The 57671-nt window shown below is 49.4% G+C and carries 42 protein-coding genes and 1 pseudogene (2 of these 43 running past the window's edge); 33 read left to right on the top strand and 10 right to left on the bottom strand.

Going from position 1 to position 57671, the window contains the following annotated elements:
• Together HZ996_01235 and gldC are read left to right on the top strand one after the other, a co-directional pair.
• Positions 1 to 136 carry the 3' portion of a gliding motility lipoprotein GldB gene (locus HZ996_01235; protein QTN37813.1) on the top strand. Its footprint begins 854 nt before the window's first position, so 136 of the gene's 990 nt are visible here — the last part of the coding sequence; the start codon falls outside the window, past its left edge; the stop codon is at positions 134 to 136.
• Positions 133 to 462 carry a gliding motility protein GldC gene (gene gldC, locus HZ996_01230; protein ID QTN37812.1) on the top strand — a complete coding sequence of 110 codons (330 nt, stop codon included), beginning with the start codon at positions 133 to 135 and terminating at the stop codon, positions 460 to 462. The genes HZ996_01235 and gldC overlap by 4 nt, the downstream gene beginning before the upstream one ends.
• Here the strand turns inward: gldC and HZ996_01225 are convergent.
• Both HZ996_01225 and HZ996_01220 read right to left on the bottom strand, forming a co-directional pair.
• On the bottom strand, positions 459 to 1157 hold the full coding sequence (locus HZ996_01225; protein ID QTN37811.1) for a YihA family ribosome biogenesis GTP-binding protein: 699 nt from the start codon (positions 1155 to 1157) through the stop codon (positions 459 to 461). The genes gldC and HZ996_01225 overlap by 4 nt on opposite strands.
• Entirely contained in the window at positions 1076 to 1840 is a 765-nt protein-coding gene (locus tag HZ996_01220; GenBank protein QTN37810.1) for an alpha/beta hydrolase, read from the bottom strand. Before HZ996_01220 ends, HZ996_01225 begins: the two co-directional genes overlap by 82 nt.
• Positions 1841 to 2064: 224 nt before the next feature.
• Here HZ996_01220 and mraZ point away from each other — a divergent pair, with 224 nt between their 5' ends.
• From mraZ to HZ996_01150, 14 genes are read left to right on the top strand one after another with little or no spacing between them, the layout of a single operon-like run.
• Positions 2065 to 2532, top strand: a complete 468-nt coding sequence (mraZ, locus tag HZ996_01215) for a division/cell wall cluster transcriptional repressor MraZ (protein ID QTN37809.1) — start codon at positions 2065 to 2067, stop codon at positions 2530 to 2532.
• Positions 2525 to 3424, top strand: a complete 900-nt coding sequence (gene rsmH, locus HZ996_01210; GenBank protein ID QTN37808.1) for a 16S rRNA (cytosine(1402)-N(4))-methyltransferase RsmH — start codon at positions 2525 to 2527, stop codon at positions 3422 to 3424. Before mraZ ends, rsmH begins: the two co-directional genes overlap by 8 nt.
• Entirely contained in the window at positions 3421 to 3759 is a 339-nt protein-coding gene (locus HZ996_01205; protein QTN37807.1) for an S-adenosyl-methyltransferase, read from the top strand. The genes rsmH and HZ996_01205 overlap by 4 nt, the downstream gene beginning before the upstream one ends.
• Positions 3756 to 5744 (top strand): PASTA domain-containing protein, encoded by a 1989-nt coding sequence (locus tag HZ996_01200; GenBank protein ID QTN37806.1) that lies wholly within the window; start codon positions 3756 to 3758, stop codon positions 5742 to 5744. Before HZ996_01205 ends, HZ996_01200 begins: the two co-directional genes overlap by 4 nt.
• The gene (locus HZ996_01195) at positions 5741 to 7201 is read left to right on the top strand and encodes a UDP-N-acetylmuramoyl-L-alanyl-D-glutamate--2,6-diaminopimelate ligase (GenBank protein QTN37805.1); all 1461 of its coding nucleotides are present in this window, start codon (positions 5741 to 5743) and stop codon (positions 7199 to 7201) included. The genes HZ996_01200 and HZ996_01195 overlap by 4 nt, the downstream gene beginning before the upstream one ends.
• Positions 7201 to 8430, top strand: coding sequence for a phospho-N-acetylmuramoyl-pentapeptide-transferase (locus tag HZ996_01190; GenBank protein QTN37804.1), 1230 nt, complete (start codon positions 7201 to 7203; stop codon positions 8428 to 8430). The genes HZ996_01195 and HZ996_01190 overlap by 1 nt, the downstream gene beginning before the upstream one ends.
• Positions 8427 to 9767 carry a UDP-N-acetylmuramoyl-L-alanine--D-glutamate ligase gene (gene murD, locus HZ996_01185; GenBank protein QTN37803.1) on the top strand — a complete coding sequence of 447 codons (1341 nt, stop codon included), beginning with the start codon at positions 8427 to 8429 and terminating at the stop codon, positions 9765 to 9767. Before HZ996_01190 ends, murD begins: the two co-directional genes overlap by 4 nt.
• 11 nt (positions 9768 to 9778) lie before the next feature.
• Entirely contained in the window at positions 9779 to 10945 is a 1167-nt protein-coding gene (locus HZ996_01180; GenBank protein ID QTN37802.1) for an FtsW/RodA/SpoVE family cell cycle protein, read from the top strand.
• The gene (gene murG, locus HZ996_01175) at positions 10938 to 12050 is read left to right on the top strand and encodes an undecaprenyldiphospho-muramoylpentapeptide beta-N-acetylglucosaminyltransferase (GenBank protein ID QTN37801.1); all 1113 of its coding nucleotides are present in this window, start codon (positions 10938 to 10940) and stop codon (positions 12048 to 12050) included. Before HZ996_01180 ends, murG begins: the two co-directional genes overlap by 8 nt.
• Positions 12040 to 13407: a UDP-N-acetylmuramate--L-alanine ligase gene (locus HZ996_01170; protein ID QTN37800.1), complete on the top strand. Its 1368-nt coding sequence runs from the start codon at positions 12040 to 12042 to the stop codon at positions 13405 to 13407. Before murG ends, HZ996_01170 begins: the two co-directional genes overlap by 11 nt.
• A complete protein-coding gene (locus tag HZ996_01165; protein QTN37799.1) occupies positions 13404 to 14120 on the top strand; it encodes a hypothetical protein in 717 nt (238 codons plus the stop codon). The genes HZ996_01170 and HZ996_01165 overlap by 4 nt, the downstream gene beginning before the upstream one ends.
• 4 nt (positions 14121 to 14124) lie before the next feature.
• Positions 14125 to 15474 (top strand): cell division protein FtsA, encoded by a 1350-nt coding sequence (ftsA, locus tag HZ996_01160; protein QTN37798.1) that lies wholly within the window; start codon positions 14125 to 14127, stop codon positions 15472 to 15474.
• A 25-nt stretch (positions 15475 to 15499) separates the two neighbouring features.
• Complete coding sequence (ftsZ, locus tag HZ996_01155) at positions 15500 to 17566, top strand: cell division protein FtsZ (protein QTN37797.1); 2067 nt, start codon at positions 15500 to 15502, stop codon at positions 17564 to 17566.
• Between the two features lie 36 nt (positions 17567 to 17602).
• A complete protein-coding gene (locus HZ996_01150; protein QTN37796.1) occupies positions 17603 to 18055 on the top strand; it encodes a GatB/YqeY domain-containing protein in 453 nt (150 codons plus the stop codon).
• A gap of 100 nt (positions 18056 to 18155) precedes the next feature.
• Here the strand turns inward: HZ996_01150 and groL are convergent, their stop codons facing one another.
• The 7 genes from groL to miaB all read right to left on the bottom strand — a co-directional run bounded on the left by groL (position 18156) and on the right by miaB (position 24765).
• Entirely contained in the window at positions 18156 to 19790 is a 1635-nt protein-coding gene (groL, locus tag HZ996_01145) for a chaperonin GroEL (protein ID QTN37795.1), read from the bottom strand.
• Positions 19791 to 19824: 34 nt separating this feature from the next.
• Entirely contained in the window at positions 19825 to 20103 is a 279-nt protein-coding gene (locus HZ996_01140; protein ID QTN37794.1) for a co-chaperone GroES, read from the bottom strand.
• Positions 20104 to 20287: 184 nt separating this feature from the next.
• Positions 20288 to 20647, bottom strand: coding sequence for a preprotein translocase subunit SecG (gene secG, locus HZ996_01135; GenBank protein QTN37793.1), 360 nt, complete (start codon positions 20645 to 20647; stop codon positions 20288 to 20290).
• A gap of 1 nt (position 20648) precedes the next feature.
• Positions 20649 to 21509 carry a hypothetical protein gene (locus HZ996_01130; GenBank protein ID QTN37792.1) on the bottom strand — a complete coding sequence of 287 codons (861 nt, stop codon included), beginning with the start codon at positions 21507 to 21509 and terminating at the stop codon, positions 20649 to 20651.
• A 3-nt stretch (positions 21510 to 21512) separates the two neighbouring features.
• On the bottom strand, positions 21513 to 22013 hold the full coding sequence (locus HZ996_01125) for an LptE family protein (protein ID QTN37791.1): 501 nt from the start codon (positions 22011 to 22013) through the stop codon (positions 21513 to 21515).
• The gene (locus HZ996_01120) at positions 22010 to 23260 is read right to left on the bottom strand and encodes a sigma-54-dependent Fis family transcriptional regulator (GenBank protein ID QTN37790.1); all 1251 of its coding nucleotides are present in this window, start codon (positions 23258 to 23260) and stop codon (positions 22010 to 22012) included. Before HZ996_01120 ends, HZ996_01125 begins: the two co-directional genes overlap by 4 nt.
• Before the next feature lie 35 nt (positions 23261 to 23295).
• The gene (miaB, locus tag HZ996_01115) at positions 23296 to 24765 is read right to left on the bottom strand and encodes a tRNA (N6-isopentenyl adenosine(37)-C2)-methylthiotransferase MiaB (GenBank protein QTN37789.1); all 1470 of its coding nucleotides are present in this window, start codon (positions 24763 to 24765) and stop codon (positions 23296 to 23298) included.
• A gap of 163 nt (positions 24766 to 24928) precedes the next feature.
• Here miaB and topA point away from each other — a divergent pair, with 163 nt between their 5' ends.
• From topA to HZ996_01070, 9 genes are all read left to right on the top strand, one after another.
• Positions 24929 to 27250, top strand: a complete 2322-nt coding sequence (gene topA / locus HZ996_01110; GenBank protein QTN37788.1) for a type I DNA topoisomerase — start codon at positions 24929 to 24931, stop codon at positions 27248 to 27250.
• A 9-nt stretch (positions 27251 to 27259) separates the two neighbouring features.
• Positions 27260 to 28429: a formimidoylglutamase gene (locus HZ996_01105; GenBank protein ID QTN37787.1), complete on the top strand. Its 1170-nt coding sequence runs from the start codon at positions 27260 to 27262 to the stop codon at positions 28427 to 28429.
• 153 nt (positions 28430 to 28582) lie between these two features.
• Entirely contained in the window at positions 28583 to 29515 is a 933-nt protein-coding gene (locus HZ996_01100; protein ID QTN37786.1) for a type IX secretion system membrane protein PorP/SprF, read from the top strand.
• A gap of 125 nt (positions 29516 to 29640) precedes the next feature.
• On the top strand, positions 29641 to 30966 hold the full coding sequence (locus HZ996_01095) for an SUMF1/EgtB/PvdO family nonheme iron enzyme (GenBank protein ID QTN37785.1): 1326 nt from the start codon (positions 29641 to 29643) through the stop codon (positions 30964 to 30966).
• A gap of 94 nt (positions 30967 to 31060) precedes the next feature.
• Positions 31061 to 31687, top strand: a complete 627-nt coding sequence (gldL, locus tag HZ996_01090) for a gliding motility protein GldL (protein QTN37784.1) — start codon at positions 31061 to 31063, stop codon at positions 31685 to 31687.
• A 32-nt stretch (positions 31688 to 31719) separates the two neighbouring features.
• Complete coding sequence (gldM, locus tag HZ996_01085; GenBank protein ID QTN37783.1) at positions 31720 to 33276, top strand: gliding motility protein GldM; 1557 nt, start codon at positions 31720 to 31722, stop codon at positions 33274 to 33276.
• Between the two features lie 12 nt (positions 33277 to 33288).
• Positions 33289 to 34152 (top strand): gliding motility protein GldN, encoded by an 864-nt coding sequence (gene gldN, locus HZ996_01080; GenBank protein ID QTN37782.1) that lies wholly within the window; start codon positions 33289 to 33291, stop codon positions 34150 to 34152.
• 139 nt (positions 34153 to 34291) lie between these two features.
• Positions 34292 to 34696, top strand: coding sequence for a hypothetical protein (locus tag HZ996_01075; protein ID QTN37781.1), 405 nt, complete (start codon positions 34292 to 34294; stop codon positions 34694 to 34696).
• The gene (locus tag HZ996_01070; GenBank protein QTN37780.1) at positions 34693 to 35697 is read left to right on the top strand and encodes an FAD-binding oxidoreductase; all 1005 of its coding nucleotides are present in this window, start codon (positions 34693 to 34695) and stop codon (positions 35695 to 35697) included. Before HZ996_01075 ends, HZ996_01070 begins: the two co-directional genes overlap by 4 nt.
• Here HZ996_01070 and HZ996_01065 read toward each other — a convergent pair.
• Positions 35691 to 35930, bottom strand: coding sequence for a hypothetical protein (locus tag HZ996_01065; protein ID QTN37779.1), 240 nt, complete (start codon positions 35928 to 35930; stop codon positions 35691 to 35693). The genes HZ996_01070 and HZ996_01065 overlap by 7 nt on opposite strands.
• A 201-nt stretch (positions 35931 to 36131) precedes the next feature.
• Here HZ996_01065 and HZ996_01060 point away from each other — a divergent pair, with 201 nt between their 5' ends.
• The 8 genes and pseudogenes from HZ996_01060 to HZ996_01025 all read left to right on the top strand — a co-directional run.
• A complete protein-coding gene (locus HZ996_01060) occupies positions 36132 to 38057 on the top strand; it encodes an ABC-F family ATP-binding cassette domain-containing protein (protein QTN37778.1) in 1926 nt (641 codons plus the stop codon).
• 537 nt (positions 38058 to 38594) lie between these two features.
• Positions 38595 to 39206: a SprB repeat-containing protein gene (locus HZ996_01055; GenBank protein ID QTN37777.1), complete on the top strand. Its 612-nt coding sequence runs from the start codon at positions 38595 to 38597 to the stop codon at positions 39204 to 39206.
• Positions 39098 to 39514, top strand: a complete 417-nt coding sequence (locus tag HZ996_01050; protein ID QTN39981.1) for a hypothetical protein — start codon at positions 39098 to 39100, stop codon at positions 39512 to 39514. Before HZ996_01055 ends, HZ996_01050 begins: the two co-directional genes overlap by 109 nt.
• A complete protein-coding gene (locus HZ996_01045; protein ID QTN37776.1) occupies positions 39501 to 45746 on the top strand; it encodes a SprB repeat-containing protein in 6246 nt (2081 codons plus the stop codon). The genes HZ996_01050 and HZ996_01045 overlap by 14 nt, the downstream gene beginning before the upstream one ends.
• Before the next feature lie 155 nt (positions 45747 to 45901).
• The gene (locus tag HZ996_01040; GenBank protein ID QTN37775.1) at positions 45902 to 48664 is read left to right on the top strand and encodes a T9SS type A sorting domain-containing protein; all 2763 of its coding nucleotides are present in this window, start codon (positions 45902 to 45904) and stop codon (positions 48662 to 48664) included.
• A gap of 231 nt (positions 48665 to 48895) precedes the next feature.
• Positions 48896 to 53311: a SprB repeat-containing protein gene (locus HZ996_01035; GenBank protein ID QTN37774.1), complete on the top strand. Its 4416-nt coding sequence runs from the start codon at positions 48896 to 48898 to the stop codon at positions 53309 to 53311.
• Positions 53254 to 53427, top strand: a pseudogene (locus HZ996_01030) (SprB repeat-containing protein). Before HZ996_01035 ends, HZ996_01030 begins: the two are co-directional and overlap by 58 nt.
• Positions 53350 to 57671, top strand: the 5' portion of a protein-coding gene (locus HZ996_01025) for a T9SS type A sorting domain-containing protein (protein QTN37773.1). It continues 1960 nt past the right edge of the window; only the first 4322 of its 6282 coding nucleotides appear in the window; the start codon lies at positions 53350 to 53352; its stop codon lies off the right edge, out of view. The pseudogene HZ996_01030 and the gene HZ996_01025 overlap by 78 nt, the downstream one beginning before the upstream one ends.

Below are 57671 nucleotides of genomic sequence, written 5' to 3'. Positions count from 1 at the left end.
CATTGGCCGATGGTTGGGCTGGCAAATTGTACGATCCTACATGGCCGCCCATCCCGAAACCACCCTCCCTGAGCTGGCTCAAATGAGCGATGCTCAGGAGTTGTTTAAGAATGCTCAATACAAACCCTTCCAATGAGTCATCAATCCGAAATAAAGATCAACGTAACCCTCGACGAGAACAAAGTGCCCGAACAAATGAGCTGGGATGCCTCAGATGGAGGTGTGGAAAATGAAGACACCAAAGCCGTTATGATGTCGGTTTGGGATCCGAAATCCAAAGAAACCCTGCGCATTGACTTGTGGACCAAGGATATGCTCTTGGATGAAATGAAGATCTTCTATCACCAAACCCTCATGGGCATGGCCGATAGTTTTGAGCGCGCTTCAAACGAAAAAGAAGTGGCTGAAGGCATGCGCATGTTCGCCGAAGACTTTGCCAAGCGCATCGGGATCAAGGACTAAGCTTTTTTAAAGTAGTCCCCCATTTCCTCATTCAGGCTATTGATGTAGCTGAGGATTTCTTCGCGCCCGATGGCGCTTGTTGCTGAGCTGCGGAAGTTTGGCGGGAGTTCCTCCCATTCCAACAACATGATTTTCCGATACCGGGCGAGGCTTTTTTGAAGCTCATTGGAGCTCATTTTGTCAATCTTGGTGAAGACAATAGAAAAGGGGATTTGCGATTCCCCAAGCCATTCCATGAACGCCAGATCAATCTTTTGCGGTTCGTGGCGAGAATCCACCAAAACAAATAGGTTCACGAGGTTCTTGCGCTTGCTGATGTAGTCCGTGATGATGGACTGAAATTCTTGGCGCTGGGTTTTGCTCACCTTGGCATAACCGTAACCGGGCAAATCAACCAAATACCATGATTCATCATTGACGGCGAAATGATTGATCAGCTGAGTTTTTCCGGGTTTTCCAGAGACTTTGGCCAGTTTGTTGCGGCTCATCAGCATGTTGATGAGTGAACTCTTTCCCACATTAGACCGCCCAATGAACGCGTATTCCGGACGATCCGGATCGGGGCATTGATTAATCTTTTGGGAGCTCTTGACGAATTTGACGTCGCGTATGATCATCCTTCTTGGTCGTTGAACCAGGCGTGCAAGATGCGGTTGAATTCGTCGGGGTGTTCCATCATGGGTGCGTGTCCACATTCATCGATCCAGAACAGATCCGAATTGGGCAGCAGACGGTTGAATTCTTCCGCTACATCAGGAGGGGTCACGTTATCTTGCTTTCCCCAAATCAAGCATGTATGCGCCTTAATGTTGGGAACGTCTTTCGCCATGTTGTGGCGAATTGCGCTCTTGGCAATAGCCAGAATGCGAACCAGTTTACCGCGGTCGTTGATGGTTTCGAATACATCGTCAACGAGTTCGTCGGTAGCGATTTCCGGATGGTAAAAAACATCCTGAGTTTTAACCCGTACGTACTCCTTGTCTTCACGGCGAGGGAAGGTGTCCCCAAAGGCCTTTTCGTAGAGCCCAGAAGAGCCGGTCAGGATGAGTTTGTCAACTCGGTCCGGATGCCCTAGAGCGTAGACCAGCGCTACATGTCCGCCCAATGAATTCCCCATAAAGCTGGCCTTTTCGAAGCCCATATGGTCCATGAATCCGTGTACGAATTTGGCGATGTTTTTGACGTTCGTTTTGATCAGAGGAAGATCGTAGATCGGCAATTGCGGAATCAGTACTTGATGACCTTCTTTCGAAAAGAAATTGACCACTCCGTCGAAGTTGCTGAGTGCGCCCATGAGCCCGTGCAACACGATCAGCGGCTTCCCTTCACCTGCAGCTAGATAGCTGTACTTCCCGTCTTCAATTAGTTGTGGCGACATCCTACTCAGTTTGCACCAAAAATAGACTTTTTGAGGGAATGTGCCTGCGGCACGATTTATCCACGCTTTTCCCCTATCTCTCCCACCTCTGCATCATCAGTGTTTTTAGGCGTTCAGGGCAATTTTTGACCCAATTTGTGGTTAAAAGTTATCAACAAGTGGGAAGAAGTGGTAAAAAGTGGAGTATTTAGCTCTATATTTGACTTCAATAAGCGAAAACACTGATGATCAGCTTGATTGGCGTACATGAATGCAAGCTCGACGCAAAGGGTCGAATGCTGCTTCCTTCAGATTTGAAGAAGCAGCTTTTGCCGGTTTGGGGCGAAGGCTTTGTCATCAAGCGCAGTGTTTTTCACCAGTGCTTGGAGATTCACCCGATGACGGAGTGGAAGAAGGTGATGGAGCGGATGAACAAGCTGAATCGCTTTGTGAAGAAGAACAACGACTTCATTCGCCTTTTCACGGCAGGAGTTCGGATTGTAGAGCCGGACGCCAGTGGACGTCTCTTGGTGCCCAAGGACTTGATGAATTTCGCCGAACTGGAAAAAGAAGTGGTGCTGTCCAGCTCGATCAACATGGTCGAGGTGTGGGGCAAAGACAAATACGAAACGGTGTTGAACGATCCGGACCTCGACTTCGCAGCGCTTGCTGAAGAAGTCATGGGCGGACCAACTCCGGGCGACGATGAGTGATTACCACGTACCTGCGCTGTTGAAAGAGTCGCTCCGGGGACTCAAGATCAAGCCTGAGGGTACGTATGTCGATTGCACGTTTGGCGGCGGTGGCCACTCGAAAGCGATCCTTGACCAACTGACTACAGGCACTTTGTACGCCTTTGACAAAGACGAAGACGCCAAGCGCAATGTTCCCGAGCACGACCGATTGGTCTTTGTGCCTCAGGACTTCCGCTACATGAAGAATTTCCTGCGCATGCACGGTGTCAAACTGGTGGATGGAATCTTGGCCGACCTGGGCGTGAGTTTTCATCAGTTCGACACTCCGGACCGAGGCTTCAGTCTTCGTGAAGATGGACCTCTGGACATGCGGATGAGCGAGCAGGCGCAAACGACGGCTGCACAAATCCTCAACGAATACGAGGAAGAGCAGCTCTGTCACATCTTCCGTCGGTACGGAGAGGTGCGTCCTGCGATGCGATTGGCGCGGATGATTATATCGGCCCGTGAGGGCCAGGCCTTTGACCGCGTCAACCAACTCAAGGAAACGATAGCTCCTCTCGCTCCAAAGTTGAAGGAGCACAAGTTCTATGCGCAGGTCTTTCAGGCGCTGCGCATTGAGGTAAACGACGAGCTGGGGGCATTGGAGCAGATGCTCTTGCAAAGTGTGGAGATTCTGAAGACGGGCGGTCGCTTGGCAGTGATCAGCTACCACAGTCTGGAAGATCGCATGGTGAAGAATTTTATGCGCGAAGGCAAGCTTGACGGTGAGGCGGAGCGCGATTTTTTCGGCAACCGATTGGTTCCGTTCAAGGTGATGAACCGGAAGCCACTAGTGCCGACAGAGGAAGAAGTAGAACGAAATAACAGAGCCCGGAGCGCAAAATTGCGCGTCGCTGAGCGGATATGACTGAAGAGCAAAACGTAGAGCAAAAATGGAACGTGGGGAAATGGCTCCGCGGAAGCTTCTTGGCCGATGAACGCAACGCAGTTCACTGGCCATTTCTGCTTTACCTCGGACTGTTGGCGCTCATCAGCATCTACAGTGCGCATTCTGCAGACCGCAAGGTTTTTCGCATTGCCGAGTTGCAGACCGAGCTCAAAGAGTTGAAGTCGCAGTACGTCAGTACGCGCTCCCAACTCATGAACGCGACCAAGTTGTCCGTGGTGAGTGAGAAAGTGAATGAACAGGGGTTGAGCCAAAGTGCTGAGTCCGCCTATGTGATCTACGCCGAAAAAGAATGAAAGAACGTTCGGACATACTCAAACGCTTGTACTTCGCAGGAGCCCTCCTGCTGGTCTTTGCTTTGGCGGTCTCTGGCAAGCTGATCTGGATTCAGGTTCAGGAAGGCGAGGCCTTGATGGCGAAGGCGGAAGAAACGGTGGTCAAGCAGATTGAGGTAGAGGCGACGCGCGGAAACATCTACGCTTCGGACGGCTCGCTTCTGGCGACCTCTATGCCCAAGTATGAGGTGCGAATGGATGTGATGACGGTATCGGAAGACCTCTTCCAATCGGAAGTCTCGGGTTTGGCGCGCTCCCTAAACAGAATTCTCGGATACAAGACAACGACCGAATACGAGCGTTACCTCCGTCAAGCGCGAAACGCTGGAAACCGCTACCTCTTCTTGGCGAAGGACGTGGACTTTATCCAGTATCAGCAACTCCGTCAAGCACCCATTTTGAAGGCGGGAAAATACCGTGGAGGTCTTATTGCTCAGCAGGTCAACACGCGTGAAATGCCCTTCAAGAAAATGGCGGAGCGCACCATTGGCTATGAGCGTGCAGGATTGAAGGTTGGATTAGAAGGCGCCTTTAACGATGAATTGAGCGGACGCGAAGGACGCCGACTGAACCAAAAAATTGCCGGGGGACACTGGAAGCCTCTCAACGACGGAAATCGTGTGGAGCCTCGGGATGGATCGGACTTGGTTACCACCATTGATCCACAAATGCAAGACATTGCCCATCAGGCTCTGCTTCGTCGATTGGAAATCCACGAGGCCGATCACGGCTGCGCGGTCTTGATGGAGGTGGAGACCGGTGCCATTAAGGCCATGGTCAACCTCGGCCGCACCGAAGACGGGAAATATTACGAGAAGCGAAACTACGCTGTTTGGGAGAGCACAGAGCCCGGATCTACATTCAAACTTCCCGCGTTGATGGCTGCTTTGGAGGATGGGGTGGTCGATACCTCTGAACAAGTCAATACCAACGGCGGGGTGTACAAATTCTACGGGACTCCGGTGCGCGATTCCCGAAAAGGCGGGTACGGAGTCATCAGTTTGGGACGTGCCTTTGAGGTGAGTTCCAACGTGGGGATTTCCCGTGTTATCAACGAACATTACGAAGACCGGCCAAGCAAATTTGTCGACCGCCTGTACAAGATGGGCTTGGCCGACCAGTGCGGTATTGAAATTCCGGGTGAAGGCAAACCAATGATTCCCACTCCAGGCGATGCCGCTTGGAGTGGGATTACCCTCCCTTGGATGTCGCATGGCTATGCGGTATCCATGACTCCACTTCAGGTCCTAAACTTCTACAACGCCGTAGCCAATGACGGGCAAATGATGCAGCCGTACTTGGTGGCCGGCATACAGAGAAACGGAAAGATGATCCGAAGCTTTGAGCCGGAAGTGGTGCATCCGATGATCTGCTCGGAGAATACGCTGAATAAGGTTCAAGCCTTGTTGGAAGGGGTGGTTCAACGCGGTACCGCGACCAATATCCGCACGGATCGTTTCGCTATGGCCGGCAAAACGGGAACCTGCAAACTCAACTACTGGAAGAAGGACGAGTATCCGGAATATCAAGCCAGCTTCGCTGGGTATTTCCCCGCCGATGCGCCGCGCTATTCCTGCATCGTCGTGGTCGCCAAGCCAAACAACAGCACGGGCTACTACGGAAACCGCGTCGCCGCTCCGGTCTTTGCGGAAATCGCTCATCGCCTTTACACCAACGATCCGGCGCTTCAATTGCCGGTGGATTCTTTAGCGCCTCACGGCGCGATGGCTACAGCCGAACAAGCCCCACCCGACCATCTGGCCACGCTCACCGGTGACGCCCTGCCCGATCTGCGCGGATGGGATGCGATGGACGCGGTCTACTGGCTCGAAAATCACGGCATCGCCGTCACCTTAAAAGGAAAGGGAAAAGTTAAGCGCCAGAGCATTCGCTCCGGCGAACGCGTGGAATTGATTGATCACTTGACACTCGAATTGGGTCTATGAAATTGTTGAAGGACATCCTCTACAAAGCGGGCATCGAAGAAGTCGTGGGCAACACGAACATCGCCATTACCGAAGTGCAATTCGACTCTCGGAAGGTGACCAAGGACTGTGTTTTTGTCGCTGTTCCCGGTACTCAGGTGGACGGACATCATTTCATCGATTCAGCCATTGAATCGGGTGCGCTCGCCATAGTCTGTGAAACGCTGCCCGAAGTCATTGACCAGCGCGTCACCTACGTCGTCGTGCGCAGCAGTGCCTTCGCACTCGGAGTGATCTCTTCGGCCTTCTACGATCACCCCAGCGAGAAACTCAAGCTGATCGCCGTTACGGGAACCAATGGTAAGACTTCGGTGGTCACCATGCTGTATCGCCTCATGAAGGGTATGGGTCATAAAACGGGACTTTTGAGTACGGTCGATGTTCGCATTGACAATGAGGTGCTCGAAGCAACGCACACGACCCCAGATGCGATTGCCATCAACAAGACCATGGCCTTGATGGTCGAGAAGGGTATTAAGTACTGCTTTATGGAGGCCAGTTCACATGCCATCCACCAGGAACGTATGGCTGGTTTGGACCTGGATATTGCTGTCTTCACGAACATCACCCACGATCACCTCGACTACCACGGTGATTTCAACGAGTACATCAAGGCCAAGAAAAAGCTCTTTGACGATCTGACCCCTAAAGCCTACGCCTTGGTGAATCGGGACGATAAGCACGGCGAAACCATGGTGATGAACACGCGTGCTAAGACCTACCGCTTTGGACTCAAAGGGGAGGCTGATTACAAGGTGCGCGTCTTGGAAAACACCTTCAGCGGACTCGTTTTGAAGATGAACGAGCACGAGCTCTACACCAAGCTCATCGGCAAGTTCAATGCCTACAATTTGGCGGCAGTTTACGGGGTGAGTGACCTCTTGGGCATCGATCAAATTTCAGCCCTGACCACGCTGTCCACATTGAGCACGGCTCCCGGCAGATTCCAGTACCTGAGAACACCTGAAGGCATTACCGGAATAGTGGATTACGCGCATACGCCCGATGCGTTGAAGAACGTCCTGGAGACCATTGCGCAAATCAGAGGGGGAAATGAGCAAGTCATTACGGTCGTCGGTGCCGGCGGGGATCGAGACAAGACCAAGCGTCCAGAGATGGCCAAGATTGCGGCCCGCTTTAGCGATCGAGTGGTTCTGACCAGCGACAATCCTCGGAGTGAAGATCCAGAGGAGATCTTAAAGGATATGAAGGCTGGATTAGACCCTACGACGACACGTAAAACGCTGGCGATCACATCGCGCCGTGAGGCGATCAGAACAGCTTGTAGCCTGGCGCAGGCCGGGGACATCATCCTTGTGGCCGGAAAAGGCCATGAGAAATACCAAGAAATACAAGGGGTGAAGCATCCCTTCGACGACCTCGAGATTTTGAACGAAACCTTAAAACCTCAAGCCTGATGCTCTACTACCTGTTCACATTTTTGGACCAACAGTATGACTTCCCGGGAGCCGGAGTATTCCAATACATCACCTTCCGCGCAGCCTTGGCGGTGATTTTGTCCTTGCTGATTTCCTTGGTCTTTGGAAAGAGCATCATCCGGTTCATCCAACGGAAGCAGGTCGGAGAAACCATACGTGACCTGGGTCTAGAAGGACAAGCAGAGAAGGCGGGAACCCCGACCATGGGTGGACTGATCATTCTGTCGGCGATTCTGATCCCAACGCTCTTGGTAGCCAAGTTGGATAACATCTACGTCATTCTGCTGCTCATCACCACCGTGTGGATGGGGATTATCGGGTTCATTGACGATTACATCAAAGTCTTTAAGAAAAACAAAGAGGGCTTACGCGGTAAGTTCAAGGTGATGGGTCAAGTGGGACTCGGGCTGATTGTCGGAAGCATTCTGTATTTCCATCCTGATGTGACCATTAAGCAAAAGTCTACCACTCCGGCACAAACGGAAATCAGCTCAGAACGCGATTTACCTGTCTTTGGAGAGGCGGAGAAGTCCATGAAGACCACCATTCCGTTCTTCAAGAACAATGAGTTGGACTACAGCAAGGCCGTCACTTGGATCAATAAGGATCTGAAGGATTGGGCTTGGCTGATCTTCATTCCCATCGTCATTTTCATCATTACGGCGGTCAGCAATGGTGCAAACCTCACCGATGGTATCGACGGGCTGGCTACAGGAACTTCGGCGATCATTGGGGTCACCCTGGGAATCTTCGCCTATGTCAGCGGTAACATCTTCTTCGCAGACTACCTGAACATCATGTACATACCCGATTCCGGGGAGCTTGTGATTTTCATAGCGGCCTTTGTGGGAGCCTGCGTTGGCTTCCTGTGGTACAATGCTTATCCCGCTCAGGTTTTTATGGGCGACACGGGGTCTTTGAGCATCGGTGGGATCATCGCCGTGTTTGCCATTGCCATTCGCAAAGAGCTCTTGATTCCGATCGTGTGTGGGATTTTTCTGGCGGAGAATCTATCGGTCATCATGCAGGTGAGCTATTTCAAGTACACCAAGAAAAAATTCGGTGAGGGTCGGCGCATCTTCCGCATGTCTCCCTTACACCATCATTACCAAAAGGGTGGTTTCCACGAGGCCAAAATCGTCACGCGGTTTTGGATTGTCGGAATCATGCTCGCTGTACTCACCTTCGTAACCCTCAAGCTCCGATGAAAAAGTTGGTCGTTTTAGGGGCAGGCGAAAGTGGCGTTGGGGCGGCCCTATTGGGACGTGCCCAAGGTTATGACGTCTTCGTTTCCGACTACGGCCAAATTGCGGATCCGTACCGCCGGACTTTGGAAGAACATCAGCTCGCCTTTGAAATGGGCACCCATACTTTTTCGCGAATCCTGGATGCGGATGTAGTCGTGAAAAGTCCAGGTATCGCCAACCGTGTCCCTGTCGTTCAGGCTATTCTCGAACAAGATATTGAGCTCATCAGCGAGATAGAGTTCGCTTCTCGATATACCGATGCCAAAATCGTTGGAATTACCGGTACGAACGGAAAAACGACAACCACTCTTCTCACGCATCACATCCTCAAACGCGCGGGCTACCACGTGGGATTGGCGGGCAATGTAGGGCACAGTTTTGCAGCCCAAGTAGCCGAAGAGAATTACGACCACTACGTCTTGGAGATCAGTTCCTTCCAGCTGGATGAAATCACCAGCTTTAGACCTGATGTGTCCGTGATCCTCAATATTACAGCGGATCACCTCGATCGCTACAACAACGATATCTACACCTACGCGGCGGCCAAGTTTAAAATTGGCGAGCACCAAAGCGAAGGTGACCACTTCCTCTACAATGCAGATGATCCGATCATCGAGAATCTGCTGACACGCCGCCGCATCAAGGCGCAAAAGAGGGCTTTCAGTATACACCCTCCTAAGAAAGGAGATGTCGAGGCCTACCTCGACGGGGAAGACCTTGTGATTAACCTTAATAATGAACCTCTATCTATGTCGATTCATGACCTCGCCCTTTCGGGCAAGCACAACGCCTATAACTCATTGGCCGCAGGTATGGCTGCCAAACTCTTGGGCGTGCGCAAAGAAACCATCCGCGAAAGTCTGAGTGACTTTCAAGAAGTGGAGCATCGTTTAGAGCCTGTACTTCAGGTTCACGGAGTGGAGTACGTTAACGACTCCAAAGCCACGAATGTGAACAGCACCTGGTATGCCTTGGAAAGCATGAATACGCCGGTCGTATGGATCGTCGGTGGTGTGGACAAAGGAAACGACTACGAGCAGCTCAAAGCTTTGGCTGAAGAGAAGGTCGCAGCCATCATTTGCCTTGGAACGGACAATGGGAAAATCATTTCAGCCTTTGGGGAGTCCGTTGATCAAATGATTGAAGCGGGATCGATGGCTGAAGCCGTTAAAGCCGCTTACGGAGTTGCGCAAAAAGGACAAACCGTGCTTTTGTCTCCAGCTTGTGCCAGCTTTGATTTGTTCGAGAATTACGAAGACCGCGGTCGTCAATTTAAAGAGGAAGTGCGCAAGTTGTGATTCGTCGTTGGATGACATATCTCGAAGGCGATCGGGCCTTGTGGTTCCTGCTTCTATTGCTCGGGCTCTTTAGCTTTTTGCCCGTCTACAGCGCAAGCAGTAACCTGGCCTACAGCTACTCCGGCGGCAACACCGTGCGCTTTCTGATCAAGCATGCGATTCATTTGGGTTTTGGTTTTGTCCTCATGTACTCGGTTCATAAGGTTAATCCCAAGTACTACCGAAATCTACCCATGATCCTGCTGCCTGTTGTCATCGTCTTGTTGATGATCACACTTGCGATTGGGACGACTATTGGCGATGCCAATGCCAGTCGTTGGATTCGCGTGCCGTTTATCGGGGTTTCTTTTCAGACCTCGGAATTGGCCAAGTTTGCCTTGCTCTTGTTCGTCGCTCGATACTTGACCCAGAATCAAGAGACCCTAGGGGACTTCAAAAAGACCTTCTTAGGGCTAGTGGTCCCCATAGGTGCCGTATGTGCTTTAATTCTGCCGGCAAACTTCTCCACTACAGCATTGATTTTTACACTGTGTCTCGGACTCATGTTCGTCGGTAAATATCCCTTAAAGCATATGGCTTACCTCATTGGAATGGGGGTGGCTGGTTTGGCCTTGTTTATCCTCGTGGTGATTGCATTCCCAAACATCAGCAACCGCGTGGATACGTGGAAGGCTCGAATTGAAAACTACAGCTCGGGTAATGAAGAGGCCAATTATCAAGTCACCAAGGCCAAGATGGCCATAGCCTCTGGAGGTCTGGTGGGCAAGGGGCCTGGGAAGAGCATTCAGAAGAACTTTTTGCCGCAATCGAGCAGTGACTTTATCTACGCCATTATTGTCGAAGAATTTGGCCTCTTTGGAGGACTGGGAATCATCTTGATCTACCTGCTCATCTTGATTCGAATCATGATCATCGCTACCAAGGCCGTGGATTTATTTCAGGCGCTCTTGGCGGTGGGATTCGGAATGGCCATTGTTTTTCAAGCCTTCATCAACATGGGAGTAGCAGTGAACTTGCTCCCCGTGACAGGTCAGACTCTGCCACTTTTGAGTTCCGGTGGATCCTCCATTTGGATGACCAGTGTGGCTTTAGGCGTTATTCTCGGTGTTAGCCGTAATCTGGAAACGAAGGTGGAGACCGTCCATGTAGAACCCGAAATAGAGCTCGCTCATGGCTAAGGCTCCCCGCATACTGATTAGTGGTGGTGGCACCGGCGGGCATATCTATCCAGCCCTGAGTATTGCCAATGAACTGCGCGCGCAATATCCAGACGCACATTTTCTTTTTGTCGGGGCGCGCGATCGCATGGAGATGGACCGGGTACCCAAAGCCGGTTACGAAATTATTGGCCTGAACATAGCGGGATTTCAGCGATCGTTGAGTCGACGCAATCTCGCCTTTCCTTTCAAGCTGGTCGACAGCATGATTAAGGCGCGTAAGATTGTCAAGGACTTTAAGCCGGATGTAGCCATCGGTACGGGAGGATATGCGAGCGGTCCGACGCTGTGGGCAGCGCAAAAAGCAGGCGTACCGACCTTGATTCAAGAGCAGAACTCGTACCCAGGGATTACCAATAAACTGCTGGCGAAATCCGTAGACAAGATCTGTGTGGCCTATGAAGGACTCGAAAAGTACTTCCCAAAAGAAAAGATCGTCTTCACCGGGAATCCAGTTCGGGTGGACCTCTTTGATGTAAGCGATAAAAAGCAGGAGGCCGTCGAATACTTTGGCCTCCAGCCGGGTATGAAAACGCTGCTGGTCATTGGGGGAAGTCTAGGGGCGAGAGCCATAAACGAGCACCTGACTCAACGCCTGGTCGAACTTTCCGCTGTTCAAGGTCAGCTGATCTGGCAATGCGGCAAGCTGTATGAAGATCAATGCCGCAGAGCGGCCAAGGAATTTGACAATGTTCAGGTTCACCCGTTTTTGGAGCGCATGGATTTGGCCTTTGCGGCAGCGGATTTCATTGTTAGTCGGGCTGGGGCAGGAACGCTGTCTGAGCTCGCTCTAGTCGGGAAGCCCGTTCTTCTAATTCCTTCTCCAAATGTGGCAGAGGATCACCAGAAGAAGAATGCACTGGCATTGGTAGAGAAGAACGCGGCCATGATGGTCGAAGAGCATTCTTGGACCGACGGATCTCTGACCGGATGGACCTTGGGGGAGGTCTTGAACGATCAAAAATTACAGCGTCGCTTGAGTGAGAATATTGTCAAACTCGCGAAGCCAAATGCGACCAAAGACATTGTAGAAGAAATAAAAAACCTAATTCACCGTGGATCTTAAAGACGTCAAATTCATCTTTTTTGTGGGTATCGGCGGCATCGGTATGAGTGGCCTTGCGCGATACTTCCACGCGCGCGGTATTCAGGCTTCTGGGTACGACCGTACGGAAACGCGCTTGACCCGAGATTTGAGCAAGCAGGGTATGGACATCCAATACGAAGATGATCCGGCCCAGATTCCAACGGTATTCTCGGACCCAGACATGCGAGCGCATTGCCGTGTGGTCTACACTCCGGCCGTTCCGGAATCGAATAAGGTCTACCAGTACCTCAAGGAAGAGGGGTACGAATTCCACAAACGGGCCGAAGTCCTCGGGGACATCGCCCAAAGCGGATACAACATTGCGATTGCCGGGACGCACGGCAAAACGACCATTTCTTCCATGGTCACCCATATCATGCACCAAAACGCCCTGTTTTGCACCGGGTTTCTTGGGGGCATTGCAAAGAACTTTGGCAGTAATTTGGTCTTGGGACGAGAGAACGTTTTCGTCACCGAGGCCGATGAATTCGATCGCAGCTTTCTCCACCTACGACCCAACATCGCCCTGATCAGCTCCGTTGATCCGGATCATTTAGACATCTACGAAGACGAGCGCGTTTTCCGCGAAGGTTTTGAAATCTTCGCTACACGCGTCCGTCCTGAAGGTCAATTGATCGTGAAAAAGGGCACGCTGGAAGGAAATGCCCTGACCTACGCATTGGACGATGCGGAGGCGGACTACCACGTTTCCCGACTCGAAATCGACAAAGGCGCCTTCCACTTTGAAGTGGAATTCAAAGGCGAGTATTTCGGCGATTTCAGCTTGATGTACCCGGGTCGACACAACTTAGAAAATGCGCTAGGAGCCATTGCCGTATGTCACCAATACGGCTTTTCTGCCGAAGAAATTAAGAAGGGACTGCGCACCTTCTTGGGCGTGATTCGCCGATTCGACATCCAACTCCGCCACAAAGGTGTGGTTTACATGGATGACTACGCCCACCATCCCGCCGAGCTGGAAGCGGTCATTGGCTCCGTTCGAGAGCTTTATCCCGAACAGCGCTTGACGGGTATTTTTCAACCCCATCTCTACAGCCGCACTCGGGACTTTATGGACGGTTTTGCCCAGAGCTTGAGCAAGCTTGACGAAGTGATCCTACTGGACATCTACCCGGCCCGTGAAGAGCCTATTGATGGAATCTCGAGTCCAGCCCTTTTGGAGCGCATTACGGCTCCCAAGAAGGACTATTGGGACAAGGAAGAGCTGCTGCGCCAGATGGAAACACGCGACGTTGAGGTCTTGATGACCCTTGGGGCCGGCGATATTGACCAACTCGTAGAACCGATCACCGAAATCTTAAAGACGCGAAAATGAAGCTGATCAAGAAATACGGCACCGCTGTCTTGGGACTGATCCTGATTGGACTCTTGGTTGGATTCACCGAGCAAAGGCACGCCCAGCGTCAGGTTCAGCGTGTCGAGGTGTTGGTGCATCCCGCCGTAGGCGGTCTCTTTACCACCCCAACGGAGCTCTTGCAGCACCTCGATTCTGAAACCGACTCATTCCGAGGAATTTACCTCGAGGAAATTAACAGTGGATTGTTAGAAGAAAAGTTAAGTGCCCATCCTATGGTGCAGAAGGCCGAGGTATATTTCGATTGGAATGGTGTACTCTATCTGGAAGTGAGCCAGCGCGAGCCCATTCTGAGGTTCTTTGACGGGGAGGAACAGTTCTACTGGGATGAAGAGGGGGAAAAGATGCCGCTTTCTGAGCACTACACGGCCCATGTGCCGCTGTTTTACGGAGCGCCATCAGATACCGCCGAACTGTATGATTTGGTAATGGCCCTACGGGCCGATGAGTTCTGCTGCGCCCATATATCGGGCATCAGCGAGGAAGGTGAGGACTACGTCTTTACAGCCCGCAAAGGGCGTCACCGAATCGTCTTGGGTTCTGCGGACCAGTTTGAAGAAAAGATGGAGCGCTTGCAGCTCTTTTATGAAAAAACCATCCCTCAAGTGGGCTGGAACAAGTACTCGACAGTGAATCTGAAATACGCCGGACAAGTGGTGTGTTCAACGAAATAGACCTATGGAAGCACAGGAAATAGCGGTTGGCTTAGACATCGGGACCACGAAGATCGTGGCCATGGTGGGCCGTCGCAATGAATACGGAAAGGTTGAAGTCCTTGGGTTGGGTAAAGCCAAGTCCCTGGGGGTTCAACGAGGAGTGGTCTCGAACATCGTCCAGACGATCGAATCCATTCAACATGCGATCACGGAAGCCGAAGCGACTTCCGGAGTGAAGATCAAGGAAGTGGTGGTCGGTATCGCCGGACAGCACATCCGCAGCTTGCAGCACAGCGATTACATCACCCGGGACAATCCGGACGAGGTTATCGGTGACAAAGACATCAAGGACTTGATCGACAATGTCCACAAGCTCGTGATGCTTCCAGGAGAGGAAATCATCCACGTACTTCCTCAAGAATACAAAGTAGACGGTCAGGCGGAAATCAAAGAGCCGCGAGGCATGTATGGTGGACGTCTGGAGGCCAACTTCCACATTGTGGTGGGACAGGTCAGCGCCATCCGGAACATCGGTCGCTGCGTCAAAAATTCGGAGCTCGAAGTAGGCGGTATTACCCTGGAGCCATTGGCCTCAGCAGATGCCGTTCTCTCCGATGAAGAAAAAGAAGCCGGTGTGGTATTGGTCGATATCGGTGGAGGTACCACAGACGTGGCCATTTTCAAAGACGGTATCATTCGACATACAGCTGTTATCCCATTCGGTGGAAACGTCATTACGGAGGACATCAAAGAGGGCTGCAGTATCATCGAAAAGCAGGCCGAGCAGTTGAAGATCAAGTTCGGATCCGCGTGGCCGGGGGAAAATAAGGATAACGAAATCGTGAGCATTCCAGGCCTGCGCGGTCGTGAGCCCAAGGAAATCTCACTCAAGAACCTATCGCGCATCATCCACGCCCGCGTGGTGGAGATCGTAGAGCAGGTTCACCTCGAGATCAAGAATTACGGTTACGAAGACCGCAAGAAGAAACTCATCGCCGGAATCGTTTTGACCGGTGGCGGAGCCCAGCTCAAGCACATTAAGCAGTTGGTGGAGTACGTGACGGGTATGGACACCCGGATTGGATACCCCAACGAGCATTTGGCCAAGGAGTCTGGTGAAGATTTGAGCAGTCCGCTTTTCGCAACGGCCGTCGGATTGGTGATGCGCGGTTGGGAGCAAAAAGAAGTGGAGCTGAGCAAGATGCATCAAGCCGAACTGGACAGCGCCGAGGCGACCGTTCCAGAGATCGATGGAGGTGAGGCACCAGAGCCGGTAGAGGGAGAAGAGCTGGCCGAGGACGACGGCAAGAAGAAGAGCTACTTCGACCGTTGGGTAGACAAGTTTTTGAAATTTTTAGCAAACGACGAATAGGGACGTTCAGGGAAAAACAGGGAACATGGAGGAAATGAATCAAAATTTGAGTTTCGACTTACCGAAGAACAGCAGTTCGGTAATCAAGGTGGTCGGTGTTGGTGGCGGCGGAAGTAACGCGGTCAACTACATGTACGAGCAGGGCATCCGCGGGGTAGACTTTGTGGTGTGCAACACGGATGCGCAGGCGTTGAACAACAGCCCGGTCCCCTTGAAGGTGCAGTTGGGTGTGACCCTAACCGAAGGACTCGGCGCCGGTGCTAACCCCGAGGTTGGGGAACGCGCGGCGATGGAGAGCATCGATGAAATTGAAGGCATCTTGGAGAAGAATACCAAGATGATCTTTGTGACCGCTGGAATGGGCGGTGGAACGGGAACAGGAGCTGCGCCAGTAGTGGCCCGCGTGGCCAAGGAGATGGGCATCCTGACCGTAGGAATCGTGACCATTCCCTTCAGCTTCGAAGGCAACATGCGGATGAATCAGGCGGAGAAAGGGGTTGAAGCTCTTCGACAAAATGTCGACTCCCTGATTGTCATCAACAACAATAAACTGCGCGAGGTCTACGGAAACCTCGGCTTCAAGGCAGGCTTCTCCAAAGCGGATGAAGTACTCGCTACGGCCAGCCGCGGAATTGCGGAAGTTATTACGCATCACTACACGCAGAACATCGATTTGCGCGATGCGCGTACCGTTCTGGCCGACAGTGGAACGGCCATCATGGGTTCTGGCCAGGCCAAAGGAGAGCAGCGCGCGCTGGAGGCCATCAACAGCGCCTTGGACTCGCCGCTCTTGAACGACAACAAGATCCGCGGAGCCAACAACGTATTGCTCTTGATTGTGAGTGGTAACGAAGAAATCACCATCGATGAGATAGGTGAAATCAATGACTTTATCCAGCGCGAAGCGGGCGGATCCGCGAACATCATCATGGGTATCGGAGAAGACGAAACCCTGGGAGATCACATCAGCGTGACCGTGATTGCCACCGGGTTTAATACCGACGAGCAGGTACACATCGTGCCGAAAGAGCCGAAGAAGATTGTCCATACGCTGGAAGATTCAACGCCAAGTCCCTTGAGTGGGCCCATTACACCAGAAGCGCCGATTGCGCCGAAGGTAGAGGAGCCCGCGGTCATGGAATCGCCAATAGTTGAACCTCCGGCACCGGCCGAACCAGAAGCGGAGGCGTCCATCTTTGAGGTGGAGCCCCAAGGGATGGTCGAAGAGGCTCCTGAAGTTCTTTCAGAAGTTGAAATGCCTGAGGTGGAAGCGGAAGTGCACATCGAGCCGCAGGCTCCGATCGTCCATAGCCTGGATGAGGAAGTCGAAGCTGAGGATGAGGATCGCGTCATCTTCACTTTGGATATCGACGAGGATGAGGAAGAGGATTTTACCGTGGCTCAGGCGGACACCGCAGAACGACCTGATGAAGAAGAGACCCAGAACGATCATTCGATCACTTTTGAACTTCGCGTAGAGGATGAAGTGGAGCAGGTAGATGCTGCGCCGGCCATCGTCGACGAGGAAGTCGAAGAAGAGGTGGTTATGACGTTCGCTCCGGCTGAGCCGATTCAAGAAACTGAACCTGCAGAACCTCGTTTGGAGGATCATCTAGGATTAGATGGTTCCATCGAGGAGACGCCCAATTACCTTCGTTCGCAACCAGAGCAGCGCTCAGAAGATGGAACCATCGTACACTCGTTGTTCGATGAAGTGCAAGAGGAAGTGTCCTTTGAGGAGGGCCGCGCTGAAGAACAAGCAGTGGAAGACCGAGAGGTCTCCACTGCTACTCCGGACGAGGAGCAAATGGATGAAGACGCCTCGGAGCAGTCCTTGGCAGACCTTCAAATCCAGAAAGCCCGTGAGCGCAAGGCGCGCTTGAAGGCCTTTAATTATCGCTTTAAGAATGTACCTAACGGTCTCGAAGATTTGGAGAACGAGCCGGCGTACAAGCGCAAGGGTGTTGATTTGGAGCACGTACCTCACTCTTCGGAAGCGCCGATATCGCGCTATACCTTGGGGGAGTCTGAAGAGGACGGAAGCGCTGAAATCAAGTCGAAGAATTCCTTCTTACACGATAACGTGGACTAAGACCACGGGTCGTATCTTTGCTACAAATCTGAGATTATGAGCTTAAAGGATAAGATCACCCAGGATATGAAGGAGGCCATGAAGGCCAAAGACAAGGTTCGCTTGGAAAGTGTGCGTGCCATTAAGAGCGCTATCATGCTCGCTGAGACCGAAAAAGGCGCTGGAGCGGGAATGAGTGAGGACGATGAGATAAAACTCCTCCAGAAGCTTCAAAAGCAGCGCAAGGACAGTATGGCGACCTACACCGAACAGGGTCGTGCCGATTTGGCCGAGGAAGAAGCCGCACAGCTCGCTGTGATCGAAGGCTACTTGCCAGAGCCCCTCAGCGCCGAAGAATTGGCTTCCATCGTGGACGAGGCCATCGCCAAGACTGGTGCTTCAGGAATGGGCGACATGGGCAAGGTTATGGGCATGGTCAATGCACAGGCTGCAGGTCGCGCGGAAGGAAAAACCGTCGCTGACTTGGTCAAGAGCAAGCTAATGAGTTAAGTGTTTTAGTGCCTACGGCACGAAATAAAAAAGCCCCGGAATATGCGTTCCGGGGCTTTTTTTGTTTGGCTTTCGCCTATGTTTTAAAGCGGTGCTCCGCTTACATCATTCCGGGCATACCGCCACCCATTCCTGGAGGTGGTCCTGCTGGAGTCTCCTCTGGAATTTCAGTGATGGTTGCTTCAGTGGTCAACAACATTCCGGCAACAGATGCTGCGTTCTCCAAAGCGACACGCGTTACTTTCGTCGGGTCAATAATTCCCGCCTCGAGCATGTTCACGTAGGTGTCGTTCTTCGCGTTGTATCCGAAGTCTGCTTTACCTTCCGCTACTTTGGCAACGATTACAGATCCTTCACCACCGGCATTGGCAACGATTTGACGCAGTGGTTCTTCGATGGCGCGGCGAACGATACCCATTCCTGTGGTTTCGTCGTCGTTTTCTCCAGAGACTCCGTCGATGGCGCTGATGGCGCGAACCAAAGCAACCCCTCCACCGGCAACAATGCCTTCTTCAACGGCTGCACGGGTAGCGTGCAAGGCATCGTCAACGCGGTCTTTCTTCTCTTTCATTTCGACCTCAGAAGCAGCTCCTACGTAAAGTACAGCTACTCCACCCGCCAATTTGGCCAAGCGCTCTTGCAATTTCTCGCGATCGTAATCGCTGGTTGTTGTCTCGATTTGTGCTTTGATCTGACCTACGCGAGCTTTGATGTCATCTTCGCTTCCAGAGCCGTTTACGATCACGGTGTTGTCCTTGTCGATGGTTACCTTCTCAGCGGTTCCCAACATGTCCATGGTCGTGTTCTCGAGCTTGTATCCGCGCTCTTCACTCACGACGGTACCGCCGGTCAAAATGGCGATATCTTCCAACATCGCTTTGCGGCGATCTCCGAATCCTGGCGCTTTAACTGCGGCTACTTTGAGCGCTCCGCGGATCTTGTTGACTACGAGTGTAGCCAAGGCCTCTCCGTCGATATCTTCAGCGATGATCAACAATGGGCGTCCACTTTGAGAAGTTTGTTCCAGCACCGGCAACAAGTCTTTCATGCTGCTGATCTTCTTGTCGAAAATCAAGATGAATGGAGCATCCAAATCAGCCTCCATTTTCTCGCTATTGGTCACAAAGTATGGAGACAAGTACCCACGGTCGAATTGCATCCCCTCAACTACGTCTACCGTAGTGTCGGTACCTTTTGCTTCCTCAACAGTGATGACTCCTTCTTTTCCTACTTTCTTCATGGCCTCAGCAATCAACTTACCGATGCTCTCGTCGTTGTTCGCAGAGATGGCAGCAACTTGCTCAATCTTGTCAAAGCTATCACCAACCGCTTGAGATTGGTCTTGAAGGTTGGCGATGATGGTAGTGACCGCTTTATCGATACCGCGCTTGAGGTCCATTGGGTTGGCTCCTGCAGCGACATTCTTCAATCCTGCTGTGACGATGGCTTGTGCCAATACGGTGGCTGTAGTGGTTCCGTCTCCAGCTTGATCCGCTGTTTTTGACGCCACTTCTTTCACCATTTGAGCGCCCATGTTTTCCAGAGCGTCTTCAAGTTCGATCTCCTTAGCTACCGATACACCGTCCTTGGTGATGGTTGGAGATCCGAATGATTTTTGAATAACAACATTGCGACCTTTTGGTCCAAGGGTCACTTTAACGGCGTTGGCCAACGCGTCTACTCCGCGCTTTAGTCCATCGCGTGACTCGATGTCGAATTTGATTTCCTTTGCCATTGCTAAAGGTATTTTTTAAGGTTTGAAATTCAGATTAGAGGATCGCGTAAATGTCTGATTCACGCATGATCATGTAGTCTTTGCCTTCGTAAGACAATTCTGTTCCAGAGTACTTACCGTACAAGACGCTATCGCCTACTTTCACGGTCAAGGGCTCGTCTGGCTTTCCGTTTCCAACAGCAACGACAGTCCCGCGCTGTGGTTTCTCCTGAGCGGTATCCGGAATAATGATACCAGAAGAAGTGGTGGTTTCGGCAGGAGCTGGCTCAACGAGCACGCGATCAGCCAATGGCTTGATGTTTACTTCTGACATTTCTACTTGGGTTATGAGTTAAACTTATTTTCGAGTTTCTTCACCCCGCGTTGGACCAAAACTGTGCCAAGGCGTGGAACGTACATTTTGTCAGTTCCACAACGCGGAATTCCTGACAGGGTTCAATAAAAAATGCCAGTCCGATTGTCAGACTGGCATTTTAAAAGTTTTGTAAACGGTGCGCTTATTCTGCTGCTCCGTCTCCCTCAGTAGGGATCTGGTTCAAGTCGCCTGCGCCTCCGGCAGGAGCTTGTGGAACGATTGGCGCCACATCTTCGACTTGGTCTTGTACGCGAGAACCTTCGTTCAAGGTTCCTTCTCCGCGGTCAATAGCAAAGTTGCTCAACAAGGTCAAGGCGAGTAAAACACCAGCCAAGGTCCAAGTCGCTTTATCCAAGAAGTCGGTCGTTTTTTGAACGCCGAACATTTGATTTCCTCCACCAAACGTAGATGACAATCCTCCTCCCTTCGGGTTCTGAACCAAAATCACCAGAACGAGTAGGATACAAGTGATGATGATCAAAACTGCAAACAACGTGTACATCTTATTTTCTCTCTTTCAGATCGTTGATCTCGTTAATTCGGTCGGCAAAGTAACCACTTTTTTCGGGATATTTCAAGCTCAGTAAACGGTAGGCTTTAATGGCCTTATCGTACAATCCCTGCTCTGTGTAGACGCGTGCCAGGGTCTCGGTCATCAATGAGTCGTCCTCTTCCAAACTGGCGCGAGCGATGTTGCCCTTTCCGAGGGCCATCTTCTGAGGAGGGCTCATCCGAGGCGATTCCGCCAAGAAGCGATCAATAAGGTCTTGACGACTAATGGGACGTTCCTCTTCTGTGGACTCTTCGAGCTTAGTATCCGGCAATTCCTCCGTGGAATTATCTTGTTCCACGGCTGGCTCAGCGTTTTCCGTGTCTCGATCGATCGGCTTCATACTGGTCAGCTTCAGCCACTGGGCAAAGGAATGTCGTTCGCTGCGATCAAATTTGAGCGGTCGGCCAATCACCGGCTCGGCATCACCGGCTTCTCGAATAGCCTCTTCAATTTCCGTATTCTCTTCAGGTTCCTCCAACACGTCCTCTAACTGCCGTTCCGCAGAAGGTGCCATGTTCGGAGAAGACGTTTCGAGAACTTCTTCCTGGCTTTCTTCGGTCGGCGCCTGCGGCGCGATGCTCGCCTTCGTAATGAAGTCAAACAGTACGGTTCTGTCTGGGACGTATGCCGCTGTTTTCTTGAGTTGACCGTTGTAGCGGAAGCTGTTTTCCTGCTCCAGCGCTTTGAGTTGAAGCATACGGGCAGGTACGAAGTACGGGAAGGAGTCGAGTATGTCGTTCAAGGACTCAGCGGCTGCTCCGTTGAGCTGCGCGGGGTCATCGATCCATTCAAGCAGGCGTCCTGCTTCCATACTTTACCAATTAACTACGGCCTTGTTGAAGATGTCTTGGACCAGTTCCGTAGTGATTTGTTCTACGAGTTCTTCCTCGACAGAGGCAAGGTCTTCATTTGAGTCGAAATCGCCAAAACGCGTAAATCGTGATTCGTAGTCCTTTTCTGGATCGTTGGTGTTCGTATAGGTCACGGCCATAGTTATGGTCAAACGGTTCTGCGCCGCTTGCTCATCGGCCTGAATCGCCAGGGGTCGCACGTTGTAGTCGACAATGGCTCCCTCAAATTGGAGATCACCGTCCATTTGTACCACTTCCAAACTGGTTTGCACCAAGAAGATGTCCTTCAATTTTTCCGTGACCACCTGACTCAGGGTAGGGTTGATCAGCGGTGCGTAGTTTTCGAAATAGGCCACCGAAACGGTCTTGACGTCTGGGGAAATACTCGCTCCAGTGAAGGAGTAGCCACCCCCGCATCCGCCCGTGAGGGCGATCGCACAAATCAAAATGAAGCGACGGATCATAGGTCGTATTGTTTGATTTTCCGATACAGTGTTCGCTCAGATATACCGAGTTCCTTGGCGGCGTCTTTGCGTTTTCCCGCATTGCGATCCAGGGCCTTGCGGATCATCTCGATTTCCTTGTCTTGAAGCGTTAATCGCTCTTCAATGACATCTTCATCGGCGTAGATCTCCGTATTGATGGTCTTGGTTGGTGCTGGCGTTGCACTAGGAGTGTCTGGAATTTCCAAGGTGGTCCCTGCATCGTAATCTTCGTAGACCTTAGCGAGGAGCTGGGCGTTTTCTTGACGGAATTCTTCATCGGCTTGACCGCCTTCTTTCATCAACTCCATGGTCAATTTCTTGAGGTCGTTGATGTCGTTCTTCATGTCGAAGAGCACCTTGTACAGAATGTCGCGCTCTGAACTGAAGTCGCTCTCACTTTTCACGCCCGGCTGATCGCGATAGATCATCGGTAGGTTAGAGCGTCCACTTTCCGGAAGATAGCGACGTACTGTTTCCGCCGTGACGAGTCTTTCCGTCTCAATGACACTCATTTCCTCCGTGAAATTCTTGAGCTGTCTAATGTTTCCCGGCCAGCGGTAGTGATTGATCAAATCCACTGCTTCCGAATTCAGCTGGAGAACTGGCATGTGGTATTTGTTGGCAAAATCCGAGGCAAATTTTCGGAAGAGTAAGTGAATGTCGCCCGCGCGCTCCCGAAGTGAGGGTAAGTGAATTTCTACCGTATTCATTCGGTAGTAAAGATCCTCACGGAACTGGCCTTTTCGAATAGCCTCTTCCATGTCTACGTTGGTCGCGGCCACAATTCGAACATCTGTCTTTTGCGGCTTGCTGGACCCCACTTTAATGTACTCTCCGGTTTCCAGCACACGAAGGAGCCTTACTTGTGTGGATAGTGGTAATTCCGCCACTTCGTCCAAAAAGATGGTTCCGGTATTGGCTTCTTCGAAATACCCTTTTCGCGCAGCCGTTGCTCCGGTAAAACTTCCCTTTTCGTGACCGAAGAGTTCACTGTCAATCGTTCCTTCGGGAATGGCTCCACAATTCACTGCGATGTAGGGATTGTGCTTCCGAGCTGATTGGCTGTGAATGATTCGAGGAATACTCTCTTTACCAACGCCACTCTCACCGGTCACCAGTACGGAAATATCAGTGGGTGCCACCTGAACGGCCTTTTCCATGGCACGATTCAGCAGCGGGCTATTCCCGATGATTTCAAAGCGTTGTTTGACCGATTGTAATTCCAAGTGTTCTCTTTTTTATTCTCTGTTCTAAGGCTTGATTAAGCAGGTCCGTCTGCTTTCCCAACGGCTTTACCCAAGAGTGTCGCTGCGGTGCAGTCATGTACCGCTACATCAACGTAATCTCCTGGAGCGTAGTCTTCGCGATCAAATACCACAACGGTGTTCTGCGTCGTTCGTCCGAAGAGTTGCTCTTCGCTTCGTTTGGATGTTCCTTCAACCAGTACGCGATGCGTCTTTCCTACATAGCCTTGATTTCGAACGCGGCTGTGCTCTTGTTGCTTCGCGATAATTTCTTGAAGGCGGCGCTTTTTGACCTCAGTAGGTACGTCATCTTCAAATTTGCGCTGAGCCATGGTGTTGGGGCGCTCGCTGTAGTTGAACATGAAGCCGAAATCGTAGTTTACGTAATCCATGAGCTCCAAAGTGTCCGCGTGGTCTTCTTCGGTTTCTGTACAAAAACCGGAAATAATATCGTGAGAGATTCCACAGTCTGGAATGATCTCGCGAATTCGATCGATGCGTTGCTTGTACCATTCCCGTGTATGCCCGCGATTCATCAATTCCAGAATTCGGTTGCTACCGCTTTGGAAGGGCAAGTGGATGTAGTTGCAAATATTATCGTGCTTGGCGATGGTGTGCAGCACATCGTCCAACATATCCTTTGGGTGAGAAGTACTGAATCGGACGCGCATTTGGGGAGCAGCTAAAGCGACTTTTTCAAGCAAATCAGCGAAGGACACGGCCTGAGCCTGCTCTTCTTCTGTTAGTTGTTTGAAGTCCTTCTTGAGTCCTCCTCCATACCATAGATAAGAGTCCACATTCTGACCCAATAGGGTGACTTCCTTATATCCTTTTGCCGCCAGGTCTTTTACCTCATTGACGATGGTTTGTGGGTCACGACTGCGCTCACGACCTCGGGTGAAAGGAACCACGCAGAACGTGCACATGTTGTCGCATCCACGCATAATGGTCACAAAGGAAGTGACTCCATTTCCACCAAGACGAACGGGAGCAATATCGGCATAGGTCTCCTCCTTACTCAAGATGACGTTTACGGCTTTTCTTCCGCCGTCCACTTCTTTAATGAGTTCGGGAAGATCTCGGTAGGCATCTGGTCCAACAACCATGTCCACGAGTTTTTCTTCTTCGAGCAGCGTCTCTTTCATACGCTCAGCCATGCAGCCGAGTACTCCAATGATCATCTCTGGTTTGGCTTCTTTGGCCTTGTGGAAATGGCTCAATCGATTGCGGACCGTTTGTTCGGCCTTCTCACGAATGGAGCAGGTGTTTACAAAGACCACATCCGCCTCTTCGATGTTGCGCGTGGTTTCAAATCCGTTGTCTCCCAAAATGGAGGCGACGATTTCACTGTCCGAAAAGTTCATTTGGCAGCCGTAGCTTTCGATGTACAGTTTGCGCCCTTTTCCGAGCTCCTCTGTTTCGAGCATTACCGCCTCTCCTTGCCGTCCTTCGTCGATTACCTTATTGCCGAAATGTACTTCGTTCATCACTTATTCGTTAGGCCTGCAAAGGTATGAAAACCAGCAAGCGAGTGCCAATATGGCAGGTTCAATTTTCATCGATTAGGGGAACGATTTAAAACTGGCTTTGTTTTGATGCGGGTATTATTCCTTTAATTTGCAAGCCCCTTACGCTGCATAATTTGACATTATGGTAAAGAATTTAGTGATCGTCGAGTCCCCCGCAAAGGCGAAAACCATTGAAGGTTTTTTAGGTAAAGACTACCTCGTCAAATCGAGTATTGGACATATTCGAGACCTCCCCAAAAAGGACATGGGAATCGACATCGAGAACGGTTTTCAACCGAAGTACGAAGTGAGTACGGACAAGAAGAAGACCGTCAGTGAACTCAAGAAGTTAGCTAAGGATGCCGAAATCGTATGGTTAGCGACGGATGAGGACCGCGAAGGAGAGGCCATTGCTTGGCACTTGTATGAGACCCTCGGGTTGAAGCCTGCGAATACCAAGCGAATCGTATTTCACGAGATCACCAAGAATGCCATTATTAGAGCCGTGGAAAACCCGCGGGAGATTGACATTAATTTGGTCAATGCTCAGCAAGCGCGTCGCGTCTTGGATCGCCTCGTGGGCTTTGAAGTATCGCCGGTGCTTTGGCGCAAAGTCAAAACGGGCTTGTCTGCAGGCCGTGTTCAATCTGTTGCCGTTCGCGTATTGGTTGAGCGGGAGCGCGAGATTATTGCTTTTACCCCAGAGAATAGCTTTCGGATCCAAGGATTCTTCAAGAACAGCGAAGGTGTAGCGTTTCAGGCAGAGGCACCGACACGTCCATCGGCCCGTGAGGGCGCAGAACAAGCACTACAAGCCTGCGTCTCTGCGACGTTTACAGTGAACAGCGTTGAGAAACGACCAGGAACCAAGAAACCGGCTGCGCCATTTACAACATCTACACTTCAGCAAGAGGCTGCCCGAAAGCTCGGCTTCTCGGTGGCTCAAACGATGTCTGTAGCACAGCGCCTCTATGAGAGTGGTCTGATTACCTATATGCGTACGGACAGTACCAACTTGAGTCAAGATGCGCTAGGTGCCGCGGCAGCCGAGATCAAGTCGGCCTACGGTGAAGAGTACAGCAAGACACGTCAATACACGACGAAGTCCGATAATGCACAGGAAGCGCACGAGGCTATCCGTCCAACGTACATGAATCGTCATTCAGCAGGAGCGGATCGCAATCAAGAGCGTTTGTACGAACTGATCTGGAAGCGAACTATTGCTTCTCAAATGAGTGAGGCAAAATTGGAACGGACCACTGTAAAAGTCGTTGGATCTGGAGATGCTCCTGGATTTACGGCCAAAGGTGAGGTGCTCGTTTTTGATGGATTCTTAAAAGTCTACCTCGAAGGGACGGACGACGAAGGTGAGGAGCAAGCTGGAATGTTGCCTCGAATGAGCGAAGGCGAAACCTTAAATGTGGAACGGATTACGGCCACGGAGCGTTTTTCCAAGCACCCTCCCCGTTATACGGAAGCCAGTCTGGTGAAGAAATTAGAGGAGCTCGGTATCGGACGTCCTTCCACCTATGCACCGACTATTTCGACCATCCTCGCTCGAAACTACGTTGAGAAGACAGAGAAGCAAGGAGTGGAGCGCGCGTACGAAATCATGACCATGGAAAATGGCGCAGTACGCACAGAAACGGCTACAGAAATTACCGGTGCTGAAAAGAACAAGTTATTCCCTACGGATATTGGGATGGTGGTGACGGACTTCTTGGTCCAAGAGTTCGGGAATATTCTCGACCTGCACTTTACCGCCCATGTAGAAGAAGAGTTTGATAAAATTGCTCAAGGTCAGGAGGAGTGGAACAATATGATCCAGGACTTCTATAAACCTTTCCACGATACCGTTCAAGACGTTCAAGAGAATGCGGAACGGGCCACCGGAGAGCGTCAGCTAGGAGAGGATCCAAAATCTGGTAAGCCGGTCATCGCTCGTATTGGTCGCTTTGGTCCAATGATTCAAATCGGTTCTGTAGACGATGAGGAAAAGCCGCGCTTTGCTAGTCTTCGCAAGGATCAACACATTGAAACCATCACCTTTGAAGAGGCGATGGAGTTGTTTAAGCTTCCACGGGAACTCGGCGAGTATGAAGGTGAGGTGATCAAAGCCAACATCGGTCGCTTTGGACCATATGTTCAGCAAGCACGTCTTTTTGCTTCCTTACCCAAGGAGGAGGATCCTATGAGTGTGACCCTGGAACGAGCTATTGAGCTTATTGAAGCCAAGAAAGAGGCGGATAAGAATAAGTTTATCCATGTTTTCGACGATGAAGAGCCTGTGGTTCAGGTACTCAATGGCCGATATGGCCCGTATATCAAAATAGGACGCCAGAACATTAAGATTCCAAAAGATGTGGATCCCAAGTCGCTAACTCGAGAAGAGTGTCTGCGCTTGCAGGCGGAGGCGCCTAAAACCAAGAAGCGGGGAGGTGCCCGCAGAACCAAAAAAAGCTAAGTTTGGCTCATGCGTGAATTCTTTCGACCCCTGCGTGCTGATTTTGCTGAGGAATGGACCAATAAGCATCCGGCGTCGGTTGGTTCGAGGATAGAGGCCTTTGTGGAAGAAGGAGAATTCCCTTCCTGGTCATCCGCGCGCATCGCACTGATTGGTGTGAAAGAAGATCGACGGGCCCGCCGTAATGACGGTTGCGGGGAAGGTGTGGATTACATCCGCCGGGAGTTATATGACCTCTTCTACGGTCGTTGGTCTTTTGATATTGTCGACTTAGGCAACATAGAACCGGGAAATCGAGTAGACGATACGTATTTTGCTTTGAGTACGGTTGTGCATGAGCTTATTCGAGGAAACTGTATACCTATTATAATAGGAGGAAGCCAAGATTTGACCTTTGCCAATTACAAAGCCTACGAGAAACTGGAACAGAGTGTCAATATTTGCTCCATCGATAGTCGTTTCGATTTGGGAGTGAATAATCAGGAAATGTCCAATGAGACTTTTCTTTCGCACATCATCCTCGAAAAGCCAAATATCCTTTTCAATTATTCAAGCCTAGGATTTCAGACGTATTACGTTCATCAAGAAGAGATCGACCTGATGGAGAGTCTGCATTTCGAACGTCACCGTATTGGGAACTTTCATTCGAACATTGCTGAAGCAGAGCCTATTTTGCGCGATGCGGACATCGTAAGTTTTGATGTGCGCAGTATTCGGCACAGCGACGCCCCAGCCAATCGACACGGATCTCCGAACGGATGGTACGGGGAACAAGCCTGTGCTTTGGCCCGCTATTCAGGCATGAGTGATAAGCTAACGAGCTTTGGGATCTATGAATACAATCCTCAGTATGATCGGCACGATCAGACGGCTCGGTTAGCGGCTCAAATGATTTGGTACTTCTTGGAAGGGGTGAGTGTGCGTAAAAATGATTTTCCGTTCGGTGATCGATCCACTTACGCTAAGTACATTGTTCCAAACTCCGTTTTGGATCAGGAACTGCATTTCTACAAAAGCGATCGATCGGGCCGCTGGTGGATAGAGGTGCCGCTTCATGGTGACCCCTCCATTTTCCACAAGCGCCATGCGCTAATACCTTGCAGTTATAATGATTATTTGCAGGCTGCAGAAGACGAGATTCCCGATCGTTGGATGCGAGCTTTTCGCAAGCTTTCCTGAAGAAGCATTTTGCTACTGCCAGAATTCTTTTATTTTTGACGTTACTCAACAGCCTTTGTCATTAACCTAAAGGGAGAGTGCAAATTATTTTTCGTTACCTTTAACCGCTTGTATTCGTGCTTTTCAGCGCGATTACTGGGCTAAAACGGACCTATGAAAAGAATTCTTACGCTTGGATTGATTGCTTGCGTCATGACCGCCTGGGCACAGCAAGATCCTCAGTGGACCCACTACATGTTCAACCAAGTGAACTACAATCCGGGAGCTGCCGGCTTAGATGGTTCGATTTGTGTGAATGGTTTATACCGTTCTCAATGGATGGGTTTCGAGGGAGCACCAACAACGATGAACCTCAATGCTTCGATGCCTATTGACGTTCTTCACGGCGGATTGGCACTCGGTCTCATGCGAGACGAAGAAGGCTTCTTAACCCGAACAAATGTTAAACTCAGTTACAGCTATCACCTAGATGCAGGAGATGGAAAGCTTGGAATTGGGGCGTATTTCGGATTCTTAGATGCCGGAATTACGGGTGCTGAATGGGTTGATCCAAACGGGGGGAACGGATCAGGAGATGCCGTTATTCCTCAGGGTGACGGAAACGCCATTGCGATGGATGCCGGAATCGGTGCCATGTACCGCGCCACCAACTGGTATGCGGGAATTAGTATTACACACCTTCCTGGTTTGGATAACCAAATTGGGGCAGCAACGAATTTGACACAGTCACAACACCTCTATTTTACCGGGGGATATGATTGGGAATTGACGCCTGAGTGGACGTTGATGCCTTCAGCCTTGATCAAGTACGATTTGGCTTCGATCAGTTTCGATGCAACCGTACTCGCGATGTACAATAACAAGTTTTGGGCCGGCGTTAGCTATAGGCTCGAGGATGGTATTCCGGTATTGCTTGGTTATCAGTTGAATGACCAGCTGCGCTTCGGTGCTTCGTACGACATTGGTACAAGCGCACTGAGTGGAAACAATTCGAGTGGAAGTTTTGAGGCATTTGTGAACTATTGCTTCACCATTGAGATTCCTCCAAAGGAACCTACTCGATACCGGAACGTAAGATTTTTGTAAGTTTGTCGTTCTCAGTATATGAGAGGAAATCATCGACTTCAAGCCAGCCGATGATTTTCTGTTTTGATTGAAGAGGCTCCGAATATTTCAAGAAGCGTAAGCGGATTGAATTAATTATAAGCGCAATGAGAAAACTCATTCTTTCCTCCCTCGTAGGTTTACTGCTCGTCGGTTGTGCGGGTTCTGACCACGGAGAGCTGGTGGGTGTACAAAATCGTCAAACGTGGTACCCAAGCGACCCTTATGGAATGGTTTACATTCCAATGGGTAGTTTTAACATGGGTGCAAACGATGAAGATGTGCCTTACGGCCTTACCAACACAAGCCGCACGGTTTCTGTAGCAGCGTTCTACATGGACCAAACGGAAATCACCAACAACGAGTACCGTCAATTCGTATTCTGGGTACGCGACTCGATTGCTCGCCTTCTCTTAGGTGAAAATGGAGTTGAAGGATATGACCTAATTGAAGAAGACGAATACGGAAACTTCTTGGATGAGCCGCGCCTCAATTGGGAAGAGCCTCTGCGCTACGACTCAGACGACGAGGATTTCCGCTATGCGCTTGAAGAAATGTACTTCACTCCTGAAGAGCAATTCTACGGACGTCGTTATGTTGATCCGCGGAAATTGATATACCGCTATTTCTACATCAACAAGCGTAAAGCGGCGTTGAAAAAGAATCGTTACGACTGGAGAACGGGTGAGTACGGTGGTGGAATTGATTCTCGCGCCGAGTTCATTGAGGAACGCGAACTGCCTGTATATCCAGATACTTTGGCTTGGATTCACGATTACTCGTACAGTTTCAACGAACCGATGCACGATAAATACTTCTGGCATCCTGCGTTCGATGAGTATCCTGTAGTTGGGGTGACCTGGCATCAAGCGCGCGCCTTTGCCAACTGGCGTTCGCGCTATCGTGATGCTTATTTGGAATCAGATAAGCAGCCATACGAGCAAGAATTTAGATTGCCAACAGAAGCCGAATGGGAGTATGCGGCGCGTGGTGGTCTCGACAATAACATGTTCCCATGGGGAGGACCGTATATCCGCAACAGCCGCGGATGCTTCCTCGGAAACTTCAAGCCGCTTCGTGGAAACTACGTGGATGATGGAGGATTCCAAACAGTTAAGACTACGAGCTACTGGCCAAACCAATACGGTTTGTACTGCATGGCTGGAAACGTAGCAGAGTGGACCGTAAATGCCTACGATCCTCAAGCATACCAGTTCCAACACGACATGAATTCGGACTTCCAATACGATGCTAAGGACAGCGATCCTCCCGCATTGAAGCGAAAAGTCATTCGCGGTGGATCTTGGAAAGATATTGGTTACTACTTGGAGGTGGCTACTCGCGATTTCGAGTACCAGGATACCGCCAAGTGTTACATTGGATTCCGCACGGTTCAGTCCTTTATGGGACGTGACCTCGCTGATTTCCAATAAGACTACTCTACTTAATTTACATTTAACCTAACACAAATCAGTACTACTAAAAATGGCGCTTTTCAACGTAAACTCTAGAAGATGGAAGAATAACATGGCGAAGCTCTACGGATGGGGTGCATCTGTTGTAATCTTGGGAGCACTTTTCAAGATTTTGCACTTGCCCGGAGCAGATATCATGTTGATCGTGGGATTGGGAACGGAGTCGGTGATCTTCTTCTTTTCCGCTTTTGAAAAACCACATGAAGAAGTGGATTGGAGCTTGGTTTATCCTGAATTAGCAGGAATGGACAGCGACGGCGACGATAAGAAAAAGAAAAGCAACTTGACTCCAACTCAAGAGTTGGATAACATGTTGGAAGAAGCAAAAATCGATGGCGCATTGATCGAAAGCTTGGGACAAGGTCTGACCAACTTTGGAGAAGCTGCTTCTAAATTGAATGAAACCATCGAAGCTGCTGCGGCAACGCAACACTACAACGATGAGGTTTCTAAGGCAGCCAAGAACATGGAGTCTTTGAATGCCTTGTACGAAGTTCAATTGCAATCGACTAATCGTCAATCTGAGGCTTCTCAGGCATTGGTTGAGAATTTGGCAACGACTGCTGAAGACAGCAAGCGCTTGCAAGCTGAGGTGGCTGCATTGGCTCAAAATCTCGGAGCACTTAACAACGTTTACGGCAACATGTTGTCAGCCATGGGTGGCGGCAACAATGCTTAATCCTAATCTTTAATCGATAAAAAAGAACTAGGATGGCAGGTGGAAAATTAACACCAAGACAGAAGATGATCAACATGATGTACCTCGTGTTGACCGCTCTTTTGGCCTTGAACGTATCTAAGGAAATCCTCGATGCATTCGTAAAGGTGAACAACTCTATGAGCACCACGAATATCAAGGTAGAGGAAAAGAACAGTGGTGTATACGCCTCGTTTGACGCGGCGATGCAGGACAACCCAGTGAAAACGAAACAGTGGCGCGATGCCGCTTACGCCGTGAAAGCTGAGGCTGACGCCATGGACAAGTACATTGAGGATTTGAAGAATACCCTCATTGAGCGCTCCGGTGGTGTTGACGATGAGAACAAGCCTAAGAAAATGGACAACCGCGAGGTTGCGGCGAGTTACTTGTTGGTGAAAGAGAAAAAGGCAACTGAACTTAAAGGGAAGCTCGATAGCTACCGTGAAGTATTGTTGCAAAACTCTCAAGGAAGCGATCGCTTGCAAGCCAACATTACCTCCATTTTCGATACCGGTAAGCAGAAAGTTGGAGATGTACAAGCCAGCTGGGAAGATGCCAACTTTGAGCATTATCCACTAATGGCGATTGTAACCTTCTTGACGAAAATGCAATCTGATGTACGTGCAACGGAAAGTGATGTAATCTCTTATTTGCAAGCCAAGATTGGAGCAACGGACGTGAAGGTAAATGCACTCGAGGCAACGGCTATTGTGCCAAACTCATACGTTTTTACTGGAGACACCTTCCGTGCTGAGATTTTCATCGCGGCATTTGACTCTACCAAACAACCGGTAGTTACGGTTTACAATGAGTATGACGAAGAAGGAAATCCAATTGGAGAGGGAATTCAAGTTCCGGTCCGCAACGGTAAAGGAATCTACGAAGTACCCGCTACTTCTGAGGGAGCTTTCACTTGGGGTGGAGCAATTGAAATTGATGGACCATCCGGTGTACAGAGCTATGGAGTTGCCCCTCGTACCTATCAAGTAGCGCGTTCTGCGGCGGTAATCTCGCCAACGAAGATGAACGTAATCTATCGAGGTGTGGACAATCCAATTGATGTGTCTGTACCTGGAATTGCACCAGATAAGTTGCAAGTTTCATGTGCTGGATGCTCTATTTCTGGATCAAAGGGATCATATGTTGCAAAGGCAGCTAAAACAGGAACTGAGGCTACCATTAAAGTAGCTGCAGAGGTGAATGGAAAAATGAAGAACATCGGAGATATGAAGTTCCGTGTGAAGCGTATTCCACCACCAACCGCAATGATCGCTGGTAAGACAGAAGGAAAGATTTCGAAATCTGCGCTAGGAGGAACTCAAGGTATTGGAGCCTTCTTGCAGGATTTCCCATTCGATATTAACTACCGTGTAACGTCGTTTACCGTTCGTGCCCAAAAAGGGGAATACACACAAACGGTACGAGTAACCGGAAACCAGTTTAATGGTGAAGTAAGAAGTTTGATTCAGGATATGAAGCCGGGTTCAGATATTTCCTTCACAAATATTCAGGCAAAAGGCCCGGATGGCACGAAAAACTGTGGAGCCATCGTTTTCACAGTACAGTAATAGTTAAGTACCATGAAGTCAGTAAAAGGATTCTTAGTAGCCACCATGATCGGTATCGCCTCCGTTGCGAGTGCGCAGACCGTATTGGACTACAACCGACAGCCGACAGCTGAAGATGATGCGGTATTCATCAAGCATCACTTCAAAGAAAATCGCGTGATCCCTTATCACCACTTGCGTGAGGCGGATGTCATGTGGATGAAGCGCTATTGGCAAAAAATCGACTTGAAGCAGAAGCTGAATCACCCACTTTATTATCCGATCGTACCGATCAAGGATCGTAAGTCGCTTTCAGAAGTTTTGTTCCAAGCCGTAGTCAACGAAGGATCCATTACTGCTTATGCGGATGATGAATTCAAACGGACATTGACCCCGCAAGAAGTTTCGGCAAAGATCTTCTCTGTAGACAGTGTTCAGGATTTTGATATCAATACTGGAGAGCCGTTCTGGCGGTTGGATACCATTAAGGTAGAAAGCCGTGACGTCTTGGAGTATCTGCTTAAAGAAGACTGGTTCTTTGATAAAGAACGCTCCGTTATGGAAGTTCGGATTCTCGGAATTTGCCCTGTAGCGTACAAAGAGAATCAAGCGACAGGTCAGATTGAGAAAGAGCAGCTATTCTGGTTGTGGTTCCCGGAAACCCGCCCGGTACTCGCGAATCACGAAACCTTTAATCGAATGAATGACGCGGAGCGTCGCACATTTGATGAGATTTTCCATAAGCGCATTTTCCACAGCTACATTACAAAAGAGAATAACGTATATGACCGATTGGTTTATGATTACAAGCGCTATTCTCAAATGGAGCAACTCTTAGAAGCGGAGAAAATCAAAGAAGAGATTCGTAATTTCGAGCATGATCTCTGGGAATATTGATTCATTCGGAAGCAAAAATTTAAGGAACTCCTGCGCCTCGCGTAGGAGTTCTTTTTCTTTGGTGCTGATCCTTGCGGTCGCGCTAGTTCTGACCTGCTGGCCAAATCAAGCAAATGCCCAATACCGGAATTCCGTTGGTGTGCGCCTCGGCGTCACGAATGGAATAAACTACAAAGCCTATATCAAACCTCGTCAGGCGCTCGAAGTCATGTTAACGACCAGTTGGAACGGGGTACTTATGACAGGTCTTTGGGAGTGGCATACCGATTTCACCAAACCCCTAAACATCGGGACCGGGAATTTTGAAGGATACTTGAGTCTAGGATTGCATTATGGAGCCTATGGCGATGAATCTCCACTATACGAAGGAAGTGGTGGCGGACTTGACGGCGGTATGGGTTTCGAGTATCGGTTTGAGCATATTCCATTTTCATTGGGGGTTGATTACCATTTCATGGCGGACACCCAAATCACCGGTGGTGGGAGTACCGGCCCAAATCTGCTTGCTGATCTCGGCTTGAATCTTCGATATTTGTTTCGATGAAGGTGCTCGTTGTTGGCCAGGGTTTGGCGGGTTCTTGTATGGCGCTCACTCTAGTCGATCGGGGTGTCGAGGTACATCTTGCAGACTTTCAAGAGCGAAATCAATCGACATCTGTCGCAGCAGGATTAGTGAATCCACTGGTCCTCAAGCGTATGAAAAAGGTTTGGCGGGCTGATGAATTCGTTCCTTTTCAGGAGCAGTTCTATGCTGATTGGCAGGAACGCCTAGGTGGGTATTGGCGACATAGTGTACCTGTTTATCGTCGCTTCCACGATATTGCCGAACAGAATCAATGGATGGAAATCAGCGGTACTGCAGGATTCAGTGAGTACTTGAGCCCTGATCTTAAGCCACTGCCGCCAGGGCTACAGGGAGCTCATGGTATGGGCAAAGTTAATCATGCCGGATGGTTCGATACACAGGCCTTCATGGATGCGGTGCGCATTTACTTCTCCTCCTTGAATCGATTCAAGTATGTCGAAATCGACGAATCTACATCTTCTGACTTCGATTTAGTGATCTGGGCGATTGGGGTTCGCGCTCAATCAATCGGTGGTTTTCCTACAGATGCGCTTCGCCCGAGTAAAGGAGAACTTCTGAGGATTCGGCTCGAAAAACCGTGGAGGACCAAGGCGATCATCAAGGCTGGAGTTTTCATCTTACCCATAGGGGAGCGAGAACTCAGAATCGGCGCTACCTATGATCATTTTGATCTATCCCCTACCATTTCGGAAAAGGGGCAATCCTATTTAGAGGAGCAGGTCCGGAATCTCATTGACGCCCCATATGAAATCATCGGACGCGAGTGGGGCATTCGACCGACCACCAAGGATCGCCGCCCCATTCTAGGTAGATCTAGTCAAAATGAAAGAGACGTATTCTTCAATGGATTGGGAAGCCGCGGTGTACTTATGGCTCCACTGCTTGCCAGCGAACTTGCCGACCATTTGCTGGATGGGATGGGCCTACGGCCCGATGTTGACATTGCCCGATTCTACTGATCGAACTCTTTCTTATAGCTCACAAATAAATTGATCCAGACCAGCCGCGAGGCTCTCCACATAACAGGGATCAATACCAAAAGAACTATACCATTATATATAAGGTATTCGGTAATGGTCAAATCGAACAGCACTTCAGTCGCCACGAACATCCCAACACTCACGGCCACTGCCAGCCCGTAGGCCACATACATAGAACCATACCAAAAGGCAGGTTCCATTTCGTATTTCAAATCACAGTGGCTGCACCTTTCGTACATTTGCGTCATCCTGCTCAAGGCATACGGATTCTTCGATTGATAAATATGTCCATTGTGACATCGGGGACATCGATTTCGAAAGATGCTGAACAAGCGGGATCCCTTCTTGAACATATATTGGGAATTTGAGCGTCAAAGTTACGCCAAAGAGAATAAGAAATTGTTGGTTAGTCCATGATATCAGTCACACAACTCCGTCATGAATTCGGCGGAGACGCTTTATTCAAAGAGGTCAGCTTCCAAGTGAAACCTGCAGACCGAATTGGTCTCACAGGAAAGAACGGAGCTGGAAAGTCCACTCTGCTCAAGCTCCTTGCGGGCTGGATGAGCCCATCCGCGGGCTCCATCAGTAAACCTCGTGAGTTCACCATTGGCTACTTACCCCAGGACATCACTCCTGAAGGAGAGCGTACTGTCCGTGAGGAAGCCGGCCTGGCCTTTGCCGGCATTAAAGAAATGAATGAGCGCATTGAGCAAATTAACCAAGAACTCCTGGAGCGAACCGACTACGAATCCGACAGCTACATGGAGCTCATTCAAGAACTGACCAATACCCAAGAGCGTTTTCATTTAATCGGTGGTGACCAAGTCGAAGAGCAACTGGAAAAGGTCCTATTTGGTTTAGGCTTCAAGTCCAACGAATTGGATCGATCACTTTCGACCTTTTCGGGAGGATGGCGCATGCGCGTAGAACTCGCAAAGCTCTTACTTTCAAAGCACGATCTCTTACTGCTCGATGAGCCTACCAACCACCTCGACATCGAGGCCATCCTTTGGCTCGAAGACTTCCTAAAGGATCACGAGGGCGCCATCATGATGATTTCTCACGACCGACAGTTCCTCGATGCCGTCACCAAGCGCACCATTGAAATCATCAACGGAGGAATCGAAGATTACTCAGCACATTACTCGAAGTACCTCGTGCTCAGAGAAGAACGTCGCGAGAAGCTCATTCAGGCCAAGAAGAATCAAGACAAGGACATCGAACGTCAGAAACAGCTCATCGAGAAATTCCGCTACAAGGATTCAAAGGCCGCCTTTGCCCAGAGCTTGATCAAGAAACTCGACAAGCTTGAACGTATTGAGGTCGATGATTACCACCAGAAATCTGTGCGCTTCACCTTCCCTGAAGTCCCGCGTTCCGGTAAGGACGTTATCAAGCTTGAAGAAGTCGGTAAGAACTACTCTGATCGCTGGGTGCTCGAACATGTCGATTTCGAACTTCTCCGCGGGGATCGATGGGCCTTTGTTGGCCAGAACGGTCAAGGAAAAACTACGCTAGCTAAAATTATTGTTGGGGCCCTACGGGCCGATGCCGGAAATCGCAACCTCGGGACCAATGTTCATCTAGCCTATTACGCTCAAGATCAGGCCGAAAGTCTGGACCCCAATCAAACCGTATTGGAGTCTGTGGAGTCTGTTGCTCCCAACGATGTGCGACCTCGTGTCCGGGCCATGCTCGGAGCGTTTCTTTTTAGCGGCGAAACGGTCGACAAGAAGGTGTCTGTTCTCAGTGGTGGTGAGCGAGCTCGACTAGCTATGTGTCGGCTTTTGACTAAACCTGTCAATTTCTTGGTCCTCGATGAGCCAACCAACCACTTGGATATGATTTCCAAGGATGCCTTGAAGGAAGCGCTACTCACTTTTGAAGGGACTTTGCTCGTCGTTAGCCACGACCGCCATTTCTTGAAGGGGCTAACAGATAGAGTCCTTGAATTCAGTGATGGCTCGGTGAAACCCCACCTCGGAGATATTGAATATTTCCTTTCGGAGCGAAAGGCTTCCGATATGCGAGAAGTAGAGAAGCGGTCAGTTGAAGAAAAAGCCACTGTAGTAAAAGAGGCCGCAAAAAATGCCGGTCCATCTTATAAGGAGCGAAAGCAAATCCTTAGAAATTTGAGTAAGTGGGAAAAGAAAGTGGAAGAATTGTCATCGACGGTCAAAGAGATGGAAGCACGAATGACTTCGGATGAATTTGGAGCCCTCGACTTTTCGGAACAACAAAAGCACTACGTCCAGCACGAAGAATCAGTCTCAGCATTAGAAAAAGCTGAAGAAGAATGGACAATTTGGAGCATTAAGAGCGAAGAATTAACATAATAAATGAAAAACATAATTTAGGCATCTACAGGCGCGTAAATGGTCTCTATAGAATGATATGATTTAAAAGCCGATTAGGTTTATTAGAGTACATTCCAGAGCTTCGATAATTTTATAAGCTAAGTTCCTGAAAAACAGCGTATTAAGACTTATTTCTCAATTTGGTGCATATTCTCTTTGTGGTTTATTGTATTGAGTGCTTCGGGCGGGGTTATTAACAAGGATTTTTTAATAAGTTAGAGATTCATGCCTGTGCGTGCAGGTAGGATACCTTATATTTGGCTTAATTGAGAGAAAATTTTATTCTCCCTTCTAGCATTTTTATGACGGATAATAATCGTTATATCATGGTTAATCAAAAGTTAAGATTGCAGGATTCCTTTGTATATCAAGGGATTCGTGCGATTATTTTGCTGGATGAGAGTTTTTGTAGTTTACTAAATAAGATTATCTTTGTCCCAAATTCTCGGGGAGGTACGCCTTGCCGAGATGTATTGGTATAGTAGGAAACACCATTTAATTAATATCTAAATCATCATGAGTAACCTCTACTATCAGGTTTCAAGCGGATCAAGTCCAACGGGCGATCCAGGAACCGTTTCGTCGAAAAACAGAGGATCTGTATTGTCAAAAGGCTTTACTAGCTTTTTGGCTATGGCATTCTTTCTGTTAGTGGGAAATGTAGCCCACGCGCAGTTAGCTGCTACTTTGTTTGTGGACCAGGATGTCACCTGTAACGGTGGCACGGACGGTATCATTCGTTTGACTGCTTCAGGCGGTCCAGTACCTTATTCCTATGCATGGAGTGACGGTGCGACTTCAGATCAAAACACACCTGATGGTACAGTAGCGCCGGACGGGTCAACCTTCTCTTTGTTTGGTTCGACACGTACAGGAGTTGCTGCCGGGGTTTACAGTGTTACAGTGACAGACAATGCAGCGGGAACAGCTGTAGCGATGTCGGTAACGGTAACCCAACCGGATGCAATTGCGGTAATCGCAGCTGGAACTGACTTGGCTTGTAATGGAGACAATTCAGGATCTATCTCGACTACAGTAGCGGAGGTACGGCACCATACACCTATACCTGGACAAACGGAGCGGCCGGTGCGAACCCAAGTGGGTTGGCAGCTGGAACGTACGATTTGACAGTAACAGATGTAAATGGATGTCCAGCGGCTACAGCTTCAGTAACCTTGAGCGAGCCGCCTTCGATCACAGTATCCACTACAACGGTTACGGATCAAACAGAGCCTTGTTTGAATGACGGGACTATTGACATTCTTGTTGGTGGTGGAGCCGGAGGTTTCACATTTGCTTGGGACAACGGAGCAACGACAGAAGATCTGACTGGATTGGCACCTGGAGACTACAGCGTAGTTATTACGGATGCCAATGGATGTAGTGTGAACTACGGGCCAGAGACAGTAGCCTGCTCCGGCTTTGGTTGTTTCTAATGTAGATATTACAGATGTAGCATGTGCTGGTCAGCCGACTGGTGCGGTTGCAATTACTGCGAGTGGTGGTGTTGGAGGTTTCACTTACGCTTGGAGTAATGGTGGAAACACGGATGCGATTGCTGGCTTGTTGGCCGGTGACTATACCGTAACAGTAACAAGCGGAAGCTGTACTGTTGTAGAGACGTATACTGTTAATGAGCCTGCGAATGCATTTGCTGCAGGAATTGACAATGCAAATACACAAGAGATTGATTGTTTTGGTGGAACAGCTACTGCAGCAGTGACTGCAAGTGGAGGTTCAATGCCATATACATACGAGTGGAGTACTGGTGCAAATGGAGTAACGAGTATTTCAGGATTGGCACCAGGTATCTATGAAGTAACAGTTAGCGACAACAGTGGTGGCGCATGTCCTCCACAAGAGTTTGGATTCACGTTTACGGAGCCAGGTTTGTTGTCTGCTTCTGTGACGAACGTAATTGACGTAACCTGTAACGGAGACTCAGACGGTCAAGTGACTGTGTCGATTTCTGGAGGTACTGCACCATATGTATGGGGTGAGCCATTGTTGGCCCCAGGAAGTGCTAACCCAGTAACAGGTTCAAGCTTTACTGTAACGGTAAGTGCCGGACAGTACGCTTTCCAAGTGCAGGATGCAAATGGCTGTGGACCATCTACGGTTAACGTAACGGTTGTTGAGCCAGATGCGATTTCAGTTACAGCGACAGATATTAACAATGTAACGTGTAACGGAAACGCAGACGGAAGCATTGATGTGACTTTGAGTGGTGGAGCAGGTGGATACACCTACACATGGGTTCAAGGTGGAACCAGCATCTTCGGTGGTGGTGGATCACAAGCAAGTATTGGAGGCCTTGAAGGAGGATCATATGACTTGACCGTAACAGATGCTAACGGATGCGAGGCATTCTTTACGTACAATGTTATTGAGCCAACATCTTTGAGCGGATCAGGAACAGTGACCAACATTTTGTGTGCTGGTGACAACAATGGTTCGATTGACCTTACAGTAACAGATGGAACACCGCCTTATACCTTTAGCTGGAATAACGGTGCAACCACAGAAGATATTAGCGGATTGTCCGCCGGTACCTACGACGTATTTGTCGAAGATGCCAATGGCTGTGTCACTTTTGGTAACCTGTTCTTTACAGTAACAGAGCCAACTGCACTTACAGTAGTGGCTACCGTGAACGGACAAGATGTAACCTGTAACGGAGGTAGCGACGGAGCTATCGACTTGGATGTATCTGGAGGTACAATGCCATACAGCTACATGTGGAACACAGGTGACATGACTGAAGATCTTAGCGGTTTGACTGCTGGATTGTATAATGTAGTTGTAACAGACGCGAACGGGTGTACTGCTCCTTTGGCAGTGAGCATTAGCGAGCCAGATGCAATTACAATTTCAGGTGGAGCAACAGATATTTCATGTGCAGGAGCTGGTGATGGTAGCATTGCTGTAACCATCAGCGGTGGAACACCAGGATACAATTATGTATGGTTGGAGTCTGGAACTGCATTTGACGGAGGAAACTTCCCAATCACTTCACAAACAGGATTGGATGCTGGATCTTACGAATTGAGCGTAACGGATAACAATGGATGTCAGGAGAGCTTCTTCTTTACCATTAACGATCCTGCCCCAATTGCAGTAAGTGTAACGCCAACAGCTCCAGATTGTCCTGGAGACTTTGGAGCGGCAACAGCTTCAGTGAGTGGAGGAACAATGCCATACACCTACTTGTGGAGCACGGGAGCAATCTCAGCTACAGAAACTGGATTGTTGGCAGCTGGATCACCTTACTCAGTAACGGTAACAGATGCAAACGGATGTACAGGAGTTGGATCAGTAACAATTGTTGATCCTAGCCCAGTAACAGTATCTGTAGACGCAACAGACATCTCTTGTTTCGGAGCCGCTGACGGATCAGCTGTAGCTTCTGCTTCAGGTGGTGCTGGTGGTTATACTTATACTTGGAGTAACACTCAATCAGGTGCGAACATCAGTGGCTTGACTGCTGGAGCGTACTCTGTAACTGCAATGGACGCGAACGGATGTTCAGCTACAGCGAGTATTACGATCACTGAGCCTGCAGAATTGACTGTTGTAGTAAACAGTGTAACGGATGCGCCATGTTTTGGTGAGAACGGAACAGTAGTATTGGATGTAGACGGAGGAACTCAGTTTACTGGTGCGCCAGGAGAGCCTGCTAATCCAAACGGATATCCATACATCTACACTTGGTCAGGTGGTACAACTACGATCATGGACCACATTGCTGATGGAGTACCAGCAGGTAACTACACAGTAATGGTAACTGATCGCAACGGTTGTACAGCGATGACAACGGTAAGTGTTGGTGAGCCAGCATTGTTGGAAGCGACTGCAACGGGAACAAACCCAAGTTGTGGTGGAGCTGCTGACGGAACGGCAAGTGTTGCTGCGACTGGAGGTACTATGCCATACAGCTATGCATGGAGCAACGGAATGACGATGCAAAACATCGCCGGTCTTGCTGGTGGAACATATGATGTAACGGTAACGGATGCTAATGGATGTACGGCGACATCGTCTGTAACCTTGATGGATCCAGATCCAGTTGCAATTGCATCAGCAGATATTAAGAATTCATGTAACCCTGGAACAGACGGAGCGGTAACGCTTAATGTAACAGGAGGAGACGGAAACTACACCTACTTGTGGAGTGACGGTCAGACATCAAACCCAGCGACAGGATTGGCTGCTGGATCATACAGTGTGACGGTTAACGACGGAAACGGATGTGGACCGGCAACAGGAAACTATGTCATCACTCAACCAGCTGCTCCATTGGAGGTAGCGAACTTCAACCGTACGGACGTAACATGTGCCGGAGGTATGGACGGAGAGATTGACAACGGTGGAACAACAGGAGGAACACCTCCATACACGTACTTGTGGAGCAACGCTGCAACGACACCAGACATCTCGAACCTAGGAGCAGGAAACTACTCTGTAACGGTAACAGATGCGGTAGGATGTACGGTAGTATACTTGAACATCATCATCAATGAGCCAGCGGCGATTGTTATCACTAACGATCCTGCGAACAAGACAGATTTGGATTGCTTCGGAGACACAGATGCGTTTATCTCTGTAACGGCAAGTGGTGGAACAGGAATGTTGAGCTACTCTTGGAGTAACGGTGTTAACGGTCAATCGATCAGCGGCGTACCAGGAGGAGTGTACACTGTGAATGTTACAGATGCGAACGGATGTGTTGAGAGCGTATCTTACACAGTTACCGAGCCAGCTGCAATCACGGTTACAGGAACAACTACAGATCCTAGCTGTGCTGCTGGAAGTGGTTCAGTTGATTTGGTTGTTTCAGGTGGTACACCAAACTACTCTTATGTATGGAGTAACGGTGATGCTGGTTCAACTGCAGGCCCAATCACGTTGGTAGCTGGAAACGGTACATACGGATTGACTGTAACTGATGCCAACGGATGTGAGTACACGAACTCATACACATTGACTGCTCCTGCATCGATTGCGATTACGGAGACGATTACACCGACGAGCTGTAACAGTGGTTCGGACACTTACTCACCAGACGGAAGCGTATCTGTATCGGTGACTGGTGGAACGGCACCATATGTATACTCTTGGAATGGAGGAATGACAACAACGAGCAACTCTTTGTCTGGATTGGCAGCGGGAGCGACAGTATCAGTTGTTGTAACGGATGCTAACGGATGTAGCGCTACAGAGAGCTACAACGTAGGAGAGGCTCCAGCAGTAACAGTCATTGATGACATTGTAAACAATACAGCTTGTGCTAAGGGTACAGCGGGAGAGATCCACATCACTGCTAGCGGTGGTACTGGAGCGTTGAGCTACGCTTGGGAAGGTCCTAACGGTCCTGTAGCGGGTACAACAGACCTGTTGAACTTAGTATCAGGAAACTATAGCTTGACCATCACAGATGCGAACGGATGTGAGTTTGACTTCCCATTCTTCGTAGCTGATGGAACGGATCCAGCGACAGTAGCCTTGACTTTGGGTAATGTAACGTGTAATGGAGCGAATGATGGAAGCATCGAAATTGATGTAACCTCTGGAAACGGACCATATATTGTAGTAACAACGGACGGAGCAGGAGCGACGGTAGACAGTACCTTCTTGACTGCACCATTTGCGCCGATTGTGATCAACAGCTTGGCACCGGGATCATACTCAATTGCAGTAATTGATCAGAACGGATGTCCTGCAGCTGGAGCTACAGCGAGCATTACAGAGCCTACGAAGTTGGTCACCAGCGTAGTATCTACTACGGATGCGAGCTGCTTCGGATTGGCTGATGGATCGTTTGTTTTCAACATCGACCAGGGTACTCAACCATACGACATGGTATGGTCAAATGGTACAACTGCTGGTAGCGGAATGTTGACTGGATTGAGCGACAACACGTTCCCAGGAACAGCATGGGAAGGAACGATCGGTGGTTTGGCCGCTGGTACTTATGACATTACAGTAACGGATGCACAGGGATGTAAAGAGTTTGACCAAGCAGTGATTGGTCAGCCTTCAGACTTGACCATCACGTTTACAGGAAAAGACGATATCGACTGCTTCGGTGATACTACTGGATCAGCGGTAGCGAATATCTCAGGAGGTTCAGGAGTATACACTTACCAGTGGTATGCTGGTCAGTACCCAGGACCAATCACTCCACTTGCTGGTCAGTCTGGCATGGTAGTGAATGGAATGGCGAATGCTGTGAACTTGGGAGTAGGCTTCTACACCATCGAAGTAGATGACTTAGTAGGAGGATGTACGTATTACGCAGTCTTTGAGGAGACTGGTCCTGCACCAATCGTAGTTGATTTGGTTAGCGATGCGAGCGTAACATGTAACGGAGGAACGGATGCGACAGCTTCTGTGACCATCTCAGGTGGTGTAGCTCCATACGCATGGGTAGTAAGCGGAGCGACAAACGCTAGTGGTTCAATTGCCACTGACGGAGGTAGCAACACCTTCACAGGATTGGGAGCTGGAACGTACTTCGTAGATGTAACAGACGCGAACGGATGTACTGTGCCACAAGCGAGCTTCACGATTACTGAGCCAGCTGGCTTGACAGTTGTGACTGCAGCGGACAGCATCTTGTGTCCAGGTGGATTTAACGCAACGGCTTCTGTAGTAAGCGTAACAGGAGGTATTCCTCCATACAGCTACTTGTGGAGTACTGGTGGTACTGGAATGAGCACTGGTGTGAATGTTGACGGAAACCCATTGTTTGCCGGAACATACACGGTAGCCATTACCGATGCTACGGGACAATGTGCCACTACAGTAAGCGTAGATGTATACGAGCCAATGCCAGTAGGTGGAACAGCAGTAGTAACGGATGTTGCTTGTGCTGGAGACTGCTCAACTTCATTGATTGACTTGACTCCTACAGGAGGAACAGCGCCATACACGTACTACTGGAGAGCTTCAGTAAACGGAGTGCCTACAGGACCAGTATTGAGTACAGTACAGGATCCAGCTGGATTGTGTGCGGGTGAGTATACAGTACGCATCAACGATAAGTACGGTTGTGAAGGCTTTGCCACATTCACCATCGGAACTGCGACTACTTTGGTTGTCACAGGAGTTGATACGGATGTTCTTTGTAAAGGAGACGCTACAGGAGCGATTGACTTGAGCGTAACTGGAGGAACAGCACCATACATGTATGACTGGACCAACGGAGCTACTACAGAAGATATCAGCGGATTGGCTGCAGGATCTTACAGTGTAGTAGTAGAGGATGCTAACGGATGTACAACGGTACAGAGCTTTGTTATCACAGAGCCATTCTCAAGCTTGTATGCTTCTGTAATCGGCTTTACGGATGTAAGCTGTAACGGAGGAATGGATGGAACAGCAGATATCTACGTAGTAGGTGGAACGCTTCCATACAGCTACATGTGGAGCAACGGATCAATGGTACAAGACCCAACCGACCTTATGGCGGGTGTGAACTCAGTAACCATTACCGATGCGAACGGATGTCAAGAATTCTTGAGTGTAACCATCTCTGAACCTGCATCAGCTTTGGCTAGCGGAGTAGAGAGTGTAACCAATATTGATGTAACGGAGCGACAACTGAGCGATCGACATCAGCGTATCAGGAGGAACATCTCCATACACGTATGCATGGACGAGCGATGATCCATTGTTCAGTGCAACGACTCAAGACTTGAGTGGTATTCCAGCGGGTGTATACGCAGTAGCGATTACCGATGCGAACGGATGTACTGATGGAATCTCTGGAATCACAGTAACACAGTCTACAAGTCTGGAGTGCTGTAGCTTCTGCAACAAATGTGAACTGCTTCGGTGATGCTACTGGAATGGTGAGCGTAGTAGTGAGTGGTGGAACAATGCCATACAGCTACATGTGGAGCAATGGAGCGACGACAGCGTCGATTGACAACTTGATCTCAGGTGGTAGCTACTTTGTAGACGTAACGGATGCGAACGGATGTATGGTAACCAGTAACGTTGTGACGATAACTGGACCTACTTCGCCATTGGCTGCATCACTAGTATCCGTACAGGATGTATTTACTTGCTTCGGTGACAACACTGGATTTATCGATATCTCGGTAACAGGTGGAACAACACCATACAGCTTCAGCTGGAGCAACGGAGCTACCGTACAGAATCCACAAGACTTGTTTGCTGGTGGATACCAAGTGACGGTAACGGATGCGAATGGATGTCAGACCTTCATCAAAGGATTGGTTGTTGATCAGCCATCTCAATTGTTGGCGACAGTAGCGAAGGCTACAGATGTTGACTGTAACGGAGCAACTACAGGTTCTATCGACTTGGCTCCAGCAGGAGGAACTGCACCATACAGCTTCAACTGGAGCAATGGAGCGAACACTGAGGATCTGTCTAACTTGGGAGCTGGCACGTACAGCGTGACGGTAACTGATGCGAACGGATGTACCGCGACCAATACAGTAGTGATTAGTGAGCCAGATATGTTGGCGGTAACGATTGATGCGACGACCAACCCAAGCTGTAACAGCGGAATGGACGGTATGATCATGTCAACGATCACTGGAGGAACGATGCCATACACCATTACTTGGAGTGACGGTGTCACTGGAATCGAAGATCGTACAGGATTGGCTGCTGGTGTTTACATCATCAACGTAACCGATGCTTGTGGAGCTACAGTAAGTGCTTCTACGACCTTGACCGAGCCTAGCTTGTTGACTGCGACAACAGTAGCTACAGATGTAGACTGCTTCGGAGCGAACAACGGAACGGTTGATGTAACCGTAACAGGTGGAACAATGCCATACACCTACAACTGGGGTGGCGGAATCACCAGCGAGGATCGCACGAACTTGGCACCTGGAACATACACCGTAATCATCACAGATGCGAACGGATGTAGCACAACTGCAAGTGCGGTTGTTAACGGACCAGCATCGCCAATCAGCGTAAGTGCTGTTGTAACCGACGTATTGTGCTTCGGTGATGCAACAGGAGCGATTGATATCACAGTAACAGGTGGTACGCCTCCATACAGCTTCATGTGGAGCAATGGAGACAACACTGAAGACTTGAGCAACATTCCAGCAGGATCGTACACCGGTACGGTAACCGATGCGGCTGGATGTACCTTCTCTGCAACGGTAACTGTAGCGGGACCTGCTTCTGCTTTGGCTGCCAGCGCAGTAGTAACAGATGTATTGTGTAACGGAGCAAGCACCGGTATGATTGACCTTACGGTTACTGGCGGTACAGCACCATACACCTACAACTGGAGCAACGGTGCAGTGACTCAAGACTTGATGAACGTACCAGCAGGTTCATACACAGGAACAGTAACGGATGCGAACGGATGTAGCATTAGCGCAACGATCGTGATCACTGAGCCAGCAACAGGAATCACAGTAAGCAACGCGGTTGTAACGAACGTAAGCTGTAACGGTGGAACAGACGGAGCGGTAGACATTACCGTGACGGGTGGAACACCTCCATACAGCTACGCTTGGAGCAACGGAGCGATCAGCCAAGACTTGAGCAACGTACCAGCGGGTATCTACTCAGGAGTGATTACTGATGCGAACGGATGTACGTTCACTGCGAGTGTGACTGTAGGCGAGCCAGCTGCTTTGGTAGCTTCGACTACGGTAACGAATGTGAACTGCTTCGGAGATGCAACTGGAACTGTTGACTTGACGGTAACTGGTGGTACTGCACCATACAGCTACGCATGGAGCAACGGAGCGAATACAGAGGATCTGTTGAACGTAGTAGCGGGTAGCTACAACGTTGTGATCACTGACGCGAATGGATGTGTGGTGAACGCAAGTGCGACCATCACTCAGAACAGCGCGATCGCTACGAGCATCGTACAGAGCAACGTGAACTGCTTCGGTGGATCAGACGGATCAGCTAGCTTGAACGTGAGCGGAGGTACACCTCCTTACACGATTGCTTGGAACACTGGTGACAACACCCAGAACATCAACAACCTATCTGCAGGAACATACTCTGTAGTGGTGACTGATGCGAACGGATGTACCGCCAACAACTCAGTAATCATCAGCGAGCCTACCGAGCTTATCGTAACCGCTGTTTATGACTCAACGATTTCAGCTACTTCAGCTGTAGCGAACGTAACCGGAGGAACCGCACCTTACAGCTATCAGTGGAACAGTGTACCAGCACAGTTCACTCAAACAGCAGTAGGACTTTCAAACGGTACGTACTCTGTAGTGGTGACCGACGCAAACGGATGTTCTTCTGTAGCCTCTGTAGTAGTTGACGGAAGCCCACTTCCATCAATCGGCATCGAAGAGCCAGCGTTGAGCGAGATGATCAGCTTGTATCCGAACCCAACATCAGATGTAGTGTTCGTAGGATATGAGTTCTCAAGTGAGCAAAACTTGGAGATCAATGTGGTGAACGGACTTGGACAAGTTGTCATGAGCACAACTGAAGCGAATGCCTTGACGGGTAAAGTTCGCTTGGATGTTGCTGACTTGGCCAACGGAGTATACTACGTAGTGATCAGCAACGGAACAGACTCAGACAACCGCCGCCTGGTGATCCAGAAGTAAGCGGATAAGAGCTGAAAACCTTATAAACAGAGCCCCCTCCATAGCGGAGGGGGCTTTTTTGTTTTAGACTCTTTGGAAAGGCATTAAAATATTTGAAGTATATTAGCGCGTTGAAAACCGACATTAATTTTCGTCAAAATGAGTAACCTCTACAATGCGACGCCTGATACAGGTGTCTCGAATCGCGGCCTGTTGTCCTCGGGTAAGCGAACTTTCATTAGCTTTTTGGCTATGGCATTCTTTCTGTTAGTGGGAAATGTAGCCCACGCGCAGTTAGCTGCTACTTTGTTTGTGGACCAGGATGTCACCTGTAACGGTGGCACGGACGGTATCATTCGTTTGACTGCTTCAGGCGGTCCAGTACCTTATTCCTATGCATGGAGTGACGGTGCGACTTCAGATCAAAACACACCTGATGGTACAGTAGCGCCGGACGGGTCAACCTTCTCTTTGTTTGGTTCGACACGTACAGGAGTTGCTGCCGGGGTTTACAGTGTTACAGTGACAGACAATGCAGCGGGAACAGCTGTAGCGATGTCGGTAACGGTAACCCAACCGGATGCAATTGCGGTAATCGCAGCTGGAACTGACTTGGCTTGTAATGGAGACAATTCAGGATCTATCTCGACTACAGTAAGCGGAGGTACGGCACCATACACCTATACCTGGACAAACGGAGCGGCCGGTGCGAACCCAAGTGGGTTGGCAGCTGGAACGTACGATTTGACAGTAACAGATGTAAATGGATGTCCAGCGGCTACAGCTTCAGTAACCTTGAGCGAGCCGCCTTCGATCACAGTATCCACTACAACGGTTACGGATCAAACAGAGCCTTGTTTGAATGACGGGACTATTGACATTCTTGTTGGTGGTGGAGCCGGAGGTTTCACATTTGCTTGGGACAACGGAGCAACGACAGAAGATCTGACTGGATTGGCACCTGGAGACTACAGCGTAGTTATTACGGATGCCAATGGATGTAGTGTGAACTACGGGCCAGAGACAGTAGCTGCTGCTCCGGCTTTGGTTGTTTCTAATGTAGATATTACAGATGTAGCATGTGCTGGTCAGCCGACTGGTGCGGTTGCAATTACTGCGAGTGGTGGTGTTGGAGGTTTCACTTACGCTTGGAGTAATGGTGGAAACACGGATGCGATTGCTGGCTTGTTGGCCGGTGACTATACCGTAACAGTAACAAGCGGAAGCTGTACTGTTGTAGAGACGTATACTGTTAATGAGCCTGCGAATGCATTTGCTGCAGGAATTGACAATGCAAATACACAAGAGATTGATTGTTTTGGTGGAACAGCTACTGCAGCAGTGACTGCAAGTGGAGGTTCAATGCCATATACATACGAGTGGAGTACTGGTGCAAATGGAGTAACGAGTATTTCAGGATTGGCACCAGGTATCTATGAAGTAACAGTTAGCGACAACAGTGGTGGCGCATGTCCTCCACAAGAGTTTGGATTCACGTTTACGGAGCCAGGTTTGTTGTCTGCTTCTGTGACGAACGTAATTGACGTAACCTGTAACGGAGACTCAGACGGTCAAGTGACTGTGTCGATTTCTGGAGGTACTGCACCATATGTATGGGGTGAGCCATTGTTGGCCCCAGGAAGTGCTAACCCAGTAACAGGTTCAAGCTTTACTGTAACGGTAAGTGCCGGACAGTACGCTTTCCAAGTGCAGGATGCAAATGGCTGTGGACCATCTACGGTTAACGTAACGGTTGTTGAGCCAGATGCGATTTCAGTTACAGCGACAGATATTAACAATGTAACGTGTAACGGAAACGCAGACGGAAGCATTGATGTGACTTTGAGTGGTGGAGCAGGTGGATACACCTACACATGGGTTCAAGGTGGAACCAGCATCTTCGGTGGTGGTGGATCACAAGCAAGTATTGGAGGCCTTGAAGGAGGATCATATGACTTGACCGTAACAGATGCTAACGGATGCGAGGCATTCTTTACGTACAATGTTATTGAGCCAACATCTTTGAGCGGATCAGGAACAGTGACCAACATTTTGTGTGCTGGTGACAACAATGGTTCGATTGACCTTACAGTAACAGATGGAACACCGCCTTATACCTTTAGCTGGAATAACGGTGCAACCACAGAAGATATTAGCGGATTGTCCGCCGGTACCTACGACGTATTTGTCGAAGATGCCAATGGCTGTGTCACTTTTGGTAACCTGTTCTTTACAGTAACAGAGCCAACTGCACTTACAGTAGTGGCTACCGTGAACGGACAAGATGTAACCTGTAACGGAGGTAGCGACGGAGCTATCGACTTGGATGTATCTGGAGGTACAATGCCATACAGCTACATGTGGAACACAGGTGACATGACTGAAGATCTTAGCGGTTTGACTGCTGGATTGTATAATGTAGTTGTAACAGACGCGAACGGGTGTACTGCTCCTTTGGCAGTGAGCATTAGCGAGCCAGATGCAATTACAATTTCAGGTGGAGCAACAGATATTTCATGTGCAGGAGCTGGTGATGGTAGCATTGCTGTAACCATCAGCGGTGGAACACCAGGATACAACTATGTATGGATACAAAACGGAGTGTCTTTTAATCCTGGTACGGGTTCACAAGCTTCACTGTCGTTTTTGGCAGCAGGTAACTACGAATTGAGCGTAACGGATAACAATGGATGTCCGCAGAGCTTCTTCTTTACCATTAACGATCCTGCCCCAATTGCAGTAAGTGTAACGCCAACAGCTCCGGATTGTCCTGGAGACTTTGGAGCGGCAACAGCTTCAGTGAGTGGAGGAACAATGCCATACACCTACTTGTGGAGCACGGGAGCAATCTCAGCTACAGAAACTGGATTGTTGGCAGCTGGATCACCTTACTCAGTAACGGTAACAGATGCAAACGGATGTACAGGAGTTGGATCAGTAACAATTGTTGATCCTAGCCCAGTAACAGTATCTGTAGACGCAACAGACATCTCTTGTTTCGGAGCCGCTGACGGATCAGCTGTAGCTTCTGCTTCAGGTGGTGCAGGTGGTTATACTTATACTTGGAGTACAGGGAGTGGATTGCAATATGCTATTAACGGAGGAGGTGCACCCGGTGGAACAATTAGTTTGGTAGAAGTTTCTTCGAATGGTGGAGTTATCACAGAAAATTCTTCTCAAGTTATTCCTGGAATTTCGAATGCTTGGGGTATTGAAGTTGATCCTACAGATGGTACCGTATATATTATCGCCACTGGTGGATTCGCTCCTGGCCCTCGAGAACTATATGAGCTCGACGTAAACACATTGGGTCTGACGTTTGTAGGCGACTTAAGCGCAACGGGAATATCAAGTTTCGCAATTGCAAATTCTGGTTTGCTCTATACAGTCAATACTTCAGGTGAAGTATATGAGGTGAATATCAGTACCCTTGCGACGACAATAGTCGCGAACCTAGGTGCTATTAGTGGTGTCGGTGTGGCCTATGATTCAGATAGTGATCGGCTTCTAGTTTCCCACATCGATCAAATATTAGATGATGTCATCGTTGAAGAGGTTAGTTTATCTACTTATGCAGTAACAAATATTGGTAGTGCCTCAATTGCTGCTACTTTCCCTTCTTGCCCAGCTGGTGGTCCTGGAAATTATGGAGTAAAGGCGATTTGGTATACGGGAAATTCTTCCTTAATGATGTTACCAAAGGACGTTTGTAACGACATTTATGAGGTGCAGTTGACTGCTGGCCTCTCTTCTACATTGAGTTCAACACTTGCAACTTCAAATGTACTCGGATTTGGTGGTGACGGGAGCATTCTTACAACCGGATCTAACCTTTCTGGTGCTGAAGAAGGAGTGTATTTCGTAACAGCCCGCGACGCGAACGGATGTTCAGCTACAGCGAGTATTACGATCACTGAGCCTGCAGAATTGACTGTTGTAGTAAACAGTGTAACGGATGCGCCATGTTTTGGTGAGAACGGAACAGTAGTATTGGATGTAGACGGAGGAACTCAGTTTACTGGTGCGCCAGGAGAGCCTGCTAATCCAAACGGATATCCATACATCTACACTTGGTCAGGTGGTACAACTACGATCATGGACCACATTGCTGATGGAGTACCAGCAGGTAACTACACAGTAATGGTAACTGATCGCAACGGTTGTACAGCGATGACAACGGTAAGTGTTGGTGAGCCAGCATTGTTGGAAGCGACTGCAACGGGAACAAACCCAAGTTGTGGTGGAGCTGCTGACGGAACGGCAAGTGTTGCTGCGACTGGAGGTACTATGCCATACAGCTATGCATGGAGCAACGGAATGACGATGCAAAACATCGCCGGTCTTGCTGGTGGAACATATGATGTAACGGTAACGGATGCTAATGGATGTACGGCGACATCGTCTGTAACCTTGATGGATCCAGATCCAGTTGCAATTGCATCAGCAGATATTAAGAATTCATGTAACCCTGGAACAGACGGAGCGGTAACGCTTAATGTAACAGGAGGAGACGGAAACTACACCTACTTGTGGAGTGACGGTCAGACATCAAACCCAGCGACAGGATTGGCTGCTGGATCATACAGTGTGACGGTTAACGACGGAAACGGATGTGGACCGGCAACAGGAAACTATGTCATCACTCAACCAGCTGCTCCATTGAGGTAGCGAACTTCAACCGTACGGACGTAACATGTGCCGGAGGTATGGACGGAGAGATTGACAACGGTGGAACAACAGGAGGAACACCTCCATACACGTACTTGTGGAGCAACGCTGCAACGACACCAGACATCTCGAACCTAGGAGCAGGAAACTACTCTGTAACGGTAACAGATGCGGTAGGATGTACGGTAGTATACTTGAACATCATCATCAATGAGCCAGCGGCGATTGTTATCACTAACGATCCTGCGAACAAGACAGATTTGGATTGCTTCGGAGACACAGATGCGTTTATCTCTGTAACGGCAAGTGGTGGAACAGGAATGTTGAGCTACTCTTGGAGTAACGGTGTTAACGGTCAATCGATCAGCGGCGTACCAGGAGGAGTGTACACTGTGAATGTTACAGATGCGAACGGATGTGTTGAGAGCGTATCTTACACCGTTACTGAGCCGGATGAGACAACAATTGCTATTGCAAGTCAAACGGACCCAAGCTGTAGTGGTGGATCAGGAGAGATCACTGTAAACCTTGCTGGAGGACGACCATTTGGTCCTGGTATGGATCAGTACTACGTTCAAGTTGATGACTTGAGTGGAACTATTGTTACCTCTGCAATTGGAACAACGCCAATTACTATTTCTTCTTTGGCGCCTGGAGACTACAACATCTGGGCAGGTGCCGGAGGTTGTAATTCGGATACATTGCAGTTTACTGTAACTGCTCCTGCATCGATTGCGATTACGGAGACGATTACACCGACGAGCTGTAACAGTGGTTCGGACACTTACTCACCAGACGGAAGCGTATCTGTATCGGTGACTGGTGGAACGGCACCATATGTATACTCTTGGAATGGAGGAATGACAACAACGAGCAACTCTTTGTCTGGATTGGCAGCGGGAGCGACAGTATCAGTTGTTGTAACGGATGCTAACGGATGTAGCGCTACAGAGAGCTACAACGTAGGAGAGGCTCCAGCAGTAACAGTCATTGATGACATTGTAAACAATACAGCTTGTGCTAAGGGTACAGCGGGAGAGATCCACATCACTGCTAGCGGTGGTACTGGAGCGTTGAGCTACGCTTGGGAAGGTCCTAACGGTCCTGTAGCGGGTACAACAGACCTGTTGAACTTAGTATCAGGAAACTATAGCTTGACCATCACAGATGCGAACGGATGTGAGTTTGACTTCCCATTCTTCGTAGCTGATGGAACGGATCCAGCGACAGTAGCCTTGACTTTGGGTAATGTAACGTGTAATGGAGCGAATGATGGAAGCATCGAAATTGATGTAACCTCTGGAAACGGACCATATATTGTAGTAACAACGGACGGAGCAGGAGCGACGGTAGACAGTACCTTCTTGACTGCACCATTTGCGCCGATTGTGATCAACAGCTTGGCACCGGGATCATACTCAATTGCAGTAATTGATCAGAACGGATGTCCTGCAGCTGGAGCTACAGCGAGCATTACAGAGCCTACGAAGTTGGTCACCAGCGTAGTATCTACTACGGATGCGAGCTGCTTCGGATTGGCTGATGGATCGTTTGTTTTCAACATCGACCAGGGTACTCAACCATACGACATGGTATGGTCAAATGGTACAACTGCTGGTAGCGGAATGTTGACTGGATTGAGCGACAACACGTTCCCAGGAACAGCATGGGAAGGAACGATCGGTGGTTTGGCCGCTGGTACTTATGACATTACAGTAACGGATGCACAGGGATGTAAAGAGTTTGACCAAGCAGTGATTGGTCAGCCTTCAGACTTGACCATCACGTTTACAGGAAAAGACGATATCGACTGCTTCGGTGATACTACTGGATCAGCGGTAGCGAATATCTCAGGAGGTTCAGGAGTATACACTTACCAGTGGTATGCTGGTCAGTACCCAGGACCAATCACTCCACTTGCTGGTCAGTCTGGCATGGTAGTGAATGGAATGGCGAATGCTGTGAACTTGGGAGTAGGCTTCTACACCATCGAAGTAGATGACTTAGTAGGAGGATGTACGTATTACGCAGTCTTTGAGGAGACTGGTCCTGCACCAATCGTAGTTGATTTGGTTAGCGATGCGAGCGTAACATGTAACGGAGGAACGGATGCGACAGCTTCTGTGACCATCTCAGGTGGTGTAGCTCCATACGCATGGGTAGTAAGCGGAGCGACAAACGCTAGTGGTTCAATTGCCACTGACGGAGGTAGCAACACCTTCACAGGATTGGGAGCTGGAACGTACTTCGTAGATGTAACAGACGCGAACGGATGTACTGTGCCACAAGCGAGCTTCACGATTACTGAGCCAGCTGGCTTGACAGTTGTGACTGCAGCGGACAGCATCTTGTGTCCAGGTGGATTTAACGCAACGGCTTCTGTAGTAAGCGTAACAGGAGGTATTCCTCCATACAGCTACTTGTGGAGTACTGGTGGTACTGGAATGAGCACTGGTGTGAATGTTGACGGAAACCCATTGTTTGCCGGAACATACACGGTAGCCATTACCGATGCTACGGGACAATGTGCCACTACAGTAAGCGTAGATGTATACGAGCCAATGCCAGTAGGTGGAACAGCAGTAGTAACGGATGTTGCTTGTGCTGGAGACTGCTCAACTTCATTGATTGACTTGACTCCTACAGGAGGAACAGCGCCATACACGTACTACTGGAGAGCTTCAGTAAACGGAGTGCCTACAGGACCAGTATTGAGTACAGTACAGGATCCAGCTGGATTGTGTGCGGGTGAGTATACAGTACGCATCAACGATAAGTACGGTTGTGAAGGCTTTGCCACATTCACCATCGGAACTGCGACTACTTTGGTTGTCACAGGAGTTGATACGGATGTTCTTTGTAAAGGAGACGCTACAGGAGCGATTGACTTGAGCGTAACTGGAGGAACAGCACCATACATGTATGACTGGACCAACGGAGCTACTACAGAAGATATCAGCGGATTGGCTGCAGGATCTTACAGTGTAGTAGTAGAGGATGCTAACGGATGTACAACGGTACAGAGCTTTGTTATCACAGAGCCATTCTCAAGCTTGTATGCTTCTGTAATCGGCTTTACGGATGTAAGCTGTAACGGAGGAATGGATGGAACAGCAGATATCTACGTAGTAGGTGGAACGCTTCCATACAGCTACATGTGGAGCAACGGATCAATGGTACAAGACCCAACCGACCTTATGGCGGGTGTGAACTCAGTAACCATTACCGATGCGAACGGATGTCAAGAATTCTTGAGTGTAACCATCTCTGAACCTGCATCAGCTTTGGCTAGCGGAGTAGAGAGTGTAACCAATATTGGATGTAACGGAGCGACAACTGGAGCGATCGACATCAGCGTATCAGGAGGAACATCTCCATACACGTATGCATGGACGAGCGATGATCCATTGTTCAGTGCAACGACTCAAGACTTGAGTGGTATTCCAGCGGGTGTATACGCAGTAGCGATTACCGATGCGAACGGATGTACTGATGGAATCTCTGGAATCACAGTAACACAGTCTACAAGTCTGAGTGCTGTAGCTTCTGCAACAAATGTGAACTGCTTCGGTGATGCTACTGGAATGGTGAGCGTAGTAGTGAGTGGTGGAACAATGCCATACAGCTACATGTGGAGCAATGGAGCGACGACAGCGTCGATTGACAACTTGATCTCAGGTGGTAGCTACTTTGTAGACGTAACGGATGCGAACGGATGTATGGTAACCAGTAACGTTGTGACGATAACTGGACCTACTTCGCCATTGGCTGCATCACTAGTATCCGTACAGGATGTATTTACTTGCTTCGGTGACAACACTGGATTTATCGATATCTCGGTAACAGGTGGAACAACACCATACAGCTTCAGCTGGAGCAACGGAGCTACCGTACAGAATCCACAAGACTTGTTTGCTGGTGGATACCAAGTGACGGTAACGGATGCGAATGGATGTCAGACCTTCATCAAAGGATTGGTTGTTGATCAGCCATCTCAATTGTTGGCGACAGTAGCGAAGGCTACAGATGTTGACTGTAACGGAGCAACTACAGGTTCTATCGACTTGGCTCCAGCAGGAGGAACTGCACCATACAGCTTCAACTGGAGCAATGGAGCGAACACTGAGGATCTGTCTAACTTGGGAGCTGGCACGTACAGCGTGACGGTAACTGATGCGAACGGATGTACCGCGACCAATACAGTAGTGATTAGTGAGCCAGATATGTTGGCGGTAACGATTGATGCGACGACCAACCCAAGCTGTAACAGCGGAATGGACGGTATGATCATGTCAACGATCACTGGAGGAACGATGCCATACACCATTACTTGGAGTGACGGTGTCACTGGAATCGAAGA

The organism is Cryomorphaceae bacterium (assembly GCA_017798125.1).
Lineage (GTDB): Bacteria > Bacteroidota > Bacteroidia > Flavobacteriales > ECT2AJA-044 > ECT2AJA-044.
Note: the sequence above shows the minus strand (reverse complement) of the source record. Positions and strands in the feature narration are given on the sequence as shown.

Bases quoted from the DNA above. Each gene is read 5' to 3' on its own strand.
- HZ996_01140 (QTN37794.1), bottom strand. From the start codon at position 20,103: ATGTCAGAAGTAAACATCAAGCCATTGGCTGATCGCGTGCTCGTTGAG.
- HZ996_01100 (QTN37786.1), top strand. From the start codon at position 28,583: ATGAAAAGAATTCTTACGCTTGGATTGATTGCTTGCGTCATGACCGCC.
- ftsA (QTN37798.1), top strand. From the start codon at position 14,125: ATGGAAGCACAGGAAATAGCGGTTGGCTTAGACATCGGGACCACGAAG.
- HZ996_01150 (QTN37796.1), top strand. From the start codon at position 17,603: ATGAGCTTAAAGGATAAGATCACCCAGGATATGAAGGAGGCCATGAAG.
- gldC (QTN37812.1), top strand. From the start codon at position 133: ATGAGTCATCAATCCGAAATAAAGATCAACGTAACCCTCGACGAGAAC.
- HZ996_01070 (QTN37780.1), top strand. From the start codon at position 34,693: ATGAAGGTGCTCGTTGTTGGCCAGGGTTTGGCGGGTTCTTGTATGGCG.
- HZ996_01130 (QTN37792.1), bottom strand. From the start codon at position 21,509: ATGGAAGCAGGACGCCTGCTTGAATGGATCGATGACCCCGCGCAGCTC.
- HZ996_01125 (QTN37791.1), bottom strand. From the start codon at position 22,013: ATGATCCGTCGCTTCATTTTGATTTGTGCGATCGCCCTCACGGGCGGA.
- rsmH (QTN37808.1), top strand. From the start codon at position 2,525: ATGAGTGATTACCACGTACCTGCGCTGTTGAAAGAGTCGCTCCGGGGA.
- gldL (QTN37784.1), top strand. From the start codon at position 31,061: ATGGCGAAGCTCTACGGATGGGGTGCATCTGTTGTAATCTTGGGAGCA.
- HZ996_01205 (QTN37807.1), top strand. From the start codon at position 3,421: ATGACTGAAGAGCAAAACGTAGAGCAAAAATGGAACGTGGGGAAATGG.
- HZ996_01165 (QTN37799.1), top strand. From the start codon at position 13,404: ATGAAGCTGATCAAGAAATACGGCACCGCTGTCTTGGGACTGATCCTG.
- HZ996_01220 (QTN37810.1), bottom strand. From the start codon at position 1,840: ATGTCGCCACAACTAATTGAAGACGGGAAGTACAGCTATCTAGCTGCA.
- murD (QTN37803.1), top strand. From the start codon at position 8,427: ATGAAAAAGTTGGTCGTTTTAGGGGCAGGCGAAAGTGGCGTTGGGGCG.
- topA (QTN37788.1), top strand. From the start codon at position 24,929: ATGGTAAAGAATTTAGTGATCGTCGAGTCCCCCGCAAAGGCGAAAACC.
- ftsZ (QTN37797.1), top strand. From the start codon at position 15,500: ATGGAGGAAATGAATCAAAATTTGAGTTTCGACTTACCGAAGAACAGC.
- mraZ (QTN37809.1), top strand. From the start codon at position 2,065: ATGATCAGCTTGATTGGCGTACATGAATGCAAGCTCGACGCAAAGGGT.
- murG (QTN37801.1), top strand. From the start codon at position 10,938: ATGGCTAAGGCTCCCCGCATACTGATTAGTGGTGGTGGCACCGGCGGG.
- HZ996_01225 (QTN37811.1), bottom strand. From the start codon at position 1,157: ATGTGGACACGCACCCATGATGGAACACCCCGACGAATTCAACCGCAT.
- gldN (QTN37782.1), top strand. From the start codon at position 33,289: ATGAAGTCAGTAAAAGGATTCTTAGTAGCCACCATGATCGGTATCGCC.
- secG (QTN37793.1), bottom strand. From the start codon at position 20,647: ATGTACACGTTGTTTGCAGTTTTGATCATCATCACTTGTATCCTACTC.
- miaB (QTN37789.1), bottom strand. From the start codon at position 24,765: ATGAACGAAGTACATTTCGGCAATAAGGTAATCGACGAAGGACGGCAA.
- HZ996_01200 (QTN37806.1), top strand. From the start codon at position 3,756: ATGAAAGAACGTTCGGACATACTCAAACGCTTGTACTTCGCAGGAGCC.
- HZ996_01190 (QTN37804.1), top strand. From the start codon at position 7,201: ATGCTCTACTACCTGTTCACATTTTTGGACCAACAGTATGACTTCCCG.
- groL (QTN37795.1), bottom strand. From the start codon at position 19,790: ATGGCAAAGGAAATCAAATTCGACATCGAGTCACGCGATGGACTAAAG.
- HZ996_01060 (QTN37778.1), top strand. From the start codon at position 36,132: ATGATATCAGTCACACAACTCCGTCATGAATTCGGCGGAGACGCTTTA.
- HZ996_01095 (QTN37785.1), top strand. From the start codon at position 29,641: ATGAGAAAACTCATTCTTTCCTCCCTCGTAGGTTTACTGCTCGTCGGT.
- HZ996_01105 (QTN37787.1), top strand. From the start codon at position 27,260: ATGCGTGAATTCTTTCGACCCCTGCGTGCTGATTTTGCTGAGGAATGG.
- HZ996_01035 (QTN37774.1), top strand. From the start codon at position 48,896: ATGGCATTCTTTCTGTTAGTGGGAAATGTAGCCCACGCGCAGTTAGCT.
- HZ996_01195 (QTN37805.1), top strand. From the start codon at position 5,741: ATGAAATTGTTGAAGGACATCCTCTACAAAGCGGGCATCGAAGAAGTC.
- HZ996_01180 (QTN37802.1), top strand. From the start codon at position 9,779: ATGACATATCTCGAAGGCGATCGGGCCTTGTGGTTCCTGCTTCTATTG.
- gldM (QTN37783.1), top strand. From the start codon at position 31,720: ATGGCAGGTGGAAAATTAACACCAAGACAGAAGATGATCAACATGATG.
- HZ996_01055 (QTN37777.1), top strand. From the start codon at position 38,595: ATGAGTAACCTCTACTATCAGGTTTCAAGCGGATCAAGTCCAACGGGC.